Source organism: Pseudoalteromonas sp. GABNS16E (assembly GCF_028598715.1).
GTDB classification, from domain to species: domain Bacteria; phylum Pseudomonadota; class Gammaproteobacteria; order Enterobacterales; family Alteromonadaceae; genus Pseudoalteromonas; species Pseudoalteromonas atlantica.
In genome coordinates, this window is sequence record NZ_JAQREZ010000035.1 from 1 (window position 1) to 47,916 (window position 47,916).

43 protein-coding genes, 8 tRNA genes and 1 pseudogene are annotated in these 47,916 nt (G+C 41.4%); 20 read left to right on the forward strand and 32 right to left on the reverse strand.

Going from position 1 to position 47,916, the window contains the following annotated elements; translation table 11 throughout:
• The first annotated feature begins 282 nt into the window (after window positions 1-282).
• A complete protein-coding gene (locus PSI06_RS13890) occupies window positions 283-1,878 on the forward strand; it encodes a BCCT family transporter (RefSeq protein WP_273604067.1) in 1,596 nt (531 codons plus the stop codon).
• A 544-nt stretch (window positions 1,879-2,422) separates the two neighbouring features.
• On the opposite strand, the gene PSI06_RS13895 is transcribed toward PSI06_RS13890, so the two are convergent.
• The 12 genes from PSI06_RS13895 to PSI06_RS13950 all read right to left on the reverse strand — a co-directional run bounded on the left by PSI06_RS13895 (window position 2,423) and on the right by PSI06_RS13950 (window position 7,957).
• A tRNA-Leu gene (locus tag PSI06_RS13895) sits at window positions 2,423-2,509 on the reverse strand.
• 37 nt (window positions 2,510-2,546) lie between these two features.
• Window positions 2,547-2,620: transfer RNA gene (locus PSI06_RS13900), tRNA-Cys, on the reverse strand.
• Window positions 2,621-2,639: 19 nt separating this feature from the next.
• Window positions 2,640-2,715 (reverse strand) — tRNA-Gly (locus tag PSI06_RS13905).
• Between the two features lie 58 nt (window positions 2,716-2,773).
• Window positions 2,774-2,860 (reverse strand) — tRNA-Leu (locus tag PSI06_RS13910).
• A gap of 39 nt (window positions 2,861-2,899) precedes the next feature.
• Window positions 2,900-2,975: transfer RNA gene (locus tag PSI06_RS13915), tRNA-Gly, on the reverse strand.
• Window positions 2,976-3,065: 90 nt separating this feature from the next.
• A tRNA-Leu gene (locus PSI06_RS13920) sits at window positions 3,066-3,152 on the reverse strand.
• Window positions 3,153-3,188: 36 nt separating this feature from the next.
• Window positions 3,189-3,262: transfer RNA gene (locus PSI06_RS13925), tRNA-Cys, on the reverse strand.
• A gap of 27 nt (window positions 3,263-3,289) precedes the next feature.
• Window positions 3,290-3,365 (reverse strand) — tRNA-Gly (locus tag PSI06_RS13930).
• 208 nt (window positions 3,366-3,573) lie between these two features.
• Window positions 3,574-4,119, reverse strand: a complete 546-nt coding sequence (gene pgsA / locus PSI06_RS13935) for a CDP-diacylglycerol--glycerol-3-phosphate 3-phosphatidyltransferase (protein ID WP_024033647.1) — start codon at window positions 4,117-4,119, stop codon at window positions 3,574-3,576.
• A 42-nt stretch (window positions 4,120-4,161) separates the two neighbouring features.
• A complete protein-coding gene (uvrC, locus tag PSI06_RS13940; protein ID WP_004589510.1) occupies window positions 4,162-5,985 on the reverse strand; it encodes an excinuclease ABC subunit UvrC in 1,824 nt (607 codons plus the stop codon).
• 11 nt (window positions 5,986-5,996) lie between these two features.
• Complete coding sequence (gene uvrY / locus PSI06_RS13945) at window positions 5,997-6,647, reverse strand: UvrY/SirA/GacA family response regulator transcription factor (protein ID WP_273604066.1); 651 nt, start codon at window positions 6,645-6,647, stop codon at window positions 5,997-5,999.
• A 158-nt stretch (window positions 6,648-6,805) separates the two neighbouring features.
• The gene (locus PSI06_RS13950) at window positions 6,806-7,957 is read right to left on the reverse strand and encodes a dicarboxylate/amino acid:cation symporter (RefSeq protein WP_273604065.1); all 1,152 of its coding nucleotides are present in this window, start codon (window positions 7,955-7,957) and stop codon (window positions 6,806-6,808) included.
• A gap of 366 nt (window positions 7,958-8,323) precedes the next feature.
• On the opposite strand from PSI06_RS13950, the gene cysK reads away from it, so the two are divergent.
• Both cysK and PSI06_RS13960 read left to right on the forward strand, forming a co-directional pair.
• Window positions 8,324-9,292, forward strand: coding sequence for a cysteine synthase A (gene cysK / locus PSI06_RS13955; protein ID WP_004589513.1), 969 nt, complete (start codon window positions 8,324-8,326; stop codon window positions 9,290-9,292).
• Between the two features lie 146 nt (window positions 9,293-9,438).
• Window positions 9,439-9,873: a hypothetical protein gene (locus PSI06_RS13960; RefSeq protein ID WP_029773124.1), complete on the forward strand. Its 435-nt coding sequence runs from the start codon at window positions 9,439-9,441 to the stop codon at window positions 9,871-9,873.
• Window positions 9,874-9,939: 66 nt separating this feature from the next.
• Here the strand turns inward: PSI06_RS13960 and PSI06_RS13965 are convergent, their stop codons facing one another.
• Complete coding sequence (locus PSI06_RS13965; protein WP_273604064.1) at window positions 9,940-12,216, reverse strand: acyl-CoA dehydrogenase; 2,277 nt, start codon at window positions 12,214-12,216, stop codon at window positions 9,940-9,942.
• Between the two features lie 167 nt (window positions 12,217-12,383).
• On the opposite strand from PSI06_RS13965, the gene PSI06_RS13970 reads away from it, so the two are divergent.
• Window positions 12,384-14,231, forward strand: coding sequence for a M2 family metallopeptidase (locus PSI06_RS13970; RefSeq protein ID WP_273604063.1), 1,848 nt, complete (start codon window positions 12,384-12,386; stop codon window positions 14,229-14,231).
• 89 nt (window positions 14,232-14,320) lie between these two features.
• Here the strand turns inward: PSI06_RS13970 and PSI06_RS13975 are convergent, their stop codons facing one another.
• The 7 genes from PSI06_RS13975 to PSI06_RS14005 form a co-directional block, all read right to left on the reverse strand.
• Entirely contained in the window at window positions 14,321-15,115 is a 795-nt protein-coding gene (locus PSI06_RS13975) for a putative porin (protein ID WP_004589517.1), read from the reverse strand.
• Between the two features lie 199 nt (window positions 15,116-15,314).
• Window positions 15,315-15,689 carry a PH domain-containing protein gene (locus PSI06_RS13980; protein ID WP_273604062.1) on the reverse strand — a complete coding sequence of 125 codons (375 nt, stop codon included), beginning with the start codon at window positions 15,687-15,689 and terminating at the stop codon, window positions 15,315-15,317.
• A complete protein-coding gene (locus PSI06_RS13985) occupies window positions 15,689-16,597 on the reverse strand; it encodes an ABC transporter ATP-binding protein (protein ID WP_273604061.1) in 909 nt (302 codons plus the stop codon). Before PSI06_RS13985 ends, PSI06_RS13980 begins: the two co-directional genes overlap by 1 nt.
• On the reverse strand, window positions 16,594-17,421 hold the full coding sequence (locus PSI06_RS13990; protein ID WP_273604059.1) for an ABC transporter permease: 828 nt from the start codon (window positions 17,419-17,421) through the stop codon (window positions 16,594-16,596). Before PSI06_RS13990 ends, PSI06_RS13985 begins: the two co-directional genes overlap by 4 nt.
• A 164-nt stretch (window positions 17,422-17,585) precedes the next feature.
• Window positions 17,586-18,767: a cystathionine beta-lyase gene (locus tag PSI06_RS13995; RefSeq protein WP_054983889.1), complete on the reverse strand. Its 1,182-nt coding sequence runs from the start codon at window positions 18,765-18,767 to the stop codon at window positions 17,586-17,588.
• Window positions 18,768-18,776: 9 nt separating this feature from the next.
• Window positions 18,777-19,700: an NAD(+) diphosphatase gene (nudC, locus tag PSI06_RS14000; RefSeq protein ID WP_273604057.1), complete on the reverse strand. Its 924-nt coding sequence runs from the start codon at window positions 19,698-19,700 to the stop codon at window positions 18,777-18,779.
• A 152-nt stretch (window positions 19,701-19,852) separates the two neighbouring features.
• Window positions 19,853-20,356, reverse strand: a complete 504-nt coding sequence (locus PSI06_RS14005; RefSeq protein ID WP_004589523.1) for a LabA-like NYN domain-containing protein — start codon at window positions 20,354-20,356, stop codon at window positions 19,853-19,855.
• 166 nt (window positions 20,357-20,522) lie between these two features.
• Between PSI06_RS14005 and PSI06_RS14010 the strand changes: the two genes are divergently transcribed.
• Together PSI06_RS14010 and PSI06_RS14015 are read left to right on the forward strand one after the other, a co-directional pair.
• Entirely contained in the window at window positions 20,523-21,146 is a 624-nt protein-coding gene (locus PSI06_RS14010) for a hypothetical protein (RefSeq protein WP_273604055.1), read from the forward strand.
• Window positions 21,146-21,889 (forward strand): DUF3307 domain-containing protein, encoded by a 744-nt coding sequence (locus tag PSI06_RS14015; RefSeq protein WP_273604053.1) that lies wholly within the window; start codon window positions 21,146-21,148, stop codon window positions 21,887-21,889. Before PSI06_RS14010 ends, PSI06_RS14015 begins: the two co-directional genes overlap by 1 nt.
• Before the next feature lie 101 nt (window positions 21,890-21,990).
• Here the strand turns inward: PSI06_RS14015 and PSI06_RS14020 are convergent, their stop codons facing one another.
• A complete protein-coding gene (locus PSI06_RS14020; protein WP_054983885.1) occupies window positions 21,991-23,382 on the reverse strand; it encodes a DEAD/DEAH box helicase in 1,392 nt (463 codons plus the stop codon).
• Window positions 23,383-23,518: 136 nt separating this feature from the next.
• Here PSI06_RS14020 and PSI06_RS14025 point away from each other — a divergent pair, with 136 nt between their 5' ends.
• Window positions 23,519-23,941 (forward strand): DUF1801 domain-containing protein, encoded by a 423-nt coding sequence (locus PSI06_RS14025; RefSeq protein WP_273604051.1) that lies wholly within the window; start codon window positions 23,519-23,521, stop codon window positions 23,939-23,941.
• Window positions 23,942-24,220: 279 nt separating this feature from the next.
• On the opposite strand, the gene PSI06_RS14030 is transcribed toward PSI06_RS14025, so the two are convergent.
• Window positions 24,221-25,060, reverse strand: coding sequence for an isopenicillin N synthase family dioxygenase (locus tag PSI06_RS14030; protein ID WP_004589526.1), 840 nt, complete (start codon window positions 25,058-25,060; stop codon window positions 24,221-24,223).
• Window positions 25,061-25,327: 267 nt separating this feature from the next.
• Between PSI06_RS14030 and PSI06_RS14035 the strand changes: the two genes are divergently transcribed.
• Entirely contained in the window at window positions 25,328-26,530 is a 1,203-nt protein-coding gene (locus tag PSI06_RS14035) for a bifunctional alpha/beta hydrolase/OsmC family protein (RefSeq protein WP_273604049.1), read from the forward strand.
• 377 nt (window positions 26,531-26,907) lie between these two features.
• On the opposite strand, the gene PSI06_RS14040 is transcribed toward PSI06_RS14035, so the two are convergent.
• Entirely contained in the window at window positions 26,908-27,648 is a 741-nt protein-coding gene (locus PSI06_RS14040) for an alpha/beta hydrolase (protein WP_273604047.1), read from the reverse strand.
• A 124-nt stretch (window positions 27,649-27,772) separates the two neighbouring features.
• On the opposite strand from PSI06_RS14040, the gene PSI06_RS14045 reads away from it, so the two are divergent.
• Window positions 27,773-28,096 (forward strand): hypothetical protein, encoded by a 324-nt coding sequence (locus PSI06_RS14045; protein WP_004588950.1) that lies wholly within the window; start codon window positions 27,773-27,775, stop codon window positions 28,094-28,096.
• Between the two features lie 90 nt (window positions 28,097-28,186).
• Here PSI06_RS14045 and PSI06_RS14050 read toward each other — a convergent pair whose 3' ends face one another.
• From PSI06_RS14050 to aspS, 3 genes are all read right to left on the reverse strand, one after another.
• Window positions 28,187-28,783 (reverse strand): pentapeptide repeat-containing protein, encoded by a 597-nt coding sequence (locus PSI06_RS14050; RefSeq protein WP_264390626.1) that lies wholly within the window; start codon window positions 28,781-28,783, stop codon window positions 28,187-28,189.
• Window positions 28,784-28,812: 29 nt separating this feature from the next.
• On the reverse strand, window positions 28,813-29,043 hold the full coding sequence (locus PSI06_RS14055) for a hypothetical protein (protein ID WP_054983881.1): 231 nt from the start codon (window positions 29,041-29,043) through the stop codon (window positions 28,813-28,815).
• Window positions 29,044-29,230: 187 nt separating this feature from the next.
• Window positions 29,231-31,009 carry an aspartate--tRNA ligase gene (gene aspS, locus PSI06_RS14060; protein WP_029772588.1) on the reverse strand — a complete coding sequence of 593 codons (1,779 nt, stop codon included), beginning with the start codon at window positions 31,007-31,009 and terminating at the stop codon, window positions 29,231-29,233.
• Between the two features lie 608 nt (window positions 31,010-31,617).
• Here aspS and PSI06_RS14065 point away from each other — a divergent pair.
• Window positions 31,618-32,466: a DUF72 domain-containing protein gene (locus PSI06_RS14065; RefSeq protein ID WP_138686104.1), complete on the forward strand. Its 849-nt coding sequence runs from the start codon at window positions 31,618-31,620 to the stop codon at window positions 32,464-32,466.
• Between the two features lie 13 nt (window positions 32,467-32,479).
• On the forward strand, window positions 32,480-32,977 hold the full coding sequence (locus PSI06_RS14070) for a M48 metallopeptidase family protein (RefSeq protein ID WP_273604045.1): 498 nt from the start codon (window positions 32,480-32,482) through the stop codon (window positions 32,975-32,977).
• 216 nt (window positions 32,978-33,193) lie between these two features.
• Here the strand turns inward: PSI06_RS14070 and PSI06_RS14075 are convergent, their stop codons facing one another.
• Window positions 33,194-33,883, reverse strand: a complete 690-nt coding sequence (locus PSI06_RS14075) for a DUF3334 family protein (protein ID WP_273604043.1) — start codon at window positions 33,881-33,883, stop codon at window positions 33,194-33,196.
• 116 nt (window positions 33,884-33,999) lie between these two features.
• Here PSI06_RS14075 and cmoA point away from each other — a divergent pair, with 116 nt between their 5' ends.
• From cmoA to PSI06_RS14100, 5 genes are all read left to right on the forward strand, one after another.
• Complete coding sequence (gene cmoA, locus PSI06_RS14080; protein ID WP_004588942.1) at window positions 34,000-34,725, forward strand: carboxy-S-adenosyl-L-methionine synthase CmoA; 726 nt, start codon at window positions 34,000-34,002, stop codon at window positions 34,723-34,725.
• Window positions 34,726-34,737: 12 nt separating this feature from the next.
• Window positions 34,738-35,706: a tRNA 5-methoxyuridine(34)/uridine 5-oxyacetic acid(34) synthase CmoB gene (gene cmoB / locus PSI06_RS14085; protein ID WP_273604041.1), complete on the forward strand. Its 969-nt coding sequence runs from the start codon at window positions 34,738-34,740 to the stop codon at window positions 35,704-35,706.
• A gap of 540 nt (window positions 35,707-36,246) precedes the next feature.
• The gene (gene purM / locus PSI06_RS14090; RefSeq protein ID WP_029772582.1) at window positions 36,247-37,299 is read left to right on the forward strand and encodes a phosphoribosylformylglycinamidine cyclo-ligase; all 1,053 of its coding nucleotides are present in this window, start codon (window positions 36,247-36,249) and stop codon (window positions 37,297-37,299) included.
• Complete coding sequence (purN, locus tag PSI06_RS14095; RefSeq protein WP_089347262.1) at window positions 37,299-37,946, forward strand: phosphoribosylglycinamide formyltransferase; 648 nt, start codon at window positions 37,299-37,301, stop codon at window positions 37,944-37,946. Before purM ends, purN begins: the two co-directional genes overlap by 1 nt.
• Window positions 37,947-37,962: 16 nt before the next feature.
• On the forward strand, window positions 37,963-38,700 hold the full coding sequence (locus tag PSI06_RS14100) for a DUF3108 domain-containing protein (protein ID WP_029772580.1): 738 nt from the start codon (window positions 37,963-37,965) through the stop codon (window positions 38,698-38,700).
• Window positions 38,701-38,773: 73 nt separating this feature from the next.
• Here the strand turns inward: PSI06_RS14100 and PSI06_RS14105 are convergent, their stop codons facing one another.
• Entirely contained in the window at window positions 38,774-39,538 is a 765-nt protein-coding gene (locus PSI06_RS14105; protein WP_004587229.1) for a class II glutamine amidotransferase, read from the reverse strand.
• Between the two features lie 297 nt (window positions 39,539-39,835).
• On the opposite strand from PSI06_RS14105, the gene fadE reads away from it, so the two are divergent.
• Window positions 39,836-42,292, forward strand: a complete 2,457-nt coding sequence (gene fadE, locus PSI06_RS14110) for an acyl-CoA dehydrogenase FadE (RefSeq protein ID WP_029772579.1) — start codon at window positions 39,836-39,838, stop codon at window positions 42,290-42,292.
• Window positions 42,293-42,296: 4 nt separating this feature from the next.
• On the opposite strand, the gene PSI06_RS14115 is transcribed toward fadE, so the two are convergent.
• Together PSI06_RS14115 and PSI06_RS14120 are read right to left on the reverse strand one after the other, a co-directional pair.
• Window positions 42,297-43,409 (reverse strand): DUF6136 family protein, encoded by a 1,113-nt coding sequence (locus PSI06_RS14115; RefSeq protein WP_273604037.1) that lies wholly within the window; start codon window positions 43,407-43,409, stop codon window positions 42,297-42,299.
• On the reverse strand, window positions 43,406-43,996 hold the full coding sequence (locus PSI06_RS14120) for an ABC transporter ATP-binding protein (RefSeq protein ID WP_273604036.1): 591 nt from the start codon (window positions 43,994-43,996) through the stop codon (window positions 43,406-43,408). The genes PSI06_RS14115 and PSI06_RS14120 overlap by 4 nt, the downstream gene beginning before the upstream one ends.
• Before the next feature lie 167 nt (window positions 43,997-44,163).
• On the opposite strand from PSI06_RS14120, the gene PSI06_RS14125 reads away from it, so the two are divergent.
• Entirely contained in the window at window positions 44,164-46,086 is a 1,923-nt protein-coding gene (locus PSI06_RS14125; protein WP_273604034.1) for a S9 family peptidase, read from the forward strand.
• A gap of 68 nt (window positions 46,087-46,154) precedes the next feature.
• Here PSI06_RS14125 and PSI06_RS14130 read toward each other — a convergent pair whose 3' ends face one another.
• On the reverse strand, window positions 46,155-46,721 hold the full coding sequence (locus PSI06_RS14130) for a transcriptional regulator (RefSeq protein ID WP_273604032.1): 567 nt from the start codon (window positions 46,719-46,721) through the stop codon (window positions 46,155-46,157).
• Window positions 46,722-46,988: 267 nt separating this feature from the next.
• Complete coding sequence (locus PSI06_RS14135; protein ID WP_223230549.1) at window positions 46,989-47,135, reverse strand: helix-turn-helix domain-containing protein; 147 nt, start codon at window positions 47,133-47,135, stop codon at window positions 46,989-46,991.
• Window positions 47,136-47,315: 180 nt separating this feature from the next.
• On the opposite strand from PSI06_RS14135, the gene PSI06_RS14140 reads away from it, so the two are divergent.
• Window positions 47,316-47,627, forward strand: coding sequence for a transposase (locus PSI06_RS14140; protein WP_273605032.1), 312 nt, complete (start codon window positions 47,316-47,318; stop codon window positions 47,625-47,627).
• Window positions 47,628-47,656: 29 nt separating this feature from the next.
• Window positions 47,657-47,916, forward strand: a pseudogene (locus tag PSI06_RS14145) (IS3-like element ISSse1 family transposase); the annotation flags it as partial.

Below are 47,916 nucleotides of genomic sequence, written 5' to 3' on the forward strand. Positions count from 1 at the left end.
GCTAACTTATTACGCACTTCCGACGAGGCGGGAAGATAGATTTTACCCTCGAAGGGTCAAACCCAAACCAAGTAAATACCCCACCAAAAAGAAAAATACCAGTCAGCTTAACTGACTGGCATTAAGCATTAGCTCGCTTTTTTTTGCCTTTCAAACTATATAAAAATTTATTAATGTATTTCAGAGATATATACCATAATTAAATATCAGTAATAGGCGCTTTTTGATTTACTTACGTACTATAAAATTGAAGTTTGTTATCTATAATATAAAAGAGTCATGATGGATGACCAATTGAACAAATACAGTATTGACACTACCGATTATCAGGTAGGTCAAGATAACGTACAAAAATGGGGGTTTGATGTTCATAACCCAGTGTTTGGAATAAGCGCATTTTTAGTCATACTATTTGTTGCCCTTACCTTATTGCTTGACCCTGAAGTCGTCAGGGAAGCACTTACCTCAACTAAAGATGCCATTATCAATAAATTTGATAGCTACTTCATGTTGATTGCTAATGGTTTCGTATTATTCTGCTTTGCACTTGCGCTCTCCCCTCTTGGTAAAATTCGCTTAGGGGGTGTTGATGCAAAACCTGAACATGGTTATCTCTCATGGCTGGCAATGTTATTTGCCGCAGGAATGGGGATAGGTTTACTGTTTTGGGGTGTTGCAGAGCCCGCAGCCTATTATACTGATTGGTACTTAATGCCAATGAACGCAGAGCCAAATACCCCAGAAGCTCACTCTTTAGCCATGGGCGCCACCATGTATCACTGGGGCTTACATGGTTGGGCAATTTACGCCATAGTTGCACTTAGCTTAGCGTTTTTTGCTTACAATAAAGGCCTTCCTTTATCTATACGCTCCGTGTTTTATCCCTTATTTGGCGATCGTGCTTGGGGTTGGCTGGGTCATGTTATTGATATACTTGCTGTACTCTCTACGCTTTTTGGTTTAGCAACGTCTCTTGGTTTAGGGGCACAGCAAGCAACAAGTGGTATTAATTATTTAATGGGCACTGACTACGGCACCGCTTTTCAAGTTACAGTTATAGCACTCGTTACCTGTATTGCTATTGTTTCTGTTATTAAAGGCATTGAAGGGGGTGTGAAAGTACTTAGTAACATCAATCTTATATGTGCATTTATTTTACTTGTAGCCATAATATCGCTTACTTTTAGTGACTCAATTACAGCAATATGGTTTACCTTTGGTGCATATGTAGAACATATGGTTCCACTTAGTAATCCGTTTGGCCGTGAAGATGAAGACTGGATGCATGCCTGGACAGTATTTTATTGGGCATGGTGGATATCGTGGTCGCCGTTTGTAGGAATGTTTATTGCCCGCGTTTCTAGAGGCCGTACCGTGCGAGAATTTTTATTAGTCGTCATTGGCCTGCCAACACTATTAAGCTTAGTGTGGATGGGGGTATTTGGTAATTTAGCGATTTCACAAATTATTGATAAAGTTGGCCCACTTGGGCAAAACGGGTTAACCGATATCTCTGTGACGCTATTTCAGGTTTATGAGCAGCTTCCGCTTAGTGGCCTTATTAGTGTGATCTCAATTGTGCTTGTTTTAGTGTTTTTTATTACCTCTTCTGATTCTGGCTCACTTGTAATAGATGGCATAACCGCTGGCGGAAAAATTGATGCGCCGGTACCACAACGTATATTTTGGGCATCGATTGAAGGGGCAATAGCCGCCGTATTACTGTGGGTAGGTGGCTCTCAAGCCTTGCAGGCCTTGCAATCGGGAGTAGTAACCACTGCGTTACCTTTCTCAATTGTGCTTATTTTAATGTGCGTGGCGCTTATTCAAGGTTTAATGAGCGAATACTCTATTTATAAGGCACAAACAAAGTTATAGCATTATGTACTTTAGCAAAGCGGCTTTGTGTCGCTTTGCTTTGCACTTTATTTCCTCCCTTACCTACACACTTCAGCTAATACATTAACGACCGTATTTAATCATCAAACTGTTTAGGTTTGGCAATACACCTCTAAAACACGTTGTTTTAATAAATAGAGCGCACATATAAGCGCATAACAACCAAGTGCTATTAGTTGCACCTTTAGCTATCAAGTTTATATCATCAGGTAGTCGCGTATGTATGCAAAATTGCTTTGATGAAACTGAATTGGATGTAAACGGCGTTAAAAGTACCCTATATCAGCAGCAAAGGGGTATAGGGAAAGTAATGTAGGTTTAATCAACTAACGCTAACGTGTAACAATACGTATGCTTTGCTTTAAGCACGATTGTCTGCCTTAAAATTAGTCACTTAATTAAGCCAAGTGCTATTAATTTTTAAGGAATAGGCAAAAACATAAACAAAGTGATTTTTATATAACAGATGGGTATTTATTTAAAATAGGGAGTATTTAATTTACTAAAAGGACTTTAGTAAAAGTGGTGCCCGAGGCCGGACTTGAACCGGCACGACTTGTTAGTCGAGGGATTTTAAATCCCTTGTGTCTACCAATTCCACCACTCGGGCATCGAGTTTGCTATTTAAAGCATGTGGAGTAATTAAATGGAGGCGGAACCCGGAGTCGAACCGAGGTGGACGGATTTGCAATCCGCTGCATGGCCACTCTGCCATTCCGCCTTAACGCTTCCAAATAATTTGGAGCGGCACACGAGGCTCGAACTCGTGACCTCGACCTTGGCAAGGTCGCGCTCTACCAACTGAGCTAGTGCCGCATTAAACTTTTATTAATATTTATCTAACTTTCAATTACCTTGGTAGAATAATTAAAAGTGGTGCCCGAGGCCGGACTTGAACCGGCACGACTTGTTAGTCGAGGGATTTTAAATCCCTTGTGTCTACCAATTCCACCACTCGGGCATCGAGTTTGCTATTTAAAGCAAGTGGATAAAACTAATATGGAGCGGCACACGAGGCTCGAACTCGTGACCTCGACCTTGGCAAGGTCGCGCTCTACCAACTGAGCTAGTGCCGCATCATATTAATTCTAAATTTAATTACATAAACTAATTTATGTAACATTATTTTTATAAATTACACTTGGCAATGTAATTAAACCACAAAGTGGTGCCCGAGGCCGGACTTGAACCGGCACGACTTGTTAGTCGAGGGATTTTAAATCCCTTGTGTCTACCAATTCCACCACTCGGGCATCGAGTTTGCTATTTAAAGCATGTGGAGTGTTGAATGGAGGCGGAACCCGGAGTCGAACCGAGGTGGACGGATTTGCAATCCGCTGCATGGCCACTCTGCCATTCCGCCAAACCGTTGGACAACCTAATGAAAACTTGGAGCGGCACACGAGGCTCGAACTCGTGACCTCGACCTTGGCAAGGTCGCGCTCTACCAACTGAGCTAGTGCCGCATTATTATTTAATTATCTGCGTTATTCAACATCTTGCGATGTTTACGCTGCTAACTAAGTAACTTTGGTTTTCTTTATCTTAGGGGCTATGCCCTCTCAACACGGACGCATTCTACAGAGATTATTAAACGCGTCAACACAAAAAATGCCACTTTTGAACTGTTTGATTATTTTTTATCTAAAACGGTGCGTTATTAGACGTTTACAATCAATTTTTGGTCAATTCACTCCATGCAGCCATTAAATATTGCACCATAGAGCTCAGTGTTAAATAGGTGGCTATATACAATAAAGCAAAACTTAAATAGATCATCCACGTATCGTATTGCCAAATTAGGCCAATAATCGCCAGCATTTGCGCCGCGGTTTTTATTTTGCCCATATTTGATACCGCAACGTTTCCACGTTTGCCTTGTTCGGCCATCCACTCACGTAATGCAGATATCACTATTTCACGGCTAATAATAATAAGGGCCGGAATCGTCATATACATAGACTGATAATGATCAGAGAGCGCAACAAGTGCAGCACACACCATAACCTTATCGGCTACAGGGTCTAAAAACGCACCAAAAGGCGTAGATTGCTCTAGCTTTCGTGCTAAATAGCCATCAAGTATATCGGTGATTGATGCAAGCCAAAAAATAAAAGCGGCAGCAAAAAACGCCCAGCTATAAGGCAAGTAAAATATCACCAAAAATATGGGGATAAGAAAAAGTCTAAAGGTTGTGAGTGTGTTTGGAATATTCCACATAACTACTTGGATATGTCTTTTTTTCTATATTCGCATGAAGGGCTAGCCCTTGTCATGCAAATGGTTAAATATCTTCTCAGCCATGTCAGGACTGATCCCAGGAACTTTCTTTAACTGTTCTATATTAGCAGCTTTTACCCCTTGCATGCCCCCTAAATATTTTAATAATGTTTGGCGGCGCTTAGAACCTACTCCATTGATCTCTTCTAATAATGATTGCGTGCGCTGTTTTTGGCGCTTATTACGGTGCCCTGCAATGGCAAATCGGTGCGACTCATCGCGAATATGCTGAATTAAATGAAGTGCTGGCGCATCCGAATCCATAGGAATCGTTTTTCGCCCGCCATCAATTAATAAGGTTTCAAGGCCTGGCTTTCTGCTTGTGCCTTTTGCTACACCTACTAACAGCGGCATTTTAGCATGTGGCCACGTGGCAAAATACTGCTCTGCACGGCCTAGTTGCCCTTTACCACCGTCAATGAATATAACGTCAGGGATTTTGTCTTCATCTACCACTTTGTTGTAGCGTTTGTTCAGTGCAAACTCCATTGCCGCGTAATCATCACCGCCGGTTATACCCGTTACGTTGTAGCGCCTGTACTCTTTGTTATTTGGCCCTTGCGAATCAAATACTACACAACTGGCTACTGTGTTCTCCCCCATGGTATGGCTGATATCAAAACATTCCATTCTGTTTATATCATCTAAGCCTAGGGTCGCTTTTAATTGTGCATAACGTTTGTTTATGGAGTCTTGCGTACTTTGTTTAACGGTAATGCTGTTTAATGCGTTTTTATTAGCAAGCTGAAGGTATTGTGCTCGCTCTCCGCGGGTAACCACTTTAAGCGATACTTTGCGCTCACTAATTTGCGTAAGCGCTTCACTCAATGCGCTACTTTCTTCAATCTCGAACGGTAAAATAATTTCTTTTGCTATGCGCCCTGTCGCACCAGGCGCTAAATAATATTGCCCTAAAAACGAAGTGAGTATTTCCTCTTGCCCCGAATCTTTAGGCACTTTTGGAAAATAGGTTTTACTGCCTAGCACTTTATGATCACGGATCATTAATAAATGAATCCCATTTAATCCATTTAAGTGCGCAAAACCGACCACATCCATTTCAGCAAAATTACCTGAAATAGACTGCTGCTCCTGCATTTTGCGCAGTAGCATAATTTGGTCGCGCACTTTAGCTGCGAGCTCAAAGTTAAGGTCTTTACTCGCCGCTTCCATTTTTTTTATTAAATCGGCTATTACTTCGTGCGACTTACCTGTTAAAAACTTACGTACATAATCAACTTGTTCGCCGTACTCTTGCTCTGTCACTTTATTAACACACGGTGCTGAACAGCGCTTTAGCTGATACTGTAAACACGGGCGGCTTCTGGCACGGTAATAGGCATCTTCGCACTGACGTACAGGAAATATTTTTTGCATTAAACGCAAACTTTCCGACACTGCGCCAGCACTTGGGAAAGGCCCAAAATACTCGCCTTTTACCTTGCGGCTGCCTCTATGAAAGGCTAAACGCGGATGTTTATGACTGGTAAGTAATATATAGGGGTATGACTTATCATCACGTAATAAAATGTTATAACGCGGCTGATATTTTTTTATAAGGTTGTTTTCAAGCAGCAGGGCTTCGGTTTCGGTGTTTGTGAGCGTAACTTCAATATCGCAAATATTACTCACTAGCACACGGGTTTTGCTGTCGGTTAGATTAGATCTAAAGTAGCTACTTACCCGTTTTTTTAAGTTTTTAGCTTTACCGACATAAATAACTTGTTGTTCACTATCAAGCATACGGTATACACCCGGTTCACTTGATAGCGTTTTTAAAAATTGGGCGTGATCGAATTCAGACATAAATTAAAAAATTAATGAGATACGTCTATATCAATCATTTTATGGCGAATAGCCAAATGAGTAAGCTCAACGTCGCCTCCTACGCTTAATTTTTCAAACATACGGTAACGGTAGCTGTTCACTGTTTTTGAGCTTAAATTTAAGCGATCGGCAATATCTTGAGCTTTTTCACCTTTGGTGATCATTAGCATAATTTGTAGCTCGCGCTCAGATAAGCTTTGAAAAGGGTTTTCATCGGTACGCCCTGTTACTTGCGCAAGGGCTATTTGTTGTGCAATTTCTGGGGCGATATAACGCTGACCTGCATGAACAGAACGTATAGCACGAACCATTTCATCAGAGCCTGCACCTTTGGTTAAAAAGCCATGCGCGCCAATTTGCATCACTTTTGATGGAAACGGGTCTTCGCAATTAACCGTAAGCACAATAATTTTTACATCTGGGCAATAGCGACAAATCTTTTTAGTGGCCTCTAAGCCACCCATGCCAGGCATGTTCATATCCATTAATACAATATTAGGTGCGTGCTGGCGACAAAACTGTACCGCAGCCTCTCCATCTTTAGCTTCGCCTACCACTTTAAAACCACGTACATCATCTAATATACGTTTTATACCAGTTCGTACCAGCTCATGGTCATCAACTAAAAGCACATTAATCAATGTAATACCCTCATTAACCTAACAATACGCAACAAACAATCTAATTTGCCACATTACCACAGTTAAAGCGAAACAATAACTAATATTATTGCTTCGCTTTAGGTGTACTCATCTTTTAGCATTATTTTACTACTGCTAAAAACCAGTACTTTAGTTTTTTATGACGCTGCTTTTTCGCTAAAACGGTCTACCCATAGGGCAATAATACCATCGCCTGTTACATTACACGCAGTACCAAAGCTATCTTGCGCAAGGTAAAGTGCAATCATAAGTGCAACAGCGCCTTCGTTAAAGCCAAGCATACTAGTTAATAAACCGAGCGCCGACATTACTGCTCCACCAGGCGCACCTGGCGCTGCAATCATTACTACCCCTAACATCATAATAAACGGCAGCATCCCCATTAAAGAAGGTACTTCCATGCTTGGCGATAAAAACATTACGGCCATCGCACACGTCACAATCGTAATGGTAGAACCCGATAGATGGATAGTAGCGCACAGTGGCACTGTAAAGTTTGCTACATCTTCTTTTACGTTATTTGCTTTGCTTGATTGCAAAGAAACCGGAATGGTTGCCGCGCTCGACATTGTCCCCAGCGCTGTAAAATAAGCAGGAAGCATATTTTTAACGAGCTCCAACGGGTTACGTTTAAGTAATACCCCCGTAGAAACATATAATACGGTTAGCCACAGCCAATGCATAACAAGTGCCGCAATAAGCACAACACCAAAGGTTTGCAGTGTATCTACCACGGTCCCTGCTACGGTCATTTCTGCAAATACACCCGCAATGTAAAATGGTAATACCGGAATAATTACTTTAGATAATAAAGCATCGATTACATCGCGACCCTGATCAGACACTTTTTTAAGTGTTTCTAATTCAAGTTGGCTCATGCCAATACCAAACACAAATGCAGTCACAAGCGCTGTCATTACACCCATCAGCGGTGGAATTTCTAAATCAATAAAACTGCCAATTTCAGTGGCAACTTCGGCTTCAAACGTAATATTGCCACTTAGCAGTGGAATAACTGCACTTACTAGTAAAAAGGCAAGCGTACCTGCAATTACTGTAGAGCTATAAGCAAAGCCAACAGTTTTACCTAATAAATGGCCAGACCCTTTAGGCAAGCCCGCAATGCCCGAAGCAATAAAAAATAAAATAATTAATGGGATGGTAAAAGAAATAAGTTGGCCAATAAGTTCTTTAACAGTAAATAAAAGCTCAACACCTGTGAGAGGCACATAAAGCCCGACCAAAATACCGGCCACAATACCGGCAATTAATTTTAAGATTAACTTCATTGTGATTGCTTAGTTGAATATAGATAGAGTGTTTTTAACATGTTTTAGGCGCATTGTGTGATAAAAGTATTCAAGTTATATTCATCTGCGCAAATAACACACAAAAACATCGCAATAATTAGCCTACTCTGAGCATTTTTTAACTACGTGGCGAAATTTACTCTTTAAATTTAAAAATGAGCCCGCATCCTTAATAACTAAAGCAACAATAATAACTAATTTTTATTTCGGCTGGTTATAAGCCCAATAGATATATGTTATAGCCAAACTTTACTTTAGTTTTTTTAAACTCGCAGTAAAGTGTATTTATATAGTTAATAGCAAAGGCTATTAACACATTGATCAGATTGTATCCAAAGGAACATTATGTCTACTATTTTTGAAGATAACTCACTAAGCATTGGTAATACACCACTGGTAAAACTTAATCGCGTAACAGGCGGAAACGTTTACGCTAAAGTAGAATCGCGTAATCCTAGCTTTAGTATTAAATGTCGTATTGGTGCATCAATGATTTGGGAAGCTGAAAAATCAGGTCAGCTTGTTGAAGGTAAAGAACTAATTGAACCTACATCGGGTAATACAGGCATTGCCCTTGCATTTGTTGCAGCAGCACGTGGTTACAAATTAACACTTACCATGCCCAATACAATGAGCCTAGAGCGCCGCAAACTATTAAAAGCATTAGGCGCTAACTTAGTGCTTACAGATGGCGCTAAAGGTATGAATGGCGCAATTGAAAAAGCAAAAGAAATTCAGGCAACAGATCCAGAAAAATACATTTTATTACAACAGTTCGAAAACCCAGCTAACCCTAAAATTCACTTTGAAACAACCGGCCCTGAAATTTTTGAAGCGCTTGATGGTAAAGTAGACTTTTTTGTAGCAGGCGTAGGCACTGGCGGTACTATTACAGGTGTTAGCCGTTACCTTAAAAACGAAAAAGGCCTAGATGTTAAAGCGATTGCAGTTGAGCCAACTAACTCACCTGTTATTAGCCAAACGCTTGCAGGCGAAGAAGTAAAACCAGGTCCACATAAAATTCAAGGTATTGGCGCAGGCTTTATTCCTGGTAATCTTGATTTAAGTGTGATTGATGGTGCTGAGCAAGTATCAAACGAAGATGCTATTGCAATGGCTCATGAGCTAATGAAAAAAGAAGGTATTTTAGTGGGTATTTCATCAGGCGCAGCTGTTGTTGCCGCTAAACGCCTTGCTGAAAAGCCAGAAAACGCTGATAAAAATATTGTGGTGATTTTACCAAGTGCCACAGAGCGTTACCTGTCTAGCCCAATGTTTGCTGAAGAATTTAGCGAGCAAGAATTAGTACAGTAAACTTCTCTCCTTGAGATACTTAAAAGGATGCTTATGGCATCCTTTTTTATTATTTATGATTCAATTTTCTATTTATTCCCCAGTGCTGCTTTACATCTTGTTTAATTAACCACACACTTTAAAAAAACTAATTAAAAACATTCAACATGAAAAAAATAACAGCTTATTTAAGTTTTATCGTATGCTTATTTTTAGCCGCCTGTGGCGATAGCGTACAAACGCTGGGCGACTCACCGGGCGATACAGCCACCGCTTACTTTGATGCATTGTATAATCAAAAAGATTTACAAAAAGCCAGCACAATGGCCACCCCTAACCTCAGCCGGATTATGAAATCCTATGGCACCGCTAAGCAATTTGCCCGAAACTTAGTAAACCTGCAATACGATGAAGTAGTAATTGAAGTCGATATGACCAACATGAGCGTACGCGAACAATATGGCGATAACGCCAAAATAAACCTCATTTTTACAGGCTACTTTAATGGCGATAAAGTCGATGATATGCGCAGCGTTAAAATGCTTCGTAAAAAAGGGAAATGGTATATCGATAAAATAGTTGCAGACCCTTACGCACGTTAACTAATACACCACAAAAAAGGCCTTACACATGTAAGGCCTTTTTGCGTTTAGCGCTTATCTTAAGCGTTATAATTCACCGGGTTTAAAGTTATCAACGGCAATTGCTTGTTTTCTTAGTTTATTGGTATGGTGCATTGCATCGGCATCTGCTTGCGCAAGGAGCTCATTCTTTAGTGCGTAATTTATTGCGCCTTCTATGTCGAGCGTTGCAGGGACCTTACCACTGCGTTGCCAGTTTTTTAACTCTTTAAACTGTGTTTGCATATCGTGCATAGCTAAAAATGCATTTTCCATCACGCCCGTGCCCGCATTTTCATCTACATAACATAAGTGCGTTAAGCGGTTTCTAAACACCCCAGGTTGCGTCATATGCTCGCAAATACTTTGGGCTGTTTCATCACTTGGCTTGTGGTAGTGATTCCCCAGCGGAAACACAATGCGTTTAAGTAAAATGTTAACCACCGGATTTGAAAAGTTTTTGAAAAAACCATCAAACGCTTGGCCTATCTCATAAAGAGAATTTTCAATAGCGTATTTCACAAAAGGTAAATCAGCCTGTTGGCGCCCTTCATCTTCAAAGCGTTTTAATACCGTAGAGGCTAAATATAAATGGCTAAGCACATCACCTAAACGCGCCGAAATCATCTCTTTACGCTTTAGCTCGCCACCAAGTACCAACATGGCTACATCTGTAGTAAAAGCAAGCCCTCGGCTCATTCTGCTTAGCTGTTTGTAATACACAGCGGTTGCACCGCACACGGGCGCTTTTGCCAAACAGCTTCGCGTAAGACCATGCACAAAAGCCATGCCGGCGTTACTGGCAGCAAATAAAATGTGCTTCATCAATAAACTATCAAATTGATCAAGTGCTGCATCGTCGTCTTCCATTGCGGCAGCTTCCATTTCCTTTAACACAAACGGATGACAACGGGTGGCACCTTGGCCAAAAATCATTAAGTTGCGGGTTAAAATGTTTGCCCCTTCAACGGTAATCGATACCGGGATCCCCATATAACCATGGGCTAAATAGTTATTAGGCCCTACTTGAATACCTTTACCAGAATGAATGTCCATTGCATCGTTCATTACCGTACGCCCCATTTCGGTCATATGGTATTTTGCAATGGCGGTAACAACCGATGGGCTCAGTTTTAAATCTATTGCGCCTGCGGTCATTAAACGCGCAGACTCTAACGTATACGTTAACCCGCCAATACGCGCTAAGGCTTCTTGTACACCTTCAAATTGGCCAATTGATACACCAAACTGTTGGCGTACCACAGAGTAAGCAGAGGTCATTTTAGAGGCTAAATGCCCTGTTGCGGTGCTTAGTGCAGGTAAAGAAATACCGCGCCCAGCACTTAAACACTCAACCAACATGCGCCAGCCTCGTCCTGCGCCTTGCTCACCACCAATAATCCAATCTAGCGGAATAAAAACATCTTTACCGTAGGTAGTTCCGTTCATAAATGCCATGTTTAATGGATAATGGCGCTCACCCGTTTCTACCCCTTCGTGATCTGTAGGAATTAGCGCACAGGTAATCCCTAGCTCTTTTTCATCGCCTAATAACCCATCTGGGTCATACATTTTAAAGGCAAGGCCAAGTACGGTTGCCACCGGCGCAAGCGTAATATAACGCTTAGACCAATTTAAACGCAGCCCTATAACTTCTTCACCATTATGCTGCCCTTTACACACTACGCCTGAGTCGGGAATACTGCCGGCATCAGAGCCTGCTTCTGGGCCTGTAAGTGCAAAACACGGTACATCTTTACCACTTGCAAGGCTTGGCAACCAACGGTCTTGTTGCTCTTTTGTGCCATAATGCAGTAACAGCTCGCCTGGGCCTAAGCTATTAGGCACCATAACAGTAACCGCCGCAGTTAAGCTTTTTGTGGCAATTTTTGACACTATGGTTGAATTAGCAATGGCAGAGAACTCACGTCCACCAAATTTTTCAGGAATGATCAGCGCAAAAAAGCCCTCTGTTTTTAAGTAATCCCAGACTTCTTTTGGCAAGTCTTTATCTTTTTGTACAATGTGGTAATCATCTAGCATCGCCAGTAGCGTGTTCACCTGATTATCCATAAAGTCATTTTCTTTATCGCTAAGCTCAGGCCTTGGAAAGTTATGCAGTTTTTGCCAATCTGGATTACCACTAAATAGCTCACCATCCCACCATACATCGCCGGCTTCCATTGCCTCTCGCTCAGTTTGCGAGAGCGGCGGAAGTACCTTTTTAAACATTTTAAACGTAGGACGGCTGATCAGGTTAAGGCGAATATCTTTGACTGCAAAAATAACCACCACCACGACCAGCAATATTATAAATACTGACATGAGCACATTCCTTTTACATTGAATGAAAATAGTAACTTAATTATGACCCATCTTAGTTTAAATACAATCATTGCGCGATGCACCACACGCCTTAACGTATTAATTTTATTGTTTTAAACATCGCTGCTATTATCACTTTCTTAATAACAATAAACCAAAGGAATACAATGAACACGCCACGCTTTAAACTAAGTATGAGCGCCCTCATAGTCGCAAGTACATTAGCATTAGCCGCCTGCGAAGCAGAAATAGCCATAGACACTAGTGATTCAGCACAGACAGAAAAGCCTCTTACAAAACAAGATGCCAATGCATTTATTGCCAAAGCCGAGCAAGAACTAAGTGAGCTTTACCTAGAGTCGAGCCGCGCTGAGTGGATTTACGCAAACTTTATAACACACGACACCTCGGCGTTATCTGCCGAAGTTAACCGTAAAATGACCGAGTCGGTCGTGCGTTTAGCCAATCAGGCAGCACAATTTGACGACTTAGCGCTTGATTACGATGCACGCCGCAAACTTAATAAACTTAAACTTGCGCTTACTTTACCCGCTCCTCAGGACGTCGAAAAAACAGCCCAACTTTCAACTATTGTCGCAGAGCTAGGTGGTTTATACGGTAAAGGTAAATACTGTAAAGACGATGGCAGCTGTTTAAGCCTTGGTGACATGACCGCAAAAATGGCCACCAGCCGTGATTACAACGAGCTACTTGATTTATGGCAAGGGTGGCGTCAAATTTCAAAGCCAATGCGCCCACTTTACGAGCAGCAAGTAACTCTTACAAACGAAGGGGCTAAAGAGCTAGGTTATGCTGATACCGGCGCAATGTGGCGCAGCAAGTACGATATGCCAGCCGATGACTTTACAACCGAGCTTGACCGCATTTGGGGGCAAGTAAAGCCACTTTATAACTCACTGCATTGCCATGTACGCGCTAAATTAGGCGATAAATACGGCACCGACAAAGTAGCCCAAGATGAGCCTATTCCTGCGCATTTATTAGGAAACATGTGGGCACAAGCGTGGGGTAACATTTACGATGTGGTCGCGCCAGAAAACGCCGATCCGGGTTACGATGTTACCGAGCTATTAGCTAAAAATAATTACGACGAGCTAAAAATGGTTAAAGGTGCTGAAACCTTTTTTACCTCAATGGGGTTTGAGCCATTGCCAGAGACCTTTTACGAGCGTTCGTTATTTGTAAAACCAAAAGACAGAGACGTACAGTGTCATGCCTCTGCTTGGAATATAGATAGCAAAGACGACTTACGCATTAAAATGTGTATTCAGCGCACCGGCGAAGAATTTTCTGTTATTCACCATGAGCTAGGCCACAATTTTTATCAGCGCGCTTATAATAAACAGCCTTTATTTTATCAAGAAAGTGCCAACGATGGTTTTCACGAAGCCATTGGCGACACCATTGCTTTATCGGTTACACCCGGTTACTTAAAAGAAATTGGTTTACTTGAGCAAGTACCTGATGAGTCAAAAGACATTGGCTTACTAATGAAAATGGCGCTAGATAAAGTCGCCTTTGTGCCCTTTAGCTTAATGGTTGATCAATGGCGCTGGCAGGTATTTTCGGGCCAAGTAAAGCCACAAGATTATAATAAAGCGTGGTGGGAGCTACGTGAAAAATACCAAGGTGTGAAAGCGCCTATTGCACGTAGCGAAGATGACTTTGATCCAGGTGCTAAATACCACGTACCGGGCAACACCCCTTATACACGTTACTTTTTAGCGCATATTTTACAGTTTGAATTTCACCGTAGCTTATGTGAAATAGCCGGTAACGATAAAGCCATTCACCGCTGCTCTATTTATAATTCAAAAGAAGCAGGGGATAAGCTAAACGCAATGCTAGAAATGGGCTCTTCTCGTCCATGGCAAGAAGCCCTTGAAACCATTACTGGCAAGCCGCAAATGGATGCAACCGCTATGCTTGATTACTTTGCACCGCTGCAACGCTATTTAGATGAGCAGAACAAAGACCGTAATTGCGGCTGGTAAAACTTTTACCACGGTTAATTTAAGTTAAAAACAACAAAGCCCGCTACAGTAGCGGGCTTTTTATGCTTTTAATTAAGTACAGGGCTTAATTAAAACTGAAAACGCATGTTTGCAAAGTATGCATCGTTATCAGAGTCATCTGCATTGTTCTCGTAACCTACTTTAAGACCAATGTTTTTATTGATGAAGTGCTGAGCACCAAAGCTATATGTATCTTGCTTGTTGTAGTTAGCAAATACCGAGGTTGCTTTTGAGAAGTAGTAGTTAGTTTCTGCTACCCACTGGTTTTCTGCATCTTCAATGCTCTCGTATTTACCTTCAAACGTTAAAAAGTTACCTTGCTGTAAGTCAATAAAGTACTTAGCTGCAACAGCGCGGTAATCAAAGTCGTCATCAGATGTAAGTGTTACACCTACGTAGTCTGTGCTGTTTAGCATGTGGTTGTATGCTAAATCAAACAAAGCAAAGTCATCGCCGTCTTTGTTTTCAACAAGCGTTACTTTTGCTAATAAATCAGGGTTAAAGAAGTAGCCACCTGTTAGCTTGTAAAGCTCACCGTTAGAGCCCGAATCTGGGTCAAGGTTTTCGTAAGATGCGCCAACAACAAATTCATTAATAAAGTATTCGCCACCAATGTTAGTAACATCGCCAAAGTCGTCATCAGCATAACCGCCGTAAACGTTAGTTTGTTTATTAATGTACTCAAACTGATCGTACGGACCTAATGTTTTTTTAGGAGATAGGTAATAAATAGAGTCTACAGCAACGGTGTCGTTGTTATCGCTATCTTTGTAGCTTAAATTACTGATTGAATTGTAGCTGTCTGCAGCAGCCGCAGTGCTAGATAATAAAATGCTTGAAATAATAACTGCTAATTTTTTCATTGTAAGACTTCCCTTTGTGCATTGCTTTTTATGCTTTAGCTCAATGACTAAAGTGGGGACATGCTAACGCTGAGAAACTGAATGAAAACTTAATTAAGCAGTTGTATTTATTAAGTTAATTGTAAGTAGGTGTAAGAAACTGTAAATTTAAAGTAGTTGCAACATATAGTCAACAACTACTTAAAACATGTTCAGCAAACTAAAGTGCATGCTGACTTATTACACGATAAACTTCGTTAATATTATCGCCCGATTTAAACTCTTTACTAATAGGCGTTGGATCTGAACCAATCCAAATTTTAAGCTCGGCATCTAAATCAAAGTGCCCTGCACTTTCTTTACTAAACTTAGTAATTTTAGAATAAGCAATACTCACCATTTCCATTTTAGAGCCGGTCATACCTTGCTTATCAATTAAAATTAAACGCTTATTAGTAAAAATAAACATATCGCGAATCACCTTATAGGCTTTTTCTACTTGTTCGCCATCTATTAGGGTATTAGCAAGTACTTTTTCTAAATCAGAATCATCTACTTCGCTTGCATTTCCCATTAAACCACTGAGTAGTCTCATTATGCTTTCTCCTGTGTAAATATTTGATTTTCTAAGGTGTGACCATTTACTAACTGCCTATATTGCCAGTTTTGTTGATGGCAAAAGTTTAATAAAGCAATATCAAGTGGCTCACCGGTTGGCTGGTACTCAATCACGTATTCTTTATGTTGGCTCATATACACACGGCTTACACCTGCTAACGCCTGCAGTTGCTGCTCCACATTTTGATACGCCTCGTTGAGCATTAAGGTATAAAAGTGAGTATGCGTATTGTTGTCTTTTGTTTGGTGCTCGCTCAAAATACCCTTATCTAGGTGGAGCACTTGGGAGCATAATCGCTCAAGTTCGGTTAAATCGTGCGAACTTAAAATAAAGGTGGCTTCATCGCTTAAGCTCGATACCAGCTCTCGCACCTCTCTGGCATGAATAGGGTCAAGCCCTGCTGTGGCTTCATCAAGCATCACTATTTTCGGCGAGCCAATCAGCGCTTGCGCTATCGTTACCCGTTTGCGCATACCGTGAGATAAATCGCCAGCACGCTGTTTAGCGACTTCTTTTAAGCCAACCAAATCAAGTACCCGCAGCGCTTCATTGTGGCTTTGTTTAGCGCCCATGCCTTGAAGCTTGCCATAAAACGCCAGTTGCTTATCTATATTAAAACGCGGATCTAACTGCGCATCTTGCGGTAATGCACTCACTTGGTTGAACAACGCAGCACTACCAGGCATATGCCCTAAAATACTGAGCTCACCGTAGCTTGGGTTAATATAGCCGCACAATAAACTAAATAATGTGGTTTTACCGGCGCCATTTGGGCCCACTAACGCCACAGGTGCACCTTTTTGAATTTCAAAGCTTACGTTGTTAAGTGCTTGCTTTGCGCCATACGATTTACTCAAGCCGCTGGCTTTTATTAATACGCTCATAGCGAACTCCTTGTAAATATTCGATGCGCAATCGCTATAAATACAGCGCTTTGAATAAGCGGCACACCTAAGGCACTCAATAAAGGTAGGTTTTGCCCAGCTAAAAGCTCAGAATTAACCCCAGGGAAAAGGTAATCGAGCGCATTTAAAGCCGGTACTTGCCACGCCAATATACCCACAATAATGCCGCCACCAGCAAAATATAAAATGGCTAACACAATTGCTAAACGCGACGAGCGAGCAAATGTGTTAATCAAACTCATTAATGCCACAAACGGGCTAAGTACCACCACCATTATTATAAATATAGAAACCGCACGGCTTAACCCTCCCATTAATAGGCTTGGCTCTCTGTAACCAAGTACGCCAAGGGTTGCCACTAAGGTAATAGCTAATAAACACGCTAACACGCCAAGCTGACCTAAAAAACGGCCAAATAAAATTTCAAACCGTGTAGAGCGCAACGATAAAAACCGTAATGTGCCACGCTCTCTATCGCCAACGGTTTGATCGCTTGATATAAAAATAGCAAACAGCGGAAAGCTATACAAAGCGACTAGCCAGTACATAGCAAATTCGGCCTCAGGCCAATCAAGCAACTTACTTAAACCAATACTGCCTGAAATATCGCGTGCCATTTGTTCAAAATTGGGGGCACTAATAATGCTGACGGCTTGGCCTATCGGGTAGCGTAAAATAAGTAACCAAACAAGGGCAAAGGCGGCCATTGCAATTAAGCCGCGCTTGGTTAAAAACATACGTACTAGCTCAAAACCCGCTATTTGGCTTAATCGCCCTATGTTCACTAATGATGATGTTGCCATTGGCTTTCCTTAATGACGTTGCTCATGCTTTAAAATAAAGCGTAATGTAACAACAGTAAGTGTAAACACCTTGAATTACCAGCAAAAAAAAAGCTCACCATAAGTGAGCTTTGTAACAAACCGTTTAAATGTAACAGGCCAAACTTTGTTTATTTAGCCTATTTTTATAAATGCTGTTGGTATACCTCAAGTGCTTGGCTTAAGTCATTAATTAAATCATCAATGTCTTCAAGGCCAATATGCAAGCGAATAACAGGGCCTAAATCCCAACCCGTGTTCGAACGTAAGCCTTTCATGGTCAAATTGGCAGTGACTAAACTTTCAAAGCCGCCCCACGAAAAACCCATTTTAATGTGCTCAAGGCTATCTAAAAACGCATCAATGGCTTTTTGGTTACCGGTTTTCATTACAAATGAAAACAATCCATTGCTGCCATCAAAGTCGCGCTTAAAAAATTCATGCCCAGGGCAGCTTGCAAATGCAGGATGGCGAATATGATCAACTAACTCATGTTGCTCAAGCCATTTTGCCACCTCTATAGCCGCCTTTTCGTGCTGATTTAAACGCACTGCCATAGTACGTAAACCTCTAAGCGCTAAATAGGCATCATCTGCGCTGGTGCATTGCCCCAATAAGTACGACTGCTCACGCAGGGTTGGCCAGTACTTTTTATTTGCCACTGCTACACCCATCATTACATCAGAGTGGCCAACAATATACTTAGTTGCTGCTTGAATACTAATATCTACACCGTGTTCAAGTGGGCGGTAATGCAAGCCATTGCCGTAGGTGTTATCAAGCATGGTCATAATATTATGCTCATTGGCTACTTTTACCATGGCAGGTACATCTTGTATTTCCATGGTTATAGAGCCAGGCGATTCTAAAAACAGCACTTTTGTGTTTGGCTGAATATACGCCTCAATACCTGCGCCAATCGTGGGTGGGTAATAAGTGGTGGTAACACCTAGTCCCGCTAAAATTTTATCGCAAAAATCACGCGTAGGTTCATACACGTTATCAACCATTAAAATATGATCGCCCGCTTTTACAAACGACAATAACGCTTGGCTTATTGCCGCAGCGCCGCATGGATAAAGTGCGCAGCCTTCGCCGCCTTCAAGCTCGGTTATCGCCTCTTGCAGTGCAAAATGTGTAGTTGTGCCACGGCGGCCATAAAATAATGTTTTATCACCGCGGGTTTTAGCGGCTTCTTTTAATTCGGCCACGCTGTCAAATACAATTGTAGAAGCGCGTTGTACTACGGGATTTACCACACCATGGGTGTAGGCTTTTTTACGCCCCGTTGATACTAACTGGGTATTTTTATTTTTGCTTGTCGACATTACCAATCCTTAAGCCTTATTTGAAAGCCATTGTTCAATTAAAAAACGCGAAATTGAATCGACCCGAGGGAGTTTATAATGATCGCCTTCATCGCCCATATTGCCAAACGCCTTAACTTCTTCGCACGTAAACCATTTGGCATCATCTAATTCGTCTTTATCTACGTTTATTTGCTCAGTTTTAGCCTGAGCAATAAAACCCAACATAATAGAAGAAGGAAATGGCCAAGGTTGCGAGGCAATATAACGTACATTATCAACGTCAATGCCTGCTTCTTCTTTAACTTCGCGCGCTACAGCTTGCTCTAGTGTTTCACCTGGATCTACAAAGCCTGCCAATGACGAATACATACCTTGTTGCCATATTGCTTGGCGACCCAATAAACAACGCTCTATTCCATCTTCAAATACTTTAGTAACCACCATAATTACTGCAGGGTCAGTGCGTGGAAATGTAGGGTGCTTGCAGTGCTCGTTTTCACATAGGCGTGAATGCCCTGCCTCTACTAATGTATTTTTACTGCCACAACGCCCACAAAAACTATGCGTTGCATGCCAATAACATAAGCCACGTGCAAGTGCGGCGATAGAGCCATCTTTTATATCAACGTGAGGGCCATATTGGCGTATATCAAAAAACTGTGCGTCGCCTATAACGCGCTTGAGTTCGTCATCGTGTATGGCTGAAACATCTAACGCAAACACACCCTGTTGCTCGGTATTTGAGCCTAAATAAATAGCGTTTGATAAATCTAAATGGGCAATTTGCTGATACGTTAAGTAGCACACTTGAGCTGCGTCTTTATAAAACAAAGTGTGGTTATTATTCACCAAAAGCCACTTACTTTGTGCCGACATTTGCGCGTTTAACCACGCCGCGTTTTTACGAAAATTAGACCCGCGGTCTAATGGCATGTCGCTGTAATAAAGCATGTGAGTCCTCAATAACATGGTATGGCGTAAAATTACCATAACCGCTGAGTAAACCCAATTTATTACAGCAATAAAAAAAGCCTATATTAGCTATATAGGCTCTTTATTAAAAACTCTCATGTTGCAGGCACTTAGCCGCTATATTTTATGCTTTAGAGTAGCAAGCTATCATCAATTAAATGAAACTGTTCTGCACTTTGCTTAAGCACCTCTGCGGTTAACTTATCGGCGCCGTAAACATCGCACGGTACATTGTATTGATTTTTTAAATGCCCTAGCAATAACGCAAAGTCGCCATCACCAGAGAGCAAAATAACTTTATCGAGGTTTTTGCCTTGCTCTAGCATATCTATCGTTATGCCTACATCCCAATCCCCTTTTGCGCTGCCGTCACGGCGCTGAATAAACGGCTTTAGTTTTACCTCAAAGCCAATAGCACGCAAAATATTTTGAAACTGGTTTTGTTTTTCATCACCGCGGTGAATGGCATACGCAAATGCACAATCTATAGAATACTGCTGCTTCATGTGCGCCCAAAATGCATTGTAGTCAAAGTTTTTACGGTAACTTTCGCGGCACGTGTAATAAATGTTTTGTACATCAACAAAAATACCGACACGTGGCTTACTGATTTGCTGATCGTTTTGTAAAGTCATTTGTTTCCTTAAGTGCTCACAGCTCAGCGCAGCTGAAATAAAACGCCATTAACGAGTGAACCTTGCAATTTTGTTTTAAGTAACCTAAATTGGTTACTTAACTAAATGTAACCAAATTTGGTTACCTGATTCTATGTAACTGCATTAAGTTACTTTTTGGATTTTTATGATTGGTGTGATCAGCGGCGATATAATTAAATCGCAAAAAATACCTAAGCAGCAATACGATGCCATGCTTTATCAGCTAGAGCAAAGTTTGCGTGCAATTAGTAATAATACCTCACTGTGGACCATATACCGAGGTGATGCTTTTCAGCTACAAATAAATCAAAGCGAGCAGTTAATTAAAACCGCTATTATCATTTATTTGCATTTAAAGTCGGCAGGTTACGAGCTACGCCAAAGTATGGCCTTAGGTGAGGTAGACAACCCACGCAGCGATATAAAAACAGCCACCGGCTCGGCCTTTGTGCTCTCTGGGCAAGGCCTTGATAAAATAGCCAATCAGCGCTTTAGCTTACAGATAGCAAAGCACACCCTAAATGAAGGTTTTAGCCTTAACCTTGCCTTTGTTGATACCTTGCTTAGCAAAATAACGCAAAAACAAGCCAATGCGCTTTACGTGTATTTAACCCAGGCCGATAACAACCATGCAGCACTGGCAAAAGAGCTTAACACCAGTCGCGAAAATGTCACTAAATTGCTTAATTTAGCAAATTATCAGCTTATAGAGCGATTTATAGTACACGCTAAACAGGTCATAACAACGATTGTAAAAGGAAGTGAGTAATGGGGTTTTCGTTATTATTAGCGGCATTAATTATAGGCCACCTAGTCAGTGACTTTTTTTTACAACCAATGAGCTGGGTAAACGATAGAAACACCCACCACTTTAAAGCTAAAAAGCTCTACCTGCATGTATTAGTACACGGTGTGGTTAGCGCCGTTATTTTAGCGCTTTGGGAATATAGCTATGGCTGGCAACAACTAAGCACCGTGTTACTTTCAACCGCTGCAATTATGCTTAGCCACTACCTAATAGATATTGCTAAGTCGTATTCAAATAAAGGGGTTGTGCCCTTTTTACTCGACCAAATCGCGCATATAGCCGTAATAATAGCGCTGTGTATTTATATAACTGATAACCAAAGTTTAATCGCGTATGTAAGCGCGCTTGCCATAAACCCTAAAGTACTGTGGGTTGTATGCGGATATTTAATTATATTAAGCCCAAGTGCCGTATTTATAAGAATGATGCTTGAAAGGCTCACCGCTAACTTTTCAAGTGAGGGCAGCTTACCGTTGGCCGGACAAAGCATTGGCATGATAGAGCGAGTACTTATGCTCAGCTTTATATTACTTGATCAATTTGCTGGGCTTGGCTTTTTGCTAGCTGCCAAGTCGGTATTTAGGTTTGGCGATTTAAGTGCCAGTAAAGATAAAAAGCTCACCGAGTACGTTATGCTAGGCACCTTACTAAGCGTTAGCGTTACCTTGTTTGTAGGATTAGGCGTTAATTCGTTGATCAGGTAAGTATAAATTACAGATAATAAAAAACGCGCTACTTCTATTAAAAAGGTAGCGCGTTTTTGTATTGGCGTTTAATTAAAGGCCAATACAATCTTTAATAATGATTAATCGTTATTTGGGCGACGACGGCGCTGGCCATTACCACCTACCGATTGACGCTTTGCCCATGGGCTTTGTGCGTTGTCATCGGTTTTGGCCGCTGGTTTTTTAGAACCACCACGACGAGGGCCTGTACCGCTTCCCCCATTGTTTGGTTTTTTGCTGTTCGGCTTATCAGACTTAGGTTTGTTAAACGGCTGCTTTGCTTTTTTAGGCTTTTTAGGTTTAATTGGGCGAGCATCTAATGCGCGCTCAGGCACTGGGCTAGTTGGTTCAAATCCAGGCTCTTCAGCGCGAGGGATCAGCTCACCAATAAAACGTTCAATACCGTATAAATCAGCGGCGTCATCGGCTGTTACAAACGAAATAGCATGCCCTGATGCACCAGCACGGCCTGTACGGCCAATACGGTGAACGTAATCTTCGTATACGTTTGGTAAGTCGTAGTTAACCACATGCGGAAGCTCAACAATATCAAGGCCACGTGCCACAATATCAGTCGCTACTAGTACGCGTACTTCACCACTTTTAAAGCCATCTAATGCTTTAACACGAGCGCCTTGTGATTTATTACCATGAATAGCGGCGCCTACTATGTCGTCGCGTTCAAGCTGTTTAACTAAACGGTTTGCTCCGTGCTTGGTACGGCTAAACACTAACACTTGCTGCCAGTCGTTGCTACGAATTAAATGGCTAAGTAAAGCGGTTTTACGCGATTTATCAACAGCGTAAACGCTTTGCGTTACGCTTTTAGCAGTGGTGTTTTTTGCCGCAACTGATATTTCAACAGGGTCGTTAATTAACCCTTTTGCTAATGCACGAATATCATCTGAAAACGTTGCCGAAAACATTAAGTTTTGGCGTTTAGGCGGCATTTTAGCAATCAGGCGTTTAATGTCGTGAATAAAGCCCATATCAAGCATGCGGTCGGCTTCATCAAGTACCAGCACTTCAACATTATCAAACTTAACAGCGTTTTGATTGTGTAAATCGATTAAACGCCCAGGCGTGGCCACTAAAATATCAACCCCTTTACGAAGGCGCTGCATTTGTGGGTTTATTTTTACGCCGCCGTACACTACAAACGAACTTACAGCAGAGTGCTTAGCGTATTCTTCAACGTTTTCGCTTACCTGCAAAGCCAGCTCACGCGTAGGCGCTAAAATAAGGGCACGTACGTGGTTACTTTTTGCTTTACTGCCTTTAGATAACAGCTCAATTAGCGGTAACGTAAAACCAGCGGTTTTACCTGTGCCTGTTTGTGCAGCCGCCATTACATCGCGACGTTCAATAATTGCAGGAATTGCTTGAGCCTGAATAGGCGTTGGCGTTTCATAGCCCTTTTCTAAAACCGCGTTAACTAAAGACTGTGATAAACCTAAACCATCAAAACTCATAAAATCTCTCAATAAAAAAAAGGCCAAACCGGCCAAGGGCGCATTATACGCAACTAACTTAGAAATGCATGGAAATATTCACTTTGCAAATTAAGTGCTAACCTTGGAGTAGCTAATAACAATACAAATCAACGCTATGACATTAAAAACTAAAGCAAACCATATAACACTTAAGCAATGCCTAGAAAGTATAGATTCAAAGCGTATTGAAGACACACAAACCTTACTAACCCTGTTTGAAAAAGTCACAGGGGCAAAGCCTGTTGTATGGGGTAAAGATATTATAGGGTTTGACCAATACAGCTATAGGTACGACTCCGGCCGCACAGGTGAATGGCCAATCACAGGGTTTTCACCACGCAAAACTAAGCTTTCTATTTATATTATGCCTGGCTTTGATCACCCCAAAATAGCTGCATTATTAAATAAGCTTGGTAAACATAGCCTAGGTAAAAGCTGTTTGTACGTGACAAAATTGGAAAATATCGATTTAGCTATACTTGAGCAAATAATTGCTGAGTCGGTTTTAATAATGAAACAAACTTACCCAAAAAATTAATACCAATCCGCTTAATTAAGTGATCTATTTTGAGAATAGATAAACGTGTTGATAGCTAGTCAATAAATTCGTTATTTAGTTGTTCTCGGCAATTGCTCCTGCATTGCTCTACCTTCTGCATCCATATAGTCATAAATGAGAATTTTTTAACGCAGATAGCGACACGTTTAGCCCCTAAAAATGATTCAACATTATTGCGGATTGGTATACCCTTGCTTAAAAACAACAAAAGCGGCTAAAAGCCGCTTTTGGTTTATATTTAACTCAATAAATATAACGTTATTTAACACCTAGCTCGCGTAAACGCTCTTGTAGGTAGCTGTCTGCCGTGTAACGCTCAGAAAGCACAACATCAGGACGTGGGTGTAAAAACAGCGGTAAAGAAATACGCGACTTAGTCGACGCTTTACCTGTTGGGTTAATTACACGGTGAATAGTCGATGGGAAGTACCCGCCCGACGCTTCTTGTAACATGTCACCAATATTAATAATTAAGCTACCAAAGTCACATGGCACATCTAACCAACCGCCATCAGTTTTTTGAACTTGCAGGCCTGGCTCATTCGATGCAGGTAACACAGTTAATAAGTTAATGTCACCATGTGCCGCAGCGCGAATTGCACCTGGCTCTTCATCACCTGTCATTGGCGGGTAATGTAAAATACGTAACAATGTTTGCTCAGAATCAGCAATCATGTCTTTTAAATCGATAGAAAACTTAGCACGTACATCGGCTGGTGCCTCTGCTTGAACCCAGCTTAAAAGCGTTGCTGCAAATTCGTTAGCTAAACGGTAGTACTCACGTACGTCGGCTTCAAGCTCTGCAGGCACGCGACCTTTAGGGTAAACATGAAAGTACTCTTTAATGTCTTTTACTGTAAAGCCTTTAGCTACCTCAGATACAGAAGGCGGGAAATAACCGTCTTGCGTTTCTTTAGAAAATAAAAAGTCGTGCTTTTGCTCTGAATTAAAAAAGTCTTGCCATTTTTCGTAAATAGACTCAACTAAAGATTGCGGGATTGGGTGATTTTTTAATACACCAAAACCGGTGTTTCTTAACGATTCAACAAAGTGAGCAGCCGCATCGGGAGCTTTATAATCAACAGTAGGTAATTGCATTGTACGTTCCAGTGAATAGGTTGTTAGAAGTGAGCTGCTTTAAAATATAGCTAATTAGCCAATATAAAGTAGCAAAACCTTCATTATAGCGCTGTGCGAGGATAGACAAACCACCCAAAAAACATAAGGACAAATGTCCTCTCGATGAAATAGTAAACAGTTTACTTGATCAAGATCAAAGCATAATAAACATTGAAATTGCACTAATTAGTGCTTATATCTTATCTATTATTGTAAAGTAATTTAATGAAACACTAAGGCTCTTCTATGCGACAAAAAGTATCTTTTAAAAGCGGCGATTTAGAACTTGCAGGCCAGCTTGAACGCCCAGCCGGCGATGTAAAGTTTTATGCTTTATTTGCACACTGCTTTACCTGTGGTAAAGATATTGCTGCCGCTACGCGCATAAGCCGCGCCCTTACCCAACAGGGTATTGCCGTACTGCGCTTTGACTTTACCGGCCTTGGCAATAGCGACGGCGACTTTGCAAACAGTAACTTCTCATCAAATATTCAAGATTTAGTGGCCGCAGCCGATCACCTGCGTACGCACTTTGATGCGCCGCAGTTATTAATTGGCCACAGCTTAGGCGGCGCTGCCGTACTGGCTGCTGCAGAGCATATTCCTGAGGTATCGGCTATTACAACAATTGGTGCTCCTTCAGATGCACAACACGTTGCACATAACTTTGAAGCCCATTTAGACGAAATAAACGCCGCAGGTGAAGCTAAAGTTAGCTTAGCTGGGCGCGAATTTACCATAAAAAAACAATTTGTAGAGGACATAGCAAAGTACGACCGTAGCCATATAGGCAAATTAAAACGCGCACTTTTAGTTATGCACTCCCCTGTTGATGCCACGGTTAATATTTCAGAAGCCGAGAAAATTTATGCATCAGCCAAACACCCAAAAAGCTTTATTAGCCTCGATAACGCCGACCACCTACTAAGTAATAAAAACGATGCCGAGTACGCTGCTACGCTTATTGCTAATTGGGCAAACCGCTACGTTAAATACGAGCAAAGCAACTACAGCGCAAAATTAGAAAACGGCAAAGTACTGGTTGAAGAAAAAGATCATATATTTACTCAGCACGTAAGTACTAAAGATCATACATGGCTTGCCGATGAGCCATTAAAAGTAGGTGGCAGTAATTTAGGCCCCGATCCTTACGACCATATACTCGCAGGCCTAGGCGCGTGTACATCAATGACACTGCGTATGTATGCAACCTTAAAAAAGCTGCCGCTTGATCATATAAAAGTAGAGCTTGAACACACCCGCGACTATTACAAAGATTGCGACAACGGCGAATGCACCCAAAACCTAGAGGCCATTACCCGTAAAATTACCCTACGCGGCGACTTAACCGAAGTACAGCGCCAACGCCTGCTAGAAATAGCCGACAAATGCCCAGTGCATAAAACCCTGCATAACAGCCCATTTGTAGTAAGTGAATTAGTTGAGTAACTAAAACAAAAATAGCGCGGCTGTGGCTGCGCTATTTACTAGGGCCTGTTTACCTTTCGAGGTTGAATTTGCAGCAGTCTGTTTGGTATTTAGGCAAGGCAGAGCCTATGTAGTGTGGTTGTTCCCCATAAATAGGCGATAACGACGTATAAATGCCAAACAGGCGCTGTCCAAAGGGTTCTGCCTAGGGACGATTAACTCTTTGTTGCCTACATGGATGTAGGTAAGGGGCGTGAGCAGGACGCGGAAGCTTTGCTCGGTTTTTACTTAGCCCACTAGGTTACAAACCTCGCGCCGTGATTAAATGGCCCCTAGATTGAACAAATTATAACCCTGAAAGGTCAACAGGCCCTGAAATAAAGCTCTACAAGTTTTTGTTAATTTAAAAACGCCTGCATTTCTTTACTTATTCTCTGTACCAGCCATTTTGGCCCGCCGTCGTACATATCGTTATGGCGCGATTTTTCAATCATTACTTGGCTAACAGGGAAGTTTTTTAGCTCTGTTTCATTTAATAAAACATTCGCATCGGCTGGGTAATCGCTACCACGCAGTGTAAGCACGCGTATGTTTTTATTACGTGGGATCAACATGCGTCGGTGATCGAGGGTAATTAGTTGGCTTACTTCATTTGGGTAAATTGAAGCATATAAAGCAGATATATCGCCGCCGTTAGAGTGGCCAAATAACGTGAGCTGGGAAAAGTTATACTCAGGGTATTGAGCACTTAGCTGATTAACTAAAAATTTAAGGGTAACCACACCGCGATGCCAGTTTTCCATGCGGGTGGTTAAATAAGGCTGCATGCGATTAAGCGCAGGGTCGGTTTTTAGCTCATGTGCGACTGCAATGCTTAAATAACCCTGTGCATTAAATAGCGTACTCGCAAACGTGTAGTCATTGTGGCTAATACCGTAGCCTGCATTTACAAATGCTACAGGGCACTTTGCGTGTACGCTGCATTGATTACTCTCATTGGGGTATGTGATATTTATAGGGATGGTCCGATTGCGGCTTTGATCCACTATTACATCATCAGCAAAGCTTAATGGTGATATTAAACTCGCGCTTAGGCTAAATGCACTTAATGTTAGTAACTTTTTTATTGTTTTATGCATGTTGTACTTATATAAATCATTGTTTTTAAATAAAAATAACTTTTACTATAAAGGTTAGCGCGCGCCATTGCTAATGTATGCGATAATACGGGTATTATTTTTAGTTAATTTAGAAAAGTACCCCATGAAATCATACAGCACTATTGAACAACGTATCGACATTTTGCAAAGTCGAATAGAAGCCTATAAAGAAGAAATTGCCGTGTTACAGGCCGAGCCAAAAAGTAACAACGAGCGTATTATTTTCAAATTTATTGAAACAGGCAGCACAGGTAAAACAAAAGACTTCGTCCGCGAACTTGGTATTAAGTCGCCGCGCGATAGCTTATATTCATCAGGCGATGTAACCAAATTAATCAAAGACGGCGCTGATGACATCACCCCTGCACTGCTTGAAATTGCCCGCACATTGGCAAACGCACGTAATAAAAATGGCCCTAGCTGTTAATACCAAGCTACAGGCCACTGTTTAATCTTATTAAAGGTTATTCATTGTTTAGAGGCTTGCAATATGCAGCTTCTAAACGCTCCTCACATATTAATCGCAAAGCTCAATGTTAAGGCTTGTCAGTAAATTAAGGGCTTCAAAGCGCTCAAACTTAGCCCCCGCTAACGTATTACTGTTTAAATCTATATTAAATTCTGTAGCCCCTACAAAGTCACACTCAGTTAAAGTGGTTTGAAAAAACTCACTATCGCGAAAATTACTTCCTGTAAATGTACTTTGCTTTAAATTGGCATGTCTAAAATCAACATTTTTTGCAAAGCAGTGAATTAATTTTAGTGATTTTAAAGTTAATTCATAAAAAGAGCTGTTACTAAGCTCACAGCTATTAAAGCTCACCGGCGCATCAATACTTAGCGCTCCCCAATAAGCATTGCTCCATTGCACGCTGTTTAACTTACAATGGCTAAAGCTTACATTTTCAAGCGAGCTGTATCCCCAATCAATGCTCGATAAATTGCAATGCTCAAAGCTGCACTCTATAAATCGACACGTTTTAAATTGCCCCTGAGATAAGTCGCAATTTATAAACGTACATGCTTCAAACTCTGTGTTTTCGAGTGTGTGTTTTGCTAGCTGTAAGGCACTAAATTGCTGATCGCAATAATAGTTATTATTAGAAATTGGCACTGTGACTACGTGTCCGTATTTAGGGTTGTTTAATGGGCATAAGGGCTGGTTTTTGGCAAATCTTGTTTAAGCGCTAATAAGGCGATAAAAATTAAGCCAAAGAGCGGAAATACCGCTAAGCATCCGCCCACAAAAGCTAAAACGCCCGGCATGGTGCTTTTGCGTTTACCTATTTTGTAGCTAATAAGCGCAAAAATTGGAATGCAAAACAAAATAAAAAAAGCTAAAAATTCACCAAATAATGTGAGACTAAACGACATAAGAACTCCCTCTCTATTGAAAAATATTTGATACCAAGCAACTTAAATATTTAACTATTCTAGCGTGCTAAATAGACTAATAACTTAACACGATTGGTATGAACTGGTTTAAATTTAACCATAAAAAAACCCCTAGGCATACTCCTAAGGGTTTTTAAATCTAGCTAAGCGCATTTGTTGCGCGGTATTACTCTTCGCTAGGAATTGCTTTTTCTACCACACTGATTGCAAGCTCAGTTAACGAGTCGCTATTAGCTTTGCTAGGTGCATCGGTTAATAAGCACGATGCTTGAGTGGTTTTAGGGAACGCAATAACGTCACGAATGTTATCGGTACCACATAAAAGCATAACTAAACGGTCAAGACCAAAGGCTAAACCAGCATGTGGTGGCGTGCCGTATTTAAGGGCATCAAGTAAAAAGCCAAACTTGTCTTGTTGCTCTTGCGCATCAATACCTAAAATTCTAAATGCTGCTTCTTGCATATCAGCATTATGAATACGTACCGAACCGCCACCTACTTCGTAGCCGTTTAATACCATGTCGTAAGCATCTGAAATAGCCGCGGCAGGGTTTGCTTCAAGCTCTTCTGCGCTAATATCTTTTGGTGCTGTGAATGGATGATGCACAGCATGTAACGTGCCTTCGTCATCTTCTTCAAACATTGGGAAGTCAACAACCCAAAGTGGCGCCCAGCTATCAAGGTTAGTGATTTCTAAATCAACACCAATCTTCAAGCGAAGCGCGCCCATTGCTTCGTTTACAACGTTGCGTTTATCGGCACCGAATAAAATAATGTCGCCCGTTTGTGCGTTAGTGCGTTCAAGTAACTGGGTAATTACCTCTTCGTTTAAAAACTTAGCAACTGGAGATTGAACGCCTTCAGCGCCTGCATCGCGGTCGTTTACTTTCATCCACGCCATACCTTTAGCGCCGTAAATGCCAATAAACTTAGTGTAATCGTCAAGTTGCTTACGCGAAAGCTTAGCGCCACCCGGTACTGTTAATACAGCAACGCGGCCTTTTTCGTCGTTAGCTGGGCCTGAAAATACGTTAAACTCTACGTCTTTTACTAAATCAGCTACATCAACAAGCTTCATTGGGTTACGTAAGTCTGGCTTATCAGAACCGTAAAGGCTCATTGCTTCGCTGTAAGGCATAATTGGGAAATCGCCTAAATCAACGTTTAGTAATGATTGCCACATTTCACGGATCATTTTTTCAGTCATACCACGTACTTGATCAGAGCTCATGAACGAGGTTTCTAAATCTATTTGGGTAAATTCAGGTTGACGATCGGCACGTAAATCTTCATCACGGAAACATTTAACAATTTGGTAGTAACGGTCAAAACCCGACATCATCAACAATTGCTTAAACAACTGTGGCGACTGTGGTAATGCGTAAAAGCTGCCTTTATGAACACGGCTTGGTACTAAGTAATCGCGTGCACCTTCTGGTGTTGCTTTTGTAAGTACAGGTGTTTCAATGTCTAAAAAGCCATTGTCATCTAAAAAGCGACGAACAAAACTGCTTGCTTTAGCGCGCAGCTTAATACGGTCGCTCATTTCAAGGCGACGTAAATCTAAGTAGCGGTACTTTAAGCGGCGCTCTTCAGAATTGGTTTGATTAAAATCAAGCGGAAGCGGCTCAGAGCGGTTAATAATAGTTAGCTCAGTACCTAAAATTTCTACTTCGCCTGTTGCCATGTCTTTATTTACTTGGCTTTCTGGGCGCGCACGTACAACCCCTTTTAACTGCACACAAAACTCTTGACGAAGTTTGTTAGCGTTATCCATTAGTCCTTCAACTTCTGGATCGAATACAACTTGTACTAACCCTTCTCTATCGCGTAAATCGACAAAGATAAGTCCACCAAGGTCACGTCGTTTGTTGATCCAGCCACATAGTTCAACTTCTTGATCTACGTGAGTTTTATTTAGCTGTCCGCAATATATAGAGCGCATAGTTTTCCTGTCAGATAAAAGGCTTAAACGGTTATATTTATTTGTTTTAAGGCGTGTGATTTAAAAAACTGGTCACCACAATACAAATAAAGCCGCTAGCAATCTAAAAATAATCAAATTAAGCCCTGCATTATACCCAAGTAGTATCAAGATGCTAGGGCGTGTTGAACGTTGGTGGTTGAATTTGCAGCAGTATGTTTGGCTTTTAGGCAAGGCAGAGTCTATGTAGTGTGGTTATTCCACATAAATAGGCGATAACGCAGCATAAATGCCAAACATGCGCTGCCCTTGGGTTCTGCCTAGGGACGATTAACTCTTTGTTGCCTACATGGATGTAGGTAAGGGGCGTGAGCAGGACGCGGAAGCTTTGCTCGATTTTTACTTATTCTTACATGGATGTAAGTCATTAGAATAACGCAGGAGCAGTTATCGAGCCACTAGGTTACAAACCTCGCGCCGCGATTTAATCGCCCCTAGATTGAACAAATTTCAATCTACAAAGATCAACACGCCCTAGAGCGTGTGTTTAGCTTTGTAATGTTAATTTGCAGCAAGCACCGTATGTATTTGGTACACTTACGCCACGAAGTCATTAAGCCACCCTTTTTATGTTATATATTGGATGCCCTCAGTGGTCGAGCAGCGCCTGGAAAGGCAACTTATTTACCCGCCAATGTAAAAATGCCGATATGCTAAGCCAATATGCCCAGCATTTTAATTCAGTTGAAGGCAATACCAGCTTTTACGCAGACCCGGCGCCAAGCACTGTTTTACGCTGGGCTCAAAGCGTACCCGAGGACTTTAAATTTACGTTTAAGTTTCATCGTCGCTTTAGCCACGAGCTTGCGCTTAGTAACGTTCAGGCAGAGCTTAATGACTGGCTTACGTTATTTGCCCCAATACTTGAAAAAACAGGGCAAATAATGCTGCAATTACCCAAAGCGTTTGGTCCAAGCGATTTACCTAAATTAACGCAATTTATTAGCTTGCTCCCCAAAGAGCTAAATTACGGCGTAGAAGTACGACATAGTGATTTTTTTAAAAAAGGTGAGGCCGAAATTGCCCTTAATCAGCTATTAATGGCAAATAATATAAACCGTATTTCTATGGATACCCGTGCGCTTTTTGCAGTAAAGCCCACCACCGAGGCTTTAATAGATGCACAACAAAAAAAGCCCCACTTACCGGTACATGCAATAGCTACTGGCTCGCAGCCGATGGCGCGCTTTGTAATAGCCGATTTACAAAACGACTATAAACCCTTTTATAAACCCTGGCTCAGTAAAGTAAAACAATGGCTTGATGAGGGGAAGTCCCCGTATGTGTTTTTTCATACTGCCGATAACCGTGAATCTCCACGACTCGCTAGGCAGTTTTGTGAAGACCTAGGGTATAATCACCCAGTATTAAACCCATTCAGCGGCGAAAAAGAAGCCCACCAGCCAACGCTTTTTTAAATAGAGAATAAAAATGAGTGAATACGCACGTTACTTTACCGGCTACCCAGCTAACATTATTGAGCAAGTATTAAGCCTTATAAATAACAATAAGGTATGTGACTACTTACTTAAAAAATACCCACATGCGCACACCATCACCACCGACAAACTACTTTACAGCTACGCCACTGATTTAAAAAAGCAGTATTTAAAAAACGCCCCCCCGTTTGGCCGCGCTGCATTTAAAAAACAAGGTGATATGGTCACCAACGCACTCGGTACTCACACCTACCGCATGCAGGGTAAAACCCGTAAACACGATTTAGCCATAAACAGTGATTTACTGCGCGCACCCGAGCCACTGTTAAAAGCACTAGTCGTACACGAACTCGCCCACTTTAAAGAAAAAGATCACAATAAAAGCTTTTATAAACTGTGCTGCCACATGGAGCCGCAATACCATCAGTTAGAGTTAGATTTACGGATTTTTTGTGTGGTGGTGGCAATGGGAAAGAATCCTTATTCATGAACGGTCAGCGGTCAGCGGTCAGCGGTCAGCGGTCAGCGGTCAGCGGTCAGCGGTCAGCGAAAAATAAATACAACCTAACTCGTAATCAAAGTTCTCAATAAAAAAAACGCGATTTAAAATCGCGTTCTCTTTAGTAACTTTTCTACTGACCGCTGATAGCTTAAAACTGACAGCTCAAAAGCACGTTGGGTTTCGCTTCGCTCAACCCAACCTACATTACAGCCCTAGCTCAGCCATAAAGTCATCATCGGCATCATCTTGTTCTGCTTCTTTTGACTTAGCTTTTGCTTTTTCGGCCTTTTGCTTAGCTTCGTTTTCGATAATGTCATCAGGGTCTATCGCTCCTACAATGTCAAAGTCATGTAGTTTAATAAACTCTGTTTTATCCATTGCCAGCTCTAGGTAAAAGATATTTTGGTTGCGCGTAGTAAAGGTTACGCGGCGTGCTTGTGGACGGTCCATTGTGGTATCAACCGATATTTGCACTTGTTTATTAATCGCCATCATTTTTGGCTGGTTTTGCGTAATAGAGGTATGCAGCTGCTCACGCACTTTAGAAGTGAAGTCACCAACAATTTGGTTCATCAGTTCGCCCATTACATTTGAAACGTCATCCGATAAATGACTGTGGGCAATTTCTTCTTCAGGCATGCCCATATTGCGCATGTAATCGCCGTAAATTTCCATTGCCGCTTGCGCTGTAAAATTAGTGACTACAAGCCCTGTAAAGCCACCATCAAATAATACAAAACAGCCAATGTCTGGACGCATACAGGTGCGCGTTATTTTTTGCACCATAGCCGAGTAGCTAATTTCGTTACCGCTGGCTGATGACAGAACACCCGTCACTGAATGACATAGGGTTGCTAATATATCGTCTGTGCTAATTACCTTACTTTTGCTCATTTAACGTTCTCTTTTATACTTATTATTCATAATTCTAGCCAAGCTACTGAATTTATCACTGACTATCCAGTATAAAATGTTAAAATAGTGCCATTATTTTTAAAGAGACTGCCTTAGTGAGTATAAAAGACAGTATTTACGCCTCTGAGCAACAAGTAAAAGATTTTAGCTTCGACCAAAATGTGGTTGAGGTTTTTCCGGATATGATCCAGCGCTCTGTGCCTGGGTACGCCACCATTGTAAGCACTATGGGTAAATTGGCCGGTGAATATGCGCAAAGTAATTCAAACCTTTACGATTTAGGCTGCTCGCTTGGTGCGGTTACCCTAAGTATGCGCCGTAATATTCGCACCGATAACTGCCACATTATTGCTGTAGATAACTCACAAGCTATGGTTGAGCGTTGTAAGGTACATTTACAAGGCTTTAAGTCAGACGTGCCTGTTACAGTAACTTTAGGCGATATTAACGAGCTTGAGATTCAAAATGCGTCGGTAGTGGCCATGAATTTTACCTTGCAATTTATTCCGCCTTTACAGCGCCAAGCCGTGCTTGAAAAAATTTACGCTAACTTAAAACCCGGTGGCGTCCTGCTCCTTAGCGAAAAAATTAAAGCCGAAAACGAGCAGTGCGATAATTTATTAATTGATTTGCACCACGACTTTAAACGCCACAATGGCTACTCAGAGCTTGAAATAAGCCAAAAACGTACTGCCATTGAAAACGTGATGCGCCCCGATACGCTAAGCACTCACTTTAATCGTTTAAGCGACATTGGTTTTAGCCAAACGCAGGTGTGGTATCAATGTTTTAATTTTTGCTCAATGGTAGCAATTAAATAAAGAGAGTGACTTATGTCTCAATGGTTTAACCAATTTTACGCAGCAATTGCACAAAGCCCACTTAGCCACTGGCTAGAAACCCTGCCCGCTCAATTAAAGCATTGGCAAAACGAGGCAAGCCATGGCGATTTACCAAAATGGCAAAAAGTACTTAAAAATCTGCCAGAAGTAAAAACAACCCACGTTGATATCGCCACTAAAGTAGAAATTGGCGCACCGGGGGAGATGAGCGAAGGCGAGCAAAAACAAGCCACGCATTTATTAAAACGCATGATGCCATGGCGCAAAGGCCCCTTTACTGTACACGGTATTGAAATAAACACAGAGTGGCGCAGCGATTGGAAGTGGGACCGCCTGCTTCCCCATATTGAGCTATTAAAAGGCCGCACAGTATTAGATATCGGCTGTGGCTCTGGCTATCACTTATGGCGTATGCGCGGTGAAGGCGCTGAATTTGTAGTGGGTATTGACCCTTCTGATTTATTTTTGTGTCAGTTTCAGGCCATTAAACATTACAACCCAGACGAAAACGTGCATTTATTACCATTAGGTGTAGAAGCACTACCCGAGCTTAAAGCGTTTGATACGGTGTTTTCTATGGGGGTGCTGTATCACCGCCGCTCGCCTATCGATTTTTTAGCGCAGTTAAAAGCGCAGCTTCGCCCAGGTGGCGAACTCGTACTAGAAACGTTAGTAATTGAAGGCGATGAAAACACCGTACTGGTACCTACCGACCGCTACGCAAAAATGCGCAACGTTTGGTTTATTCCAAGTACTGCTGCACTAAAACTGTGGATGGAACGCGTTGGCTTTAAAGATGTGCAAATAAAAGATTGCGCAATTACCACGCTTGATGAGCAACGTAGGACCGACTGGATGGAAAACGAATCATTAGTTGATTTTTTAGACCCAAACGATACCAGTAAAACCATTGAAGGTTACCCTGCTCCACTTAGAGCAATACTAACTGCCAAAGCATAAATAACTAAAAAGCACCCAGGGCGTGTTGTTCTTTGATGGTTAAATTTGCAGCAGCGTGTTTGGTTTTTAGGCAAGGCAGAGCCTATGAAGTGTGGTTATTCCACATAAATAGGCGATAACGCAGCATAAATGCCAAACATGCGCTGCCCTTGGGTTCTGCCTAGGGGCGATAAACTCTTTGTTGCCTACATGGATGTAGGTAAGGGGCGTGAGCAGGACGCGGAAGCTTTGCTCGGTTTTTACTTATTCTTACAGGGATGTAAGTCATTAGAATAACGCAGGAGCAGTTATCGAGCCACTAGGTTACAAACCTCGCGCCGCTATTTAATCGCCCCTAGATTGAACAAATCTCAATCCGCAAAGGTCAACACGCCCTAGGGTGCCTTTTTTTGTGCAATTAACAAACTAATAGCGGACAAGTGTCCTTGTTAATTATTTCAAAACTATATTTGAGCTAGCCGCGCAGTTGCAATTGTTGTAAAATACGCGCGTTTCTAAGCTATCGAAAAGCAACCCCAAGCAATTATTTGAGGAAAACCTGTGAGCGAACAAAAACAGTCATTAAGCTATAAAGACGCGGGCGTAGATATCGACGCTGGTAATGCACTTGTTGAGCGTATTAAAGGCGTAGTTAAAAAAACGCGTCGTCCAGAAGTAATGGGCGGAATTGGTGGTTTTGGCGCTCTTTGCGAAATTCCAGAAGGTTACAAACAGCCAGTACTAGTAGCAGGTACTGACGGTGTAGGTACTAAACTACGTTTAGCTATCGACTTAAAAAAACACGATACTGTAGGTATTGATTTAGTTGCAATGTGTGTAAACGATTTAATAGTACAAGGCGCTGAACCCCTGTTTTTTCTAGATTACTATGCAACAGGTAAACTAGATGTAGACACAGCGGCCGATGTAGTAACCGGTATTGGTAAAGGCTGTGAGATTTCTGGCTGTGCCCTGATTGGCGGCGAAACAGCTGAAATGCCAGGTATGTACGATGGTGAAGACTACGACATGGCCGGTTTTTGTACCGGTGTAGTAGAAAAATCTAAAATTATTGATGGCACAAAAGTAGCAGCCGGCGATCAACTTATTGCCCTTGCCTCTAGCGGTCCGCACTCAAACGGCTTTTCTTTAATTCGTAAAGTGCTTGAAGTATCAAACGCCGATACGAACCAAGTTATTGACGGCAAAACACTAGGCGAGCACTTACTAGAGCCAACCCGTATTTACGTTAAGCCTTTACTTGAGTTATTTAAGCAAGTAGACGTGCATGCCCTATCGCATATTACTGGCGGCGGCTTTTGGGAAAACATTCCGCGTGTATTACCTGATTCTGCAAAAGCAGTAGTTAAAGGCGATAGCTGGCAGTGGCCAACCGTTTTTAACTGGTTACAAGAAAACGGCAATATTACTACGCACGAAATGTACCGTACATTTAACTGTGGTGTAGGCATGGTATTAGTAGTACCAGGCGATGCGCTAGAGCAAAGCTTAAGCATTTTAAAAGAGCTTGGCGAAAACGCATGGCACCTTGGTGAAATTCAAGATGCCGTTGCCGGCGAAGAGCAAGTAGAAATTGTAGGTGGTGCTAAGTAATGGCACCCATTCGCTTAGTGGTATTAATATCAGGTAGTGGTTCTAATTTACAAGCCATTATTGATGCCTGCGAGCGCGGCGAAATAAACGGACACATAGCGGCTGTTATAAGTAACAAAGCAGACGCTTACGGCCTTGAGCGTGCAAAACAAGCAGGTATTGCTACAAAAGTGCTCAGTCACAAAGATTTTGACTCGCGCGAGGCCTATGATGCGCAATTAATGAACGTTATTGACTCTTTTATGCCAAATCTAGTTGTATTAGCTGGGTTTATGCGTATTCTTACTCCTAGCTTAGTGCAAAAATATGTTGGAAAAATGTTGAACATTCATCCATCTTTGTTGCCTAAGTATCAGGGGCTGAATACCCACCAAAGAGCAATTGATGCAAAAGACGATGTTCATGGCGTAAGTGTTCATTTTGTAACTGAAGAGTTAGACGGCGGTCCCGTTATTCTTCAGGCGCAAATACCTGTACTCAAGGATGATACAGCAGAAACATTAGCTAAACGCGTGCACGAACAAGAGCATATAATTTATCCTTTGGTGGTCAAGTGGTTCAGTGAACAACGACTTACGATGGAAGCAGATTATGCAGTTCTTGACGAAAAACAACTTCCTGCACACGGCGCGCACTACCCACAATAAAAAAATAAGTGCCCTGCTGTTATGTGTGGGCGCTTTACTTCCTACTAGCCTAATTGCAGGCGAACTAACAGAATATCAAGCCAGCTACGATATTTTACGCAAAGGTAAAAATCATGGCGAGGCAGTACGCGAACTTAAAAAAGTTGGCGAGCAAACATATCAACTTACTTATCACAGCAATATTGAGTGGATGATTTTCTCTGACAAGCGAGAAGAAACCTCAGTATTTACTTTTTTAGATAACAAAGTCACTCCTCATCATTACAATATGGTGCGTACCGGCACCGGCCCAGATAAAGATTATAAAATAGACTTTGATACACAAAATAAAGTGGTCACCAGCAGTACTAGTGAATACCCGCTAAAGTGCGAATGGACTGACGAATTTCAAGATGCTATTTCGTATCAAGTACAAGTACGCGAAGGCTTAAAAAAAGGCGAAACTTATTTTTCGTTTCCGCTTATTGATAAAAAAGGCAATCGCCGCGACTACAACTTTGAAGTGGTTGGCAAAGAAATGATTTCGCTGCCAATTGGTAACGTAGAAGCTATAAAAGTAAAACGTTTATACGATAACGATAAACGCCAAGCCCTTGCCTGGTTTGCACCAGAAATGGACTACATGCTTGTACGTATGTGGAAAGGCGAAAAAGGCATGGAGCAGTTCGAGGTACAAATGAATTCATTTACCGTTACCCAGCCTGTTTCTACTCCAGTAAGCGAAAGCAGCGAAGTAAGATCAGAAGCGCCGTAAACACGGTGATAGCAAACACAAAAAAACGCGATTTTATATCGCGTTTTTTTGTGTTTGCTTTTAGGCTATTTAACTAAATTAGTTCGCCCATTTTAAATAACGCAAACTCCCCTGGCTGCATTTTTTGCCAGCGTTCGTCGTTGGTTAACGGCCGTGTAGCTATTACTGTTACTACATCGTTTGGGGTGGTTTCTTCGTTAAAATCAACCACCATATCGGCATCAATTAACGTTGCTTTACCAAATGGCGCTCGGCGCGTTATGTAATGTAAGTTATTCGTGCAGTACGCCAATACAAATACGCCATCGGTCAATAACATATTAAATACGCCCTTTTCACGTAGCGTATGCGAAAGCTTAGCCGCATATCTAAATACAGAGGCCATATTAGAGGGACGTTTTGGGTATTTTTCACGAATTTTATCTAGCAACCAACAAAACGCCAGCTCACTGTCGGTGTTGCCCACAGGGCGATAATATTGTGGTTTTAAATCGTGATAGTTAGATAACTGGCCATTATGTGCATAGGTAATTTCGCGTCCCCAAAGCTCACGGGTAAACGGATGGGTATTTTCAAGGCACACTCGGCCACGGTTTCCTTGGCGAATATGGCTAATTACCGACACACTTTTAATGGGGTAGGCTTTTACTAGCTTGGCGATTTCTGATTGATAGCTTGGCTCAGGATCTTTAAAGGTTCTACACCCTTTACCCTCGTAAAACGTGATACCCCAGCCATCTTTATGCGGGCCAGTATTACCACCGCGCTCTAATAAACCTGAAAAACTAAAACAAATATCCGTAGGTACGTTGGCTGACATGCCAAGTAATTCACACATTAATAAACTAACCCTTAAAAAATACGTATAAATAGCGCTGTACTTTACTGTGCGCTACAACAGACATACTTACTTAAAAAAACTTTTTTGGCTAGCTGATTTACTGATTTTTAGTGCTTAAATAATTGCTGTGATTGAATTAAACATAGCAGTGGTGCATGTTTGTTCCTTATAAAGGGAATAATGATAAGCATAATGGCTAGTTTGTCGTTAATTTAACGCTGTAATGTACTTGAAACTTACGCTCACTAGCGCTACTCTAACTGAGGTGGTCTGACCTCTATTAAGGAATAAGCAATGACACTCATATTTACACTCGGTTTAATCGCACTGCTCAGCATCGCGGTTTACCACAGAGCGAGTTGGAACACAGCACTTGGTGTTTCTGCCGCAACATTACTAATTGGTACCTTTGCAGGTGCTTTTGGTTTAATTAGCTGGTTGATCTTTTTGATCATCGCAGTTCCTCTTTCTGTTACTGGCATTCGTCAGCAATATATAATCAAGCCGATTTTTACTACCTTTAAAAAAGTAACGCCGAGCATGTCTGACACTGAAAAGTCAGCAATCGATGCCGGTACTACGTGGTGGGAAGCTGATTTATTTTGTGGTAACCCAGATTGGAAAAAGCTACACCAATACCCAGTACCAAAACTGACTATTGAAGAGCAAGCCTTTATTGATGGCCCTGTAGAAGTAGTATGTAGCATGCTAGATGATTGGGAAGCAACACACGAGCTTACCGATTTACCGCAAGATGTATGGCAATATCTAAAAGATAATAAATTCTTTGCCATGATCATCAAAAAAGAATACGGCGGTTTAGAGTTTTCTGCGTTTGCACAATCATGTGTTCTGCAAAAGTTAACCAGTAAATCGACCTTACTATCGTCAATTGTAGGTGTACCTAACTCGTTAGGCCCAGGTGAATTACTTCAGCACTACGGTACTGAAGATCAAAAAAATCACTATTTACCGCGCTTAGCCCAAGGCCAAGAAATTCCATGTTTTGCATTAACCTCGCCAGAAGCAGGCTCTGACGCGAGCTCAATTCCAGACTATGGTGTTGTGTGTAAAGGGCAATGGAACGGTGAAGAAGTAGTAGGTATTAGCCTTACCTGGAACAAGCGTTACATTACTCTTGCACCAGTGGCTACAGTACTTGGTCTTGCCTTTAAACTACAAGATCCAGATGGTTTACTAAGCGACAACAAAGAGCCAGGCATTACCTGTGCACTTATTCCAACTAACACGCCAGGTGTTGAAATTGGTCGTCGCCACTTCCCGCTTAACGTACCATTTCAAAATGGCCCGACTCGCGGTAAAGACATTTTTGTACCCCTTGATTACATTATTGGTGGCCCAGAAATGGCTGGCCAAGGCTGGCGCATGCTGGTTGAATGTTTATCGGTTGGCCGTGCAATTACATTGCCATCAAACTCTGCCGGTGGTATTAAAACAATTGCCGTAGCAACAGGTGCATACAGCCGCATTCGTCGTCAGTTCCGTTTACCAATTGGTAAAATGGAAGGTGTTGAAGAGTCACTGGCTAAACTTGCTGGTTACGCTTACAGCTCAGATGCAGCCGTTAGTATGTCAACAGGTGCAGTAGATTTAGGTGAAAAGCCATCGGTTGTTTCAGCTATTATTAAATACCACCTTACCGAGCAAATGCGCGAGTCGACCATTCATGCAATGGACGTACTTGGCGGTAAAGGGATTATGCTTGGGCCAAATAACTATTTAGGTCGTGGCTATCAAGGTGCCCCTATTGCTATAACAGTAGAAGGTGCCAACATCTTGACCCGTAATATGATTATTTATGGTCAAGGTGCAATTCGCTGTCATCCATTTGTACTAACCGAGCTTGGTGCTTGTGAAATTGAAGACCGCGAAGAAGCGCTTAACGTATTTGATAAAGCGCTAATGGGCCACATTGGCTTTACAATGTCGAACCTTGTACGTACTAAGTGGCTTGCGCTTAGTGGTGCACGTTTTACTAGCGTACCGTACAAAGACGACACCGCAGAGTTTTACCGTATAGCATCACGCTTTAGTGCATCGCTTGCGCTTATGTCTGACATTAGCATGGCGGTATTTGGTGGCTCGCTTAAACGTAAAGAACGTATTTCAGCACGTTTAGGTGACTTACTAAGCTACTTATATTTAGTGTCTGCAACGCTTAAGCGTTATAACGATGAAGGCCGTAAACAAGAAGATTTAGCCCTAGTAAAATGGAGCTGTCAGGATCATCTTTACCACTGCCAACGTGCCCTTGCTGATTTAATCAATAACATGCCCTCTGCCCCATTACGTGGCGTATTAAAAGTATTGTTATTCCCGTTTGGTCGCCCGGTTCGTAAACCTACCGACAAACTTGAGCATAAACTAGCACAACTACTTCAAGTACCTAGCGAAACGCGTAACCGTTTAGCAAGCTATGTTTACTTAAAAGATGAGCCACTAAACCTAGTTGGCCGTCAAGAGCAAACACTTAAAGACGTACTGGCTGTAGAGCCGTTATTTGAACGAGTATGTAAAGAAAAAGGCCTTAAACTGCCATTCTTCCAACTTGATAAAGTAGCGCAAATGGGCCTTGAAGCTGGCATATTAAGCCAAGCAGAAGCTGATAAATTAGCCGCTGTTGAAAAAGCCCGCTTAGACGTAATTAACGTTGATGACTTTGACCCAGCTGATTTATTAGCAGGCAAAGCCGCACGTAAAAGTGAAGACAGCAAAGCAGATGCAGCTTAACCCGTTAGGTTAACGCAGCCAACAGTCCGCCTGTTGTGATCATCCAAACCAGCGCGTAATGCGCTGGTTTTTTTTGCACGATAGCTTGTTGGAGTGTGCACCAAATAATGCCAGTTAATAGCAACAAGCCACTTGCTTGGTTGAATAAAGCAAAAAAACCAATAAGCGAAAGTAAGAGCACAATTAAACTAGGAACAAATTGGCCAATAAAAAATGCTGTTTGCTTATTCTGCATTTTAAAAAACACACTATATTGTTGATGTAGATGACTACAATCAAATTGTAATGAACTACTAAACAACACCACAAAAGCTAGTGACAAAATACTAAATATATCTGCTAAATTAGCGCGCTCTTGTAGTAGTACCTCAAACGCCATAAATACGCACAACAATAAAGCACCTCGCCAAATCAAAGTCCAGCTGTTGTGTATAAAAAACATTAGCCAAAAGCCTGTAAGTGAGCTTAGATCTAACTTAGCTGCAAAATTAAAAGGTACCATTAAGGTGCTTAAGGCAAATAACAGCACAAAGACATACTGATAAGTCAGTGGGCTTACATCAAACGGTAACATTAGCCACATTGCAGATAACAAAAATCCATAAACAAGCGCAATTGGCTTGTATAAGCATAAAATGCCGAGCGTAAATTGTAATAGTAAAAACACCAAAAAATGCGGCACCCTAAGCCACTGGTTTATGCTCAGGTCAATCGCGATAACAAGGCTTGCAATCAACCAGCCATTACTTAACAGCAAAAGCTTTATATCCATCAAACCAAGCCAATACCGCTTTACCAATGTCTGTTGAAACGCTCGTTGGGCTGAGTTTTTTATTGCAGACTTCATTGCGCTCAACATTACACTTTGTAGCAGCAAATACAGCCAAGCCATTTTCGCACCATATTGAGGTGCATCACTACTATCAATAATTTTTCCAAGCCCTAAAAAAAGTAGCAATATCAAACCCAACACTGACGAACCTAACACCACTAAAAATAACACCCCAAAGCTTTTCAGTTGTAATAATAATTGTGTAAGTTCAGTCTTGTATGCCTGAAAACGATAATCCATAAAAAAGCGGTATTGGCCAATTGATTGTTTTAAATTTGCAATCATAAAGGCATACACTCAAAGCCATGCAGTAAAAAAGGCTCGGGCTCGTGACAGGTAATAATTATTTGACCTTGTGGCTTATTTACTAAATATTCATCAAGTAAAATTAGTAAATACTCAATACTCGCTTGATCAAGTGCTGCACTGGGTTCATCTAACAGTAAATACGGTGCATCGCGCATAAGCGCTAAAATTAACTGACACTTCTTTTGGTTTCCTGATGATAGAGCGTCAAAGCGCGTATTTAGAAATTCATTAAAATTAAACCCATCGACTATAGCTGTTGGCCAACAACAGCCAAATGTATTTGAGGATAAGTTAATTATTTGCTTTGCTGTTAAAAAGTCGGGTAAAGCAATACTGTCAGAGGCTATAGCAACTTGCTTATGTGGTTCGGTTAATGTGTTTCCAGAAAACAAAAGCTCACCACTTTCGTAAGTTTCAAGCCCCGCTAACATCATCAATAGAGTTGTTTTCCCTTGGCCATTAGGTGCTTCGATGCATATTTTAGGTGCACAGAATCGCACGTTATAACCGTTGTACAATATGTTTTCAGCAAACTGTTTATGTAACCCAATGACTTCTATCATAAATACCCACTTTTCAACGAGTTATCATTATAGCGAATACTTATATAAAAACGATTTATGGTTTGTAACACTTTATTACTGTTTGCATATCAGAAATACTTGCGTTTGAAAAACGTTCGGTTAACACTTCTAAATGAAAACATAACTATAAACCAAGGAATGTACCTATGAAAAAAGCCCTCAAACTTGCCTGTATTACCTGTGCTGTATCTCTTGCATTAGCGGGTTGCAATCAATCTAATAGTTTAGGCTCTAGCGCTGTAAAAACTGAGCAAACACAACAAGTAAAAACCTACGACGCAAAAACTTTTTTTGACACCACCTCTATTATGGGCAGTAGTTTTTCACCAAGTGGTGATAAAGTGTTAGTCAGTAGCGATGAAAGCGGTATTTACAGCTTATACGAAGTCGATGTTAAAACCGGTAGTAAAACCCGCTTAACTAATTTTGAAGACAGTACTTACCCAGTACGCTATTTCCCTAATGATGAGCGTATATTGTTTACCAAAGACTCAGGCGGTAACGAACGGTACCATGTTTACGTGCGTGAAGTTGACGGTTCAATCAAAGATTTAACCCCTGGCGATGAAACACGAGCTGGCTTTGCAGGTTTTACAAAAGACGGCAGCCAGTTTTTTATCTCAAGTAATCAGCGTGATGCCAAATTTATGGATTTATATCGTGTAGATAGTGAAACCTATAAAGTGTCTCCTGTTTATCAAAATGAGCTCGGATTAGATGTTGGCGCCATTAGCCCCGATGGACGCTTTATTGCTTTATCTAAAAATAATAGCAATAAAGACAGTGATACATACATTCTTGACACTTATAAAAAAACCCTCAAGCCACATCTTATATCCCAGCATGATGATCCCGCACAATATACGCCTGAAACCTTCTCTGCTGATGGTAAATATTTATATTACTCTACAGATGCAAAAGGCGAGTTTTCACAAATGTGGCGCTATGAGTTAGCCACAGGTAAACACACGCCGGCCTTAGAAGATGAGTGGGACGTAACCTTTATCTATTTTTCTAAATCTGGTCGCTACCAAGTAAGTGGTGTCAATGCCGATGCCAGTACCAAAGTGTCTATTTTAGATACTCTGACAGGTAAACAAGTTGCTATGCCCGCCCTACCCAATGGTAATTTACACGGTGTGAATTTCTCAAGTGACGAGAAAACCATGGCGTTTTATTTAAACTCAGACACCTCACCAAGCAATTTATTTGTTTGGCAAGTCGGTAGTAATAAAGCTAAGCAGCTTACTAACACATTAAGTAAAGTCATAGATAAAAACGACTTAGTAGAGAGCACCATTGTACGCTTTAAAAGTTTTGATACTCTAGAAATACCAGGCGTGTTGTATAAACCAAAACAAGCCAACAGAAACAATAAAGTACCTGCGCTGGTGTGGGTGCATGGTGGTCCTGGTGGGCAAAGCCGTACTGGTTACAGAGCAATGCAACAACATTTAGTTAATCATGGCTATGCTATTTTTGCAGTTAACAACCGGGGGAGTTCAGGGTATGGCAAAACATTTTTTCATTTGGATGATAAAAAGCACGGCACTGACGACTTACAAGATATTGTGTACGGTAAAAAGCACCTGCAGAGTTTAGAGTGGGTTGATGCAGATAAAATTGGCATCATAGGGGGCAGCTACGGCGGCTTTATGACTGCTGCAGCCCTTGCTTTTGAGCCGGAAGAATTCAAAGTCGGTATTAATATTTTTGGGGTTACTAACTGGGTAAGAACGCTAAACTCAATTCCACCCTGGTGGGAGAGTTTTAAAAAGGCGTTGTACGATGAAATGGGCGACCCTGCAACAGATGGTGAGCGTCATCGGGCTATATCGCCACTATTTCATGCTAAAAATATCACTAAACCTTTAATGGTAATACAAGGCGCTAACGATCCACGTGTTTTACAAGTTGAAAGCGATGAGCTCGTTGCCGCAGTCAAAGCCAATGGCGTGCCAGTAGAGTATGTATTGTTTGATGATGAAGGGCATGGTTTTACTAAAAAAGAAAACCGTATAACAGCCTCTAACGCTTACTTAAACTTTTTAGATACCTATCTAAAATAGCGCTTAAGCCCATACAACTATGGGCTAAATTTAAGATAAAAGCTGTGTGCTTGTTTGCATACAGCTTTTTATGGGTGACGCGTTAATTTTGGTTCTAATACCGCCAGAGCTAAACCAAACACAGCTGCAAATAATCCAATAAACTCAAGCCAGGTATTACCTGCATGTGATATGTAGCGTGGGACAGCATTTGTTGTATAAACACGTTTACCACCCGTCACGTCTTCGACAAATGATTCACCGATATACTCATCCATTAATTTAAAAAGTTCAACACGCCTAGCAAGCATCTCTTTAAGTTTTGCTGTACGCTTTTCAGCACTGGGATCTATTATATAATCTTTCCAATGATTGAAAACATTGAGTGGTTCATCATTTTTAATAATTCCAATTGAGCGATACTCATAAAAATGTTCGTTAAACACATAATTTTTATGGCCTGCATAAAATAGTGCACACCCAAACGAAATTAAAAACATTGCTAAATAAATCAATTTACGCTGAGTTACTGAAGTGCTCACAGCTTTATTTTTATACCACTGTTCAACATCCGGTATCTGCATAAGCCTAGTTTTATCATGACTTGATACAAGCGGCTTCATAAACTCATCAATTGAAAGATCTAATGCTATCAATAAGGCTCTAAATATTTCATTCGAGGGAATTGATTTATCGTTTTCAAGTTTTGATATATACCCAAACCACCTCAAGATGCAGAATTCAGCGTCTCACAGGGGCTTAATATCAAGGCGTTACTTTGCAACAATGGCAGTCCTTTTTAAGAAGTAACAACGATGAGAGTAAGTGCCTGTGAAACGCCCAAAGGGTTGGTTTAAAAGCGATTGATACTGCGTTATTGATTTTAACAATAGAACCACTATTAATTGCAATCAATGCCTTGCCTAAATCGCTTTTAATTCCAACTGAAACTCGCATCTTGAGGTAGTTTGGGTATGATTTTGCTCTATCCCCACTTGCTGAGCGAACTCTGGTTGGCTCAATTTTTTATTATTTCTAAGCTGCTTTACTTGTTGACCTAGTGTGCTCATTTTAGTGCTTCCTTTTTTAAAGTGAGACTAGATTCTTGGCTATTCATGCAGATATAAGAAGCTGAATATTAAAGAATAGGCAGGAATATTAGCTGGTTAGCATTAAGTAGTCGATTTTTTAGCTGATAGCTGATTGATCTGACTCCATAAAAGTAGACACCTATTTAGGAGTCAGTTCTCATGAAAGTAAAAGCGTTTCGTAAACATACAGAGGAATTTAAAAGAAAAGTGGTGCAGGAGTCATTAGACTCACACGGTACCGTTAAAATGACCGCTAATAAATACGGTATTCATCCCGATATGCTGTCAAGTTGGAGAAGTAAAATGACCTCAAGAAAAGAGCCTAAGCCACTTAAAAACCATGGTCCAGAAAAGTCATATAAAGACCTTGAACGTCAAGTTCGTAACCTTGAAAAGCAGCTTGAGGACGTACAGTTGGAGAACGACATACTAAAAAAGGCGAGGGCCTACTTCGACAGTCTAAAAGAATAAGGTTTCAATATATTCATAAGACCACGACGGTGAAGAAAACAGTAAGCAAGTTATGTAAGTTATTATCTGTTTCTAAGGCTGGGTATTACAAATGGTTGAAACAGTCGTCGAATCCAGTTGAAAGAAAAAATGATTTTTTACTTCAGTTTTTAATAAAAAGAGGTAATGAAGAGCACTGCATACCTGGTTACAGAAAATTGTGGCAAGCCGCCATAGCCGACGGATATGATTGCAGTAAAGGCCGAGTGCAGCGTTTATTACAAAGCGTAGGTTATCGCTCTAAATCAGG

What these genes read in the sequence shown, in the direction of transcription:
- cysK (WP_004589513.1), top strand. Translation starts at nt 8,324, where the DNA reads ATGTCTACTATTTTTGAAGATAACTCACTAAGCATTGGTAATACACCA.
- PSI06_RS13990 (WP_273604059.1), bottom strand. Translation starts at nt 17,421, where the DNA reads ATGGCAACATCATCATTAGTGAACATAGGGCGATTAAGCCAAATAGCG.
- cmoB (WP_273604041.1), top strand. Translation starts at nt 34,738, where the DNA reads ATGTCTCAATGGTTTAACCAATTTTACGCAGCAATTGCACAAAGCCCA.
- aspS (WP_029772588.1), bottom strand. Translation starts at nt 31,009, where the DNA reads ATGCGCTCTATATATTGCGGACAGCTAAATAAAACTCACGTAGATCAA.
- PSI06_RS14015 (WP_273604053.1), top strand. Translation starts at nt 21,146, where the DNA reads ATGGGGTTTTCGTTATTATTAGCGGCATTAATTATAGGCCACCTAGTC.
- PSI06_RS14040 (WP_273604047.1), bottom strand. Translation starts at nt 27,648, where the DNA reads ATGCATAAAACAATAAAAAAGTTACTAACATTAAGTGCATTTAGCCTA.
- PSI06_RS13985 (WP_273604061.1), bottom strand. Translation starts at nt 16,597, where the DNA reads ATGAGCGTATTAATAAAAGCCAGCGGCTTGAGTAAATCGTATGGCGCA.
- PSI06_RS13965 (WP_273604064.1), bottom strand. Translation starts at nt 12,216, where the DNA reads ATGTCAGTATTTATAATATTGCTGGTCGTGGTGGTGGTTATTTTTGCA.
- PSI06_RS14075 (WP_273604043.1), bottom strand. Translation starts at nt 33,883, where the DNA reads ATGAGCAAAAGTAAGGTAATTAGCACAGACGATATATTAGCAACCCTA.
- PSI06_RS14035 (WP_273604049.1), top strand. Translation starts at nt 25,328, where the DNA reads ATGCGACAAAAAGTATCTTTTAAAAGCGGCGATTTAGAACTTGCAGGC.
- PSI06_RS13950 (WP_273604065.1), bottom strand. Translation starts at nt 7,957, where the DNA reads ATGAAGTTAATCTTAAAATTAATTGCCGGTATTGTGGCCGGTATTTTG.
- PSI06_RS14025 (WP_273604051.1), top strand. Translation starts at nt 23,519, where the DNA reads ATGACATTAAAAACTAAAGCAAACCATATAACACTTAAGCAATGCCTA.
- PSI06_RS13970 (WP_273604063.1), top strand. Translation starts at nt 12,384, where the DNA reads ATGAACACGCCACGCTTTAAACTAAGTATGAGCGCCCTCATAGTCGCA.
- PSI06_RS14140 (WP_273605032.1), top strand. Translation starts at nt 47,316, where the DNA reads ATGAAAGTAAAAGCGTTTCGTAAACATACAGAGGAATTTAAAAGAAAA.
- PSI06_RS13980 (WP_273604062.1), bottom strand. Translation starts at nt 15,689, where the DNA reads ATGAGACTACTCAGTGGTTTAATGGGAAATGCAAGCGAAGTAGATGAT.
- PSI06_RS13960 (WP_029773124.1), top strand. Translation starts at nt 9,439, where the DNA reads ATGAAAAAAATAACAGCTTATTTAAGTTTTATCGTATGCTTATTTTTA.
- PSI06_RS14065 (WP_138686104.1), top strand. Translation starts at nt 31,618, where the DNA reads ATGTTATATATTGGATGCCCTCAGTGGTCGAGCAGCGCCTGGAAAGGC.
- PSI06_RS13975 (WP_004589517.1), bottom strand. Translation starts at nt 15,115, where the DNA reads ATGAAAAAATTAGCAGTTATTATTTCAAGCATTTTATTATCTAGCACT.
- purN (WP_089347262.1), top strand. Translation starts at nt 37,299, where the DNA reads ATGGCACCCATTCGCTTAGTGGTATTAATATCAGGTAGTGGTTCTAAT.
- PSI06_RS14005 (WP_004589523.1), bottom strand. Translation starts at nt 20,356, where the DNA reads ATGACTTTACAAAACGATCAGCAAATCAGTAAGCCACGTGTCGGTATT.
- fadE (WP_029772579.1), top strand. Translation starts at nt 39,836, where the DNA reads ATGACACTCATATTTACACTCGGTTTAATCGCACTGCTCAGCATCGCG.
- PSI06_RS14055 (WP_054983881.1), bottom strand. Translation starts at nt 29,043, where the DNA reads ATGTCGTTTAGTCTCACATTATTTGGTGAATTTTTAGCTTTTTTTATT.
- PSI06_RS14030 (WP_004589526.1), bottom strand. Translation starts at nt 25,060, where the DNA reads ATGCAATTACCTACTGTTGATTATAAAGCTCCCGATGCGGCTGCTCAC.
- PSI06_RS14135 (WP_223230549.1), bottom strand. Translation starts at nt 47,135, where the DNA reads ATGAGCACACTAGGTCAACAAGTAAAGCAGCTTAGAAATAATAAAAAA.
- PSI06_RS14120 (WP_273604036.1), bottom strand. Translation starts at nt 43,996, where the DNA reads ATGATAGAAGTCATTGGGTTACATAAACAGTTTGCTGAAAACATATTG.
- PSI06_RS14045 (WP_004588950.1), top strand. Translation starts at nt 27,773, where the DNA reads ATGAAATCATACAGCACTATTGAACAACGTATCGACATTTTGCAAAGT.
- nudC (WP_273604057.1), bottom strand. Translation starts at nt 19,700, where the DNA reads ATGCTTTATTACAGCGACATGCCATTAGACCGCGGGTCTAATTTTCGT.
- PSI06_RS14020 (WP_054983885.1), bottom strand. Translation starts at nt 23,382, where the DNA reads ATGAGTTTTGATGGTTTAGGTTTATCACAGTCTTTAGTTAACGCGGTT.
- PSI06_RS14010 (WP_273604055.1), top strand. Translation starts at nt 20,523, where the DNA reads ATGATTGGTGTGATCAGCGGCGATATAATTAAATCGCAAAAAATACCT.
- uvrC (WP_004589510.1), bottom strand. Translation starts at nt 5,985, where the DNA reads ATGTCTGAATTCGATCACGCCCAATTTTTAAAAACGCTATCAAGTGAA.
- pgsA (WP_024033647.1), bottom strand. Translation starts at nt 4,119, where the DNA reads ATGTGGAATATTCCAAACACACTCACAACCTTTAGACTTTTTCTTATC.
- PSI06_RS13995 (WP_054983889.1), bottom strand. Translation starts at nt 18,767, where the DNA reads ATGTCGACAAGCAAAAATAAAAATACCCAGTTAGTATCAACGGGGCGT.
- PSI06_RS14070 (WP_273604045.1), top strand. Translation starts at nt 32,480, where the DNA reads ATGAGTGAATACGCACGTTACTTTACCGGCTACCCAGCTAACATTATT.
- PSI06_RS14125 (WP_273604034.1), top strand. Translation starts at nt 44,164, where the DNA reads ATGAAAAAAGCCCTCAAACTTGCCTGTATTACCTGTGCTGTATCTCTT.
- PSI06_RS14105 (WP_004587229.1), bottom strand. Translation starts at nt 39,538, where the DNA reads ATGTGTGAATTACTTGGCATGTCAGCCAACGTACCTACGGATATTTGT.
- PSI06_RS14115 (WP_273604037.1), bottom strand. Translation starts at nt 43,409, where the DNA reads ATGATTGCAAATTTAAAACAATCAATTGGCCAATACCGCTTTTTTATG.
- PSI06_RS13890 (WP_273604067.1), top strand. Translation starts at nt 283, where the DNA reads ATGGATGACCAATTGAACAAATACAGTATTGACACTACCGATTATCAG.